This is a genomic window from Burkholderia sp. Tr-20390 (assembly GCF_017104595.1).
GTDB lineage: Bacteria > Pseudomonadota > Gammaproteobacteria > Burkholderiales > Burkholderiaceae > Burkholderia.
Genome location: NZ_JAAGPC010000054.1, coordinates 1 through 49,239 on the forward strand (window position 1 = coordinate 1; position 49,239 = coordinate 49,239).

The following is a 49,239-nucleotide window of genomic DNA, read 5'->3' on the forward strand; positions in this document are numbered from 1 at the left end:
TATACTCCCCACCCCACGCGCATTCCACCCATCCCATACACTCTTTCCCTCCCCGACGCTCTTCCGATCTTCGCACCTGGCCGAGGCCGGCTGCGACGTGCTCGAATTCCCGTTGATCGACATTGCGCCGGTCGACGATCCCGCGCCGCTCGACGCGGCATTCGCGGCGCTCGCCGACTACGCGCTGGTGATTTTCGTCTCGCCGAACGCGATCGACCGCGCGCTCGCGCAGTACGGCGCGATCTGGCCGAACGCGCTGCCGGTCGGCGTGGTCGGGCCCGGCAGCGTCGCGGCGCTCGAGCGTCACGGCATCGCGGCGCCCGCGCATCGCGTGATCGCGCCGCAGGCGCCGGCCGACGGCGGCGTACCCCATTACGATTCGGAAAGCCTGTTCGCGTGCATCGAGGCCGCGTTCGGCGGCGCGCAGGCGCTGGCGGGCAAGCGCGTGCTGATCGTGCGCGGCGACGGCGGTCGCGAATGGCTCGCCGAACGATTGCGCGAGGCCGGCGCGGACGTCACGCTCGTCGCCGCCTACCGGCGCGTCGTGCCCGAGCCGCGCGTCGGCGCGTGGGAGCGCGTGCATGCGCTGCTTCACGGCGAACCGCATGCGTGGCTCGTCACGAGCTCGGAAGGCGTGCGCAACCTGCACGAACTCGCGCGGGCGCACCTGAACGATGCCGAGATCGACGCGCTGAAGCACGCGCCGCTCGTGACGCCGCATCCGCGGATCGAGCAGACCGCGCGTTCATTGGGTTTTGATAGGATTACGCTGACCGGCGCGGGCGATGAGCGCATCGTCCGCGCGTTTCGAACGATGGCCGAGGAGGCCGTCCAACCGGCGACAGCCGCACCGGTGACTAAACGCATGACAGATACCAACGATTCCAAAAGCGTCGCTTCCCAGCCGGCCGCTGCATCCGCACCGCCGTCCCGCCCCGCCTACATGGGCGCCGAACCACCCGCGCGCCGCGGCGGCAGCGCGGTGCTGTGGTTCGTCGTCGTCGTGCTCGGCTGCGCGGCGGGCGTCGGCGGCTACGCGCTGAACCGCAAGATCGATCGGCTCGACGGCACGTTCGTCACGCGCCAGAAGGCGCTCGATGCGCAGACGGCCGAGACGCGCATGAAGACCGAGCAGGCGCTCGCGAGCACGCACCAGGTCGACACACAGCTTGCGCAGCTCGACGGCAAGCTCGCCGACGCGCAGAGCGCGCAGCAGGCGCTGCAGCAGCAATACCAGGACCTGTCGCGCAACCGCGATGCGTGGATGCTCGAGGAAGTCGACCAGATGCTGTCGAGCGCGAGCCAGCAGCTTCAGCTGACCGGCAACACGCAGCTCGCGCTGATCGCGCTGCAGAACGCCGACGCGCGCCTCGCCACGTCGCAGAGCGCGCAGGCCGTCACGGTCCGCAAGGCGCTCGCGCTGGACATCGAGAAGCTGAAGGCCGCACCGGCGGCCGACCTCACGGGCCTGGCGATCAAGCTCGACGATGCGATCGCGAAGATCGACGCGCTGCCGCTGTCCGGCGAGGCGATCGTCCCGCACGAGGCGCCGAAGGCCGTGCCGGCCGACGCCGCGTCGTCGGCCGTGGCCGGCGAGCCGCGCTGGAAGGTGTGGTGGCACGACTTCTCGGCCGGCCTCGGCCAGCAGTTGAAGGGGCTCGTCCAGGTGCGCCGCATCGACAACGCGGACGCGATGCTCGCGTCGCCCGACCAGGGCTACTTCGTGCGCGAGAACGTGAAGCTGCGCCTGCTGACCGCCCGCCTGTCGCTGCTCGCGCGCAACGACAGCGCGATGAAGGCCGACCTGCACGCCGCACAGGCGTCGCTCGGGAAGTATTTCGACCAGGCATCGAAGGACACGCAGACCGTCGAGGATCTGCTCAAGCAGGTTGACGGCGCATCGCTGACGGTTGCGGTGCCGAACCTGAACACGAGCCTGAACGCCGTTCAGCAGTTCAAGAGCCGGGGGTAACGATGACGCTTCGAGGAATCGTCTGGCTCGCGGTCCTGTTCGCGATCGCCGCGGCGCTCGCCACCGTCGGCCGTTTTGACGCGGGGCAGGTACTGCTCGTCTATCCGCCGTACCGGATCGACGTGTCGCTGAACCTGTTCGTGATCGCGATCGTCGTGCTGTTCATCGTCGTGTATGCGCTGCTGCGCATCGTGCGCAACATCTGGCGCATGCCGCAGCGGGTCGCCGCGTATCGGGCGCGCTCGCGCAACGAGAAGGCACAGGCATCGCTGCGCGACGCGATCGCGAACCTGTATGCGGGCCGCTTCTCGCGCGCGGAGAAGGCCGCGCGTGAAGCACTGTCGGTCGATGCGAACCTGGGTGCCGCGAGTCTCGTCGGGGCCACCGCCGCGCACCGGATGCACGAGTACACGCGCCGCGACGACTGGCTGTCGAAGGTCGACGCGCCGGAATGGCAGGATGCACGGCTGCTCGCCGCGGCCGACATGCGCGCGGATGCGCGTGATGCCGACGGCGCGCTTGCCGCGCTGGCCGACCTGCAGGCGGGCGGCAAGCGCATCCATGCGCAGCAGGTCGCGCTGCGCGCGCAGCAGCAGCTGAAGAACTGGGCCGAGGTGCTGAAGCTCGCGAAAGCGCTCGAGAAGCGCGAGGCGCTGCATCCGGCGGCAGCCGTGCGACTGCGCCAGCAGGCCGCGGAAAACCTGCTGCGCGAACGCCGGCACGACCCGGACGCGCTGCTCGAGGTGTGGCAGTCGCTGTCGCCGGCCGAGCGCCAGTCGCCGCGTCTTGCCGATCTCGCCGCCGATCTGCTCGTCCCGCTCGAGCGCCGCAACGAAGCGCGCCGCATCGTCGAGGATGCGCTCGCGCACAACTGGGATGCGCGCCTGCTGCGCCGTTATCCGGATACGGCCGGCGCCGATGCGCTGCCGCTGATCCAGAAGGCGGAAGGGTGGAAGAAGGATCACCCGGAGGATGCCGACCTGCTGTTCGCGCTCGGTCGCCTGTGCCAGCAGCAGCAGCTGTGGGGCAAGGCGCAGTCGTTCCTCGAATCGGCACTGAAGCTGGCCGACAACGAGGCGCTGAAGGTGCGTGCGCATCGCGCGCTCGCGCGGCTGTTCGAGCATCTCGGCGAAACCGACAAGGCTGCGAAGCATTACCGCGAAAGCGCGCTCGCGATTACCGTGGTCTGACGCGCTGCGGCGCTGCGGCGCAAACCAGCCCCGAACGCCTGGCGGCCTTCGGGGCTTTTTTTCGTCGATCGCGACGCAGCGGGCGCGCGCGGTACGTTACGCGCCGAGCCTGCGCAGCAGGTCTTCCTCGCTCGCGACGAACCACACCGATTGCCCGCGATTTGATTCGCGCACGAGCGCGCGAAGCGCTTCGCTGCGCGCGAGCCAGCGTTCGATATCACCGACCACACCGAGCCGGACGCCGTAGTTGACGAGTTTCTGCAGCACCGCGCCCGCCAGCCCGCTATCGAGCCGGTAGAAATCCTCGTGCAGCGCGTTGGCGGGCACCGCGACCCAATCGGCCTCATGCGCGTGCGCGAGCGCGACGAGATCGAGCGCATCGCTTTCGCGCTGAACCAGGCCAGCGGCGGGATCGCGGACCAGCACACGGTGGCCGGCTGCCTGGACGATTCGGTGGAGCATGCGGGTTGGCTCCCTGCGTTACTTGTCGACGAGCCGCTTCGGTACCGACAGCGCCAGCAGCCCGCCGAGCACGAGAAACCCGGCGAGCATGTACATGCCCGAATCGTTGGCGCCCGTTGCCTGCTTGAGCCAGCCCATCATGTACGGGCTGAGGAAGCCGGCGAGGTTGCCGATCGAGTTGATCATCGCGATGCCGGCCGCGGCCGCCGTGCCGCCGAGGAAGGCGGTCGGCAGGCTCCAGAACAGCGGCAACGTCGTCAGGATGCCGATCGTCGCGAGCGTGAGGCCGAGCATCGCGAGCGCGGTCTGGTGCGCCCAGATCACCGACAGCACGAGCCCGAGCGCGCCGATCGCGGCCGGGATCGCGACGTGCCAGCGGCGCTCGCGGTGCCGGTCCGCGCTGCGTGCGATCAGGATCATCGCGACCACGGCGGCCGCATACGGAATCGCCGACAGCAGGCCGATCATGAGCGTGTCGGTCACGCCCGTCGCCTTGATGATGGTCGGCAGCCAGAAGCCGACGCCGTAAAGCCCCATCACGAACGAGAAGTAGATCAGCGCCATCAGCCACACGCGCGGGCTCGCCATCACGGCGCCGAGCGGCGGGTCTTCCTTGGTGGCCTCTTCGGCAGCGACGTTGCGCATGAGCAGCGCCTTTTCGTCGTCGGTCAGCCAGTTTGCCTTCTCGATCCGCTCGTCCAGCTTGAGGAACACGACCACGCCGACCAGCACCGACGGGATACCCTCGAGCAGGAACAGCCATTGCCAGCCGTGCCACCCGCTGATGCCGTCGAACGCCTTCAGGATGAAGCCCGAGAGCGGCCCGCCGATCACGCCGGACAGCGCGACGGCCGTCATGAAGAACGTCGTCATGCGGCCGCGCCGGTGCGCGGGATACCAGTAGGTGAGGTAGAGGATCACGCCGGGGAAGAAGCCCGCCTCGGCGACGCCGAGCAGGAAGCGCATCACGTAGAACATCGTGGGCGTCGTGACGAACATCGTCAGGATCGAGATCACGCCCCACGTCGCCATGATCCGCGCGATCCACACGCGCGCGCCGACCCTGTGCAGGATGATGTTGCTCGGCACCTCGAAGAGGAAATAGCCGAAGAAGAAGATCCCGGCGCCGAGCCCGTAGACGGTGTCGCTGAGGTTCAGGTCGCTCGCCATCTGCAGCTTCGCGAACCCGACGTTCACGCGGTCGAGATACGCGACCACGTAGCACAGCAGCAGGAGCGGCACGAGCCGCCACGACACCTTGCGGTAGGTCGCTTCCTCGAATGCGCCGGACGAGCCCGGCAGCGACTGCGTCGATGTTGCCATGTTGTCTCCTGTCCTTATAGTTGGCCGGGGAGGGCGCAGCGGCACCCGATCCGGTTTCGTGCGAAGCAATGCGTGGATGCCGTGCCGGCCGGCGAAACCCGGCGCGGCACGCGAACAGCGCGATGCGGCTAGATGCAGCGTCCGCCGTCGACTTCGAGACAAACGCCCGTGATGAATTCAGCTTCGTCGGAGGCAAGGTAAAGCGCCGCGTTCGCGATGTCCTGCGGCGTCGAGAAGCGGCCGAGCGGGATCGTCGCGAGGAACCGGCTACGGTTCTCGGGGGTGTCCTCGCAGCCCATGAATTCGGTCATCAACGCCGTTTCGCCGAGCACGGGGTTGATGCAGTTCACGCGGATGCGGTCGGCGCCGAGCTCGGCCGCGAGCGACTTGCTCGCGGTGATCATCGCGCCCTTCGTGCTGTTGTACCAGACGAGGCCTGGCCGCGGCCGCACGCCGGCCGTCGACGCGACGTTCACGAAGACGCCGCCGCCCTGTTCGCGAAAGTACGGCACGAAGGTCTGCACGCACCAGAACAGGCTCTTCATGTTGACCGCGTACACGCGGTCGAATTCGGCTTCCGTCACGTCGAGCACCGGCTTGTTGCGGTGCGTGGTGCCGGCGTTGTTCACGACGATCTGCACCGCATGGAAATCGTCGAGCGAGGCTTGCAGCAGCGCGTGCCAGTCGTCCTGCCTCGACACGTCGCCGGCCACCGCGATGGCCTTGCCGCCCGCGAGCGCGATCTCGCTCGCGACGCGCTCGGCTGCCGCGCCATTCAGGTCGTTGACGACGACGTTCGCGCCTTCGCGCGCATAGGTCTTCGCGATGCCTTCGCCGAATCCCGAGCCGCCGCCCGTGACGATTGCCGTCTTGCCGCTCAACCGCATGGTGTGTCTCCTGTGCTGGATATGAGTGTCGTCGTGCTTCGGCACGCGGCCGGGCGCTGCCGGCCGCGTGCCAGGTGCTGCATGCGGCGCGGTCAGCCGTGCCGGATCGCGATCGTTTTCAGCGTGGTGAAGCCGTACAGTGCCTCGAAGCCTTTCTCGCGGCCATGCCCCGAGTGGCCGACGCCGCCGAACGGCAGCTCGACGCCGCCGCCCGCGCCGTAGTTGTTGATGAACACCTGGCCCGCCCGCAGGCGCCGCGCGAGCCGCATCTGGCGTGCGCCGTCGCGCGTCCAGATGCCCGCGACGAGGCCGTACGGCGTGCCGTTCGCCAGCGCGACGGCTTCGTCCTCGTCGACGAAACGCATCGCGGCGAGCACGGGGCCGAACACTTCCTCCTGCGCGAGCCGGTGCGACGGCGGCACGTCGCGCAGCAGCGCGGGCGCCTGGTAGAAGCCGCTTTCGGGCGCGTCGGCGACGACCTGCCCGTGCGCGGCCATCGGAATGCCGTCGTGCTGCGCGTCGGACAGGAAATCCCACACGCGCTGCTGCTGCTTCGCGTTGATCAGCGGGCCGCAGTCGAGGTCGGCGCGGCTCGGGCCGACGCGCAGCCCGTTGAACGCGGTGGCGAGCCGCTCGACGAGCGGCTCGTACACCGCGCGCTCGATCAGCACGCGGCTGCCGGCCGAACAGGTCTGCCCGCCGTTCTGCACGATCGCGGACACGAGCACGGGCAGCGCCGCTTCGAGATCGGCGTCGGCGAACACGATCTGCGGCGACTTGCCGCCGAGTTCGAGCGTGACGGGTACGTGGTTCTCGGCCGCCATCTGCGTGACCAGCTTGCCGGTGGCCGGCGATCCCGTGAACGAGATGTGGTCGATGCCGGGATGGCGTGCGAGCGCGGCGCCGGCTTCATGGCCGTAGCCGGTGACGATGTTCAGCGCACCGGCTGGCAGCCCGGCCTCGACGGCCAGCTCGGCGACGCGCAGCAACGACAGGCACGCATCCTCGGCTGGCTTGACGACGCAGGCGTTGCCGGCCGCGAGCGCGGCGCCGACGCTGCGCCCGAAGATCTGCATCGGGTAGTTCCACGGCACGATGTGGCCCGTGACGCCGTGCGGCTCGCGCACCGTCAGCACCGTGTAGCCGGCTTGATAGGGGAGGGTTTCGCCGTGCAGCTTGTCGGCGGCGCCTGCATAGAACTCGAAGTAGCGCGCGAGCGCGGCTGCGTCGGCGCGCGCCTGTTTCAGCGGCTTGCCGGTGTCGCGCGCTTCGATCGCGGCGAGTTCGTCGATCGAGGCGGCGACACGCGCCGACAGGCGCATCAGCACGCGGCCGTGCTCGGCGGCGCTGGCGGCGCCCCACGGGCCCGCGAATGCGTCGCGGGCCGCGGCGACCGCGCGCTCGATGTCGGGCGCCGTGCCGCGGGCGATCGACGCGAACGGCTGGCCGTCGGAGGGATCGACGACCGCGATGGTTTCCAGTTGCGCGGGCAACGTCCATTCGCCCGCGATGAAGTGCTTCGCCTCTTCCATGCCAGCTCCTGTCGACCCGAGTTAGCGCTTCAGCGCTTACTCGGGTCCCATGCTTCGCGGTCGACCCGAGTTGGCACTTCAGCGCTTACTCGGGTCCCATGCTTCGCGGTCGACCCGAGTTGGCGCTTCAGCGCTTACTCGGGTCCCATGCTTCGCGGTCGGCCCGAGTTGGCACTTCAGCGCTTACTCGGGTCCCATGCTTCGCGGTCGGCCCGAGTTGGCGCTTCAGCGTTTACTCTGGCCCCATGCTTCACGGTCGCTCCGAATTGGCGCCTCAGCGCTCACCCGGGCCCCAAGTTGTGCGGTCGGCCGGCGACAGCGCTTCAACCGCCGACACCGATTCCACGTCACGCGGCCAATGATTCAACGGCCGGGCATCCGGAACGATTATCGGCCGATCGTCATCCGGACGCCACCGGTCGATTGGCTATAATGGCGCATTCCCTTGCGGGACGCCTGCGGCGATGCATCGGCCGCGGCGCCCTGTCCCGAATTCCCATCGACCTACAGAGAGTGCTCATGAGCTTCAATCATGTTCCGGCCGGCAAGGACCTGCCGCAAGATTTCAACGTGATCATCGAGATTCCCGCGCAAAGCGATCCGGTGAAGTACGAGGCGGACAAGGAACTGGGCCTTCTCGTCGTCGACCGCTTCATCGGCACGGGCATGCGCTATCCGGTGAACTACGGCTACATCCCGCAGACGCTGTCGGGTGACGGCGATCCGGTCGACGTGCTCGTGATCACGCCGTTCCCGCTGCTGGCAGGCTCGATCGTGCGCTCGCGCGTGCTTGGCATGCTGCAGATGACCGACGAGTCGGGCGTCGACGCGAAGCTGGTCGCCGTGCCGCACGACAAGATCTGCCCGATGACGGCAAACCTGAAGTCGATCGACGACGTGCCCGAGTACCTGAAGGACCAGATCAAGCACTTCTTCGAGCAATACAAGGCGCTCGAGAAGGGCAAGTGGGTGAAGGTCGAAGGCTGGGCCGGCATCGAAGCCGCGCACAAGGAAATCACCGACGGCGCAGCGAACTACAAGAAGTAAGCGGTGTACCGGCCGACGGCCGGTTCGTGCGAAACGCCAACCGCGCGTGTCTCCTCAGGAGGCCGCGCGGTTTTGTTTTGTGCGTTGGGGGCGTTTGCGTACAGCCGCAGGTACGGCCGCAGGCGACGGGGCGGTGGACGGCGCGTCCATCGTGCGCTTCGCGAGGCGAGGGACAACGGGAGCCGCCGGCGCTTCGGCGGCGTGGGTAGCAGCCGGGCGGCGGCGGGCCGGTGCGGGCGCGGCATCTTCGCGTCCGGTCGTGATGAGTTTGCCGCTGGCTGCAGGCGCCTTTCCTTTCGACGAAGCGGGTGCGGCCGGCTTGTCCTTTTTTACCGGTGTGTCGCGCGATGAAGTCTTTTTTGCGACCCCATCGTTGTCGGGCTTCTTGCGCAGTGCGACCGGGGCGGCTTTTGTCGCGTTGGGAGACTTGGCGGCTTTTGCAGGCTTGTCGACCTTTTCGGCTTTCCCGGCCTTTCCGGCCTTCTTCGGGCTTTTGCCCGTCTCGACCGTCTTCTCCGCACGATCGACGTTCTTCGCCTTCTTCCGCCCGCGCGCACCGGCCTTCAACCCGGCCTCGTCACCGCTGGTATCGACGGCCACGACGGCCGGCAGCACCGACTCCAGCGTCCGCAACCCGGCCGCCAGTTCCCGCTTCTGCACCGCCGTGAGCTGCTTCACCCAGTACTCGGCGCGCGACGCGCTCGACCGGTCGGGCAATGGAAACGACGCGAGCACCGCACGCGGCTTGCGCGAGCGCGTATAGCGCGCGCCCTTGCCGGATGCGTGCTCGTCGAAGCGCGCGGCAACGTCGGTCGTGATGCCCGTATAGACGCTGTCGTCGGCGCATTCGATCAGATACAGAAACCAGGACATGGCAGGGCGGCAGGATGCGAAGCCGCCAGTGTCTCAGAAAAAGCGCCCGTCAACGCCACCGCTCGCCGTGCCCGTCGCGAAAGCGGCTCGGCGCCGCGCCGAGTTCGCGCGTGAAGAAGCGCGTGAACGCGCTCGTCGAACGGAAGCCGACCCGCGCGCCGATCTCGCCGATCGGCAGTTGCGTATTCAGCAGCAGGTCGCGCGCTTCACCGAGCCGCGCCTGCGCGACGAGCGCATGAAACCCGACCGCTTCGCGATGCAGCCGCCTGCGCAGTGTCCAGCGCGACATCGCGAAGCGCGCGCAGACGTGCTCCATCAGCGTGTCGGACGGCACGTCGGCGTCGCCGGACGTGCGCAGCCAGTCGCGCACGCATTGCTCGACCGACGCGCCGAACGTCGAGCGGGCGCGCACGCGCTCGCGCGCGGCGTCGGCCGCCTGACGCTGGATGTCCGCGAGCGGCGCGTTGTAGCACTCGAACGGCGTGTCGAAGCGCGCGGAGCGCAGCACGACGCGGTTGCATGCGGCATCGAACGACACCGTCGCGCCGAGGAGATCGCGCAGCGCGGCCGTCGGCGCGAACGCGCGGCCCGCGAACGCGGCTTCGTCGATCCGCACGTGCGGATCGTACAGGCGCGCGAGCGCGACGAGGATCGCGAAATTCGCGAACGCGCTGCTGGCGGGCCTTCCGTCACCTTCGTTTACGTACTCGAGTGCGATCGCGTCGCCCGTTTCATGCGCGAAAAGCCAGTCGACGTTGCCGATCAGTTCGCGGTAGCGCAGGTAGCCGTGCAGCGCGTCGCGCAGCGTCGCGGCGTTGCAGGTGATGCCCGCGAGTTCGGGGAATGGTGCGAGCCACGGCACGACCTGTGGCGGCGGCCGATGCCAGGACAACGGCCAGTCGCTCATCAGCCGCATCGCGGCGACATGCCGATCGCCGGGGATGCGCCGCGCGTCGTCGGCGAGATCGGCCGCGCCGATGCCGAGCGTCGCATACAGCGGCGCGACGTCGAAGCCGTTGCGGCGCATGTCGTCGAGCGCCTGTCGGTAGACCCGGACGGATACCGATTTCTGTCGTAACTCCATGTCTCTCTCCATGACCTTCGGGTTGCCCCCGCTGCGAGAGGTCAGGTACTGCTCCTGCCGGTCAAGCATGGTGACCGGTCGATTTCTTTTAACTGGGACGCTGGAGTGGGGTGACAAGTACAACAGATCGATTCAGGCGGATCAATGAAAACTTCGCTGTTCCGGCGTTCGACGATTGCGTGCGCGTGCGCGATCCAGGCGTTGCCGACGACGGTGACGCGTGCCGCGCACCGGGCCGAATGGGCCGTGCGGCATGCGGCGAAGCCGGGCCGTGACTTCGTCGCATGCCGGTGCCGTTGATGACGTTACTGGCCGCCGCGCCGGAACGGATCGTGTTCGCGCAGTTCGTCGACGTACGCATGGATATGCTCGGTCTCGCGTTCGAGAAAACGTGCCACTGCGTCCGAGAACGCCGGGTGCGCGAGCCAGTGCGCGGAGTGCGTGACGGTCGGCAGGAAGCCGCGCGCGAGCTTGTGTTCGCCCTGCGCGCCGCCTTCGAATGTATCGAGCCCGGCCTCGATGCAGAATTCGAGCAACTGGTAGTAGGCCGTTTCGAAATGCAGGCAGGGCACGTGTTCGAGCGCGCCCCAATAGCGGCCATACAGCGTGCCGCCGCCGTTTTCGCCGCGCCGGTAGACGGCGAGTGCACTCGCGATCGGCTGCCCGCCGGCTTCCGCGATCACGAGCAGCAGGTTCTCGGGCATCGTCGCGCCGATCGTGCGGAAGAAGTCGAGATTCAGGTACGGGCTGGAATAGTGTTCGCGATAGGTCTGCCGGTAGCAGCGCGAGAAGAAACGCCAGTCGGCGTCGGTGATCTGGTCGCCGGTGAGCCGCCGGAACGTCACCCCCGCGTCGTGCACCTTGCGCCGCTCGGCGCGGATGTTCTTGCGCTTCTTCTGCTCGAGCGTGCCGAGGAAATCGTCGAAGTGGCGGTAGCCGTCGTTGATCCAGTGGAACTGCACGCCTTCGCGCAGCATCATCCCCATCGATTCGAGGAGCGCCGCTTCGTCGCCGGTCGGGAACAGCACGTGCAGCGACGACACGTCGCTCTGCTCGGCGAACGCGAGCAGCGTGGCCGCGAGCCGGCGGCGCGCGCCGTCGTCGGCCGCGAGCAGGCGCGTGCCCTGCACGGGCGTGAACGGCACCGCGCACAGCAGCTTCGGGTAGTAGGGCAGGTCGTTGCGCTGGTACGCGTCGGCCCACGCCCAGTCGAACACGTATTCGCCGTACGAATGCTGTTTCGCGTAGACGGGCGCGGCGGCCGCGAGGCGGCCGGTGCGCTCGTCGGTCAGCGTGACGAAGTGCGGCGACCAGCCGGTATCGTCGACCGCGCAGCGCGCGACGTGCAGCGCGTCGAGGAATTCGTGGCGCAGGAAGGGGGTCGGCTGCGCGTCGCGGGCGAGTAGCGCGTTCCATTCTTCGGCCGGCACCTCCGCGGGGGACGACAGGATGCCCGTGCGATAATCGATGCGTTCGTGTTTCAAGCGTGAATCCGTACCGTTCTGTGTCGCCGGATGCGCGGGCCTGCGCGGCCCGCACCGGGACGATTTCGTCAGCCGTTCAGGGCGCGCCGCCGGGCTGCGCCGATCCCGCCATGAAGACCCGACTCGCTCTTGCCCAGATCAACGTCACCGTCGGCGACTTCGCCGGCAACGTCGCGCGAATCGTCGCGGCCGCCCGCGCCGCGCACAACGATGGTGCGCAGCTGATGGTCGCGCCGGAACTCGCGCTGTCCGGCTATCCGCCGGAAGACCTGCTGCTGCGGCCCGCGTTCTACGCGGCGGCGGCCTCGGCACTCGATGCGCTCGCCGACGCGCTGAAGGCATTCGACGGGCTCGCGGTGCTGGTCGGCCATCCGCTGCGCGGCATGGGCGAAGGCGCGCACGCGCCAGCCGTCGATGGTAATGCAAACCGCCCGATCGAGCGCGGCGTGCCGCCCACCGATACCTATAACGCGGTTTCCCTGATCGTCGGCGGCGAGATCGTCGGCACCTACCGCAAGCAGGACCTGCCGAACGCCGAGGTGTTCGACGAGAAGCGCTACTTCGCGACCGACGCCGAGCCGCTCGTGTTCGAGCTGAACGGCGTGAAGTACGGCGTGATCATCTGCGAGGATGCGTGGCACGCGTCGGCCGCGCAGATCGCGAAGGCGGCCGGCGCGCAGGTGCTGCTGATCCCGAACGGCTCGCCGTACCACATGAACAAGGAAGCGGTGCGCTTCGACATCCTGCGCGCACGGATCCGCGAAACCGGGTTGCCGATGGTGTACGTGAACCTCGTCGGCGGCCAGGACGAGCTCGTGTTCGACGGCGGCTCGTTCGTGCTCGACGCGCAGGGCGCGCTCGTCGCGAAGATGCCGCAGTTCGACGAAGGGCACGCGATCGTCGAATTCGACGGCGCGCGGCCGCTGCCGGGCGCGATCGCGCCCGAGCTGTCGACGCACGCGCAGGTGTACCGCGCGCTCGTGACGGGCGTGCGCGACTACATCGGCAAGAACGGGTTTCCGGGCGTGCTGATCGGGCTGTCGGGCGGCGTCGATTCGGCCCTGGTGCTGGCCGTCGCATGCGATGCGCTCGGGCCGGAGCGCGTGCGCGCGGTGATGATGCCGTCGCGCTTCACGGCCGACATCTCGACCACCGACGCGGCGGAGATGGCGCGGCGCGTCGGCGTGCGCTACGACGAGATCGCGATCGCGCCGATGTTCGATGCGTTCCGCGCATCGCTCGCGGGCGAGTTCGCGGGCCGCGCGGAAGACGCGACGGAGGAGAACATCCAGGCACGCATTCGCGGCACGCTGCTGATGGCGCTGTCGAACAAGTTCGGCTCGATCGTGCTGACGACCGGCAACAAGAGCGAGATGGCGGTCGGCTACTGCACGCTGTACGGCGACATGGCCGGCGGGTTCGCGGTGATCAAGGACATCGCGAAGACGCTCGTGTACCGGCTGTGCCGCTATCGCAACGAAACGGCCGACTACCCGCTGCGCGACGTGATCCCGGAGCGGATCCTCACGCGTGCGCCGTCGGCCGAGCTGCGCGAGAACCAGACCGACCAGGACAGCCTGCCGCCGTACGACGTGCTCGACGCGATCATGCGCATGTACATGGAAGAGGACCGGCCGCTCGCCGAGATCGTCGCGGCCGGTTACGCGCAGGCCGACGTCGAGCGCGTGACGCGGCTCATCAAGATCAACGAATACAAGCGCCGCCAGGCGCCGATCGGCATCCGCGTCACGCATCGCGCGTTCGGGCGCGACTGGCGCTACCCGATCACGTCACGTTTTACCGAACGTCTCGATTGAGCGGTGCTGGGCCGCGTGCGGCGCGCAGGCTTACAATCGGGGTCGCGATTTTGCATCCAAACGAGCATTGGGGGACAACCACCATGAAACGCATCACTGCCATCATCAAGCCGTTCAAGCTGGACGAAGTCCGCGAAGCGCTCGCCGAAGTGGGTCTCACGGGCCTGACCGTGACGGAAGTGAAGGGCTTCGGCCGCCAGAAGGGCCATACCGAGCTGTATCGCGGCGCCGAATATGTCGTCGACTTCCTGCCGAAGATGAAGATCGAGGTGGTCGTCGCGGAAGCGCAGGTCGACCAGGTGATCGATGCGGTGATCGGCGCGGCGCGCACCGGCAAGATCGGCGACGGCAAGATCTTCGTGTCGGATGTCGAGCGTGTGATCCGCATCCGCACGGGCGAAGAGAACGAAGCGGCCGTCTGAGCGCCGCCTTCGTCGAAGGGCCGCACAAAGCCGGCCCGCCAATAAAAAACGGTGCGATACCCGGTTGGGTACCGCACCGATACGCGCCTCTCGCAGCAGCGTGGAAAACGTCGTTGAATCGATTCTTTGAGAACGGCGCCTGATCAGAACAGGTGCTGGATACCGGCGTAGACGCCGGTCTGGCTGCCGCCCGGATGCGGGTTGCCGGTCGACACGGCGGTGCCTGCACCGTTCGCGTTCAGACCGAAGTTGGCCGACGAGCTGTTGCGCACCGTCGCGGCCTGCAGGTCGAACAGCGTGCGCTTCGAGATGTTGTACGAACCGCCGATCGTGTAGATGTTCGCGTTGCCGCCGCCGTGGTTCGCGTTCACGTGATACACGGCCGCGATCAGCGCCGCTGCCGGCGTTGCCTGCCACGTCACGCCGCCCCAGACCTGCTGGGTGCCCGTCACACCGGCGTTCACTGCCGGGCCGCCGCTGCCGTCCGCGCGCGATGCCTGGTAGGCCGCTTGCACCTTGAACTGGCCGAGGAACACGTTCACGCCCGCGAAGTATTCACGCGAGTAGTTGAACACGTCCGAGAAGCGGCCGTTGCTGTCGCGCGTTTCGTCGTAGATGCCGCGCAACTGGAACAGCGAGTTCGTGTAGGTGACCTGACCGCCCATTGCACGGCCCGGTTGGCCGGCCGTCGTGTTGCCGTTGAAGCTGGTCGAGTTCGAGAACGAGAACTGGCCGTAGAAGTCGAGGCCGTAGAGCGACGGCGACTGGTACGACACGTTGTTGCTGGTCTTGTTCCAGTTGCGGCCGCGCACCAGCGAGGCCGTCGACCAGGCCGACTGGCCGAACGGGTCGAAGTCCCACACGCCGTTGGCGATCGCGAGCTCGCGACCCAACAGCAGCGTACCGTAGCGATCGTTGGAGATGCCGACCGTCGCAAAACGATCCCAGATCGAGCCGCTGAAGCCGCCCGTCATCGTGTTGAACGCGCCTTCGAGGTGGAACAGGATCTTGTTGCCGCCGCCGATGTCCTCGGTGCCCTTCAAGCCCCAGAGGCTGGTGCCCCAGTCGCCGCTTTCCGCGCGCACTTGGTGGCCGTTTTGCAGGCCGTTCATGTACTCGATGCCGGCATCCAGGCGGCCATACAGCGTGACGCTGCTCTGCGCGTGCGCCGTCACCACCCCAGCAGCCATCAGCGCGGCCGCGACCAAAGCTTTCTTCATCATCTCCTCCATACCCTGTCAAAAAGTCAACCCAGACTGCACGAGATGCCCGGAGCGCGAGCGCCGGGCAAAAGCGGGATAACCAGGGAGACCTCGTGCAGGGCCGGTAAGCGCAGCACGCGGGCAAGCGGACGGAAAACCGTTGAGCGGTCCCGCGCAGCCGGGTCGGCCTGCGGGGTCTCCTTGTAGTGTCGTGAAGCTAAACTACATTTCACGAACTTCGTTTTGCTACTTTGGTTACTAATTTAGCAAAAATACAATTTTGTGGCGATGGAAATCGTTGTTTGACTAACACGTGTCGCCAAATTGCCATGCAACACGGTGGGCAACAGGGGTGCCGAGGGTTTGCAATTAACGGAAAACCCTTGTCCCGCAAGGGAGACACGAGTTTTGCAAACAGGGGTCAAGGATTGCCACTATTGACGCTGCGAGGGCGCGGGCGTAAGCGTCGGATGCGAGAAATTGGTAAGTATTTCGTAATGAATGGACGGCTGCCGGAGAGGGCCTGCGGGTGCCTGAAACGCTTGTCCGGCAACGCCCGGCGCGAGGTGCCAACCTGTGTCGGTCAGGCAGCGGCGGGCCTTGCGTCGAGCAGCTGCGCGCGAATCCAGCGATGTGCATCGGTGCGCGCATGCTTCGCGTGCGAGTAGACCTTCACGGTGTAGCGCGGAATCTCGAACGGCGCCGGAAAGAGGCGGATCGGCGCCGCGTGCCGCAACGCCTGCGCGGCGCGGTTCGGCACCGTCATCAGCAGCGCGGATTCCGCGATCACGAACGGCGCGGCCAGCACGGTCGGCAACTGCACGGCGACCTGCCGCGCGAGGCCGAGCCGGTCGAGCACATGGTCGACGACACCCCGCGACTCGTTCCACGGCGTGACGACCACGTGGCGTGCCGCCAGGTATTGGTCGAGCGTCAGGCGCCGGCGAATCTCCGGATGCGTGGCGCTCGCGATCACGACGTAGTCGTCGGAGAACCAGTCGAAATCCTCGATGCCCGGCGCGTCGGCCGCCGATTCCTCGTGGTAGCCGAGCGCGAAATCGATGCGGCCGGCCGCGAGTTCGTCGACGGAGATCTTCCGGTCGGAATGCACGACGCGGATCCGCAATTGCGGCGCGACATGCTGGATGCGGGCGAGAAACGCCGGCAGCACGGCGAATGCCGTGTAGTCGGTCGCTGCGAACACGAAAGTGCGGTCGCTTTGCGCGGGATCGAAGCGGCGTGCGCGGGCGAGCCCCTTCGACATCGTGTCGAGCGCGTCGCCGGCCCAGGTGGCGATGTCGTCGGCGCGCACGGTCGGCTGCATCTCGTTGCCGAGGCGCACGAACAGCGCGTCGCCGATGGCGTCGCGCAGCCGTGCGAGCGCGTGGCTCAGGGCGGACGGGCTCAACGCGAGCTCGTGCGCGGCCGCGGCGACGGACCGGTGGCGGTATAGCGCATCGAACACGAGCAGCAGGTTCAGGTCGAGGCGGCGCAGATCGGGATGCATCATGTTCAGGTCTGGATGAATAAACTGCACTTCCTGCAGGGGCTGCGTGAACGTAGCATGACGCTCTGATGGGTGCCAGCGCGGCTGCGCGGCATCGTTTCCCGTTACAAGCCAGGGCCGGAGGAGGGCTCAACCCGTGCAAATCGACATCCGTTCCGCCACCGTCGCCGACGTGCCGCAGATCCTGCGTTTCATCACCGAGCTGGCCATCTACGAGAAGGCGGAACACGAAGTGATCGCGACGCCCGCGTCGCTCGAGCGCAGCCTGTTCGGCGAGGGATCGCCGGCGCGCGCGCTGATGTGCGAGGTCGACGGCGAGCCGGCCGGCTTCGCCGTGTATTTCTTCTCGTATTCGACGTGGCTGGCCCGGCAGGGGCTGTATCTCGAGGATCTGTACGTATCGCCACGCTTTCGCGGCGCGGGCGCCGGGCTGCGGCTCCTGAAGGCGCTCGCGCGGATCGCGGTCGAGTCGGGCTGCGGGCGTTTCGAGTGGAGCGTGCTCGACTGGAACGAGCCGGCGATCCGCTTCTACGAGAGCGTCGGCGCGGCGCCGCAGAGCGAATGGGTGCGCTACCGGCTCGCAGGCGACGAACTGCGCGCGTTCGCCGACAGCGCGCCGGTGAGCGCCGCGTAAACGCAAAACGGGCGCCGCGCGGCGAACCGCGGGCGCCCGCTCAAACGGCGTGCGTTACTTGAGGCTGCCCGACAGGAACCCGCGCAGCCGCTCGCTCTTCGGGTTCGCGAACACCTCGGACGGCACGCCTTCTTCCTCGACGCGGCCCTGGTGCAGGAACATCACGTGGTTCGACACGTTGCGCGCGAAACCCATCTCGTGCGTGACGACGATCATCGTGCGGCCTTCCTCGGCGAGCTTCTGCATCACCTTCAGCACTTCGCCCACCAGCTCCGGGTCGAGCGCCGACGTCGGCTCGTCGAACAGCATCACGTCCGGATGCATCGCCAGCGCGCGCGCAATCGCCACGCGCTGCTGCTGGCCGCCCGACAGGTGCGACGGATACTGCTTCTCGACGCGCGGCGCGAGGCCGACTTTCTCGAGATACGTGCGCGCACGTTCCTCGGCTTCCTTCTTCGGGATGCCGAGCACGTTCACCGGCGCTTCCATCACGTTCTCGATCACGTTCATGTGCGACCAGAGATTGAAGTGCTGGAACACCATCGACAGCTTGGTGCGTACGCGCTGCAGCTGTTTCGTATCGGCGGCGCGCAGCGCGCCGGTCTTGTCGAGCGCGGTGCGCACTTCCTCGCCGTCGACGAAGATGCGGCCCGCGTTCGGCTGCTCGAGGAAGTTGATGCAGCGGAGCATCGTGCTCTTGCCGGAACCGGACGAGCCGATCACGCTGATCACGTCGCCCGAGTTCGCCTTCAGCGACACGCCCTTGAGCACCTCGTTGTCGCCGTACCGCTTGTGCAGATCGTCGACGAAAAGCTTTTGAGTCTGGGAATTCATCATAGTCCTGCGAAAACTTACTTGCCTTGCGGGCGCAGATACGCGAGCCAGCGGCGCTCGGCCTGGCGGAACAGCCAGACGAGCGTGAACGAGATCACGAGGTAGAGCAGGGCGGCGATGCCGAACGCATGGAACGACATGTAGGTCGCCGAGTTGACGTCGCGGGCGATCTTCAGGATGTCCGGCACGGTCGCGGTGAAGGCGACGGTGGTCGCATGCAGCATCAGGATCACTTCGTTGCTGTACAGCGGCAGCGCGCGGCGCAGCGCCGACGGCAGGATCACGCGGCGGTACATCGTGAACGGCGACATCCCGTACGCACGCGCGGCTTCGATCTCGCCGTACGACGTCGCCTTGATCGCGCCCGCGAAGATCTCGGTGGTGTACGCGCAGGTGTTCAGCGTGAACGCGAGCAGCGTGCAGTGCATCCCGTCGCGGAAGAACGCGTCGAGCATCGGCGTGCCGCGCACGGCCTGCAGGCTGTAGAGGCCCGTGTAGCAGAGCAGCAGCTGCACGTAGAGCGGCGTGCCGCGGAACACGTACGTGTAGAGCCACACGGCGCCCGACAGCCACTTCTTCTTCGACACGCGCGCGACCGCGAGCGGTATCGACAGGCAGAAGCCGAGGCCGATCGACACGACCAGCAGCCACAACGTGATCGCGACACCGGTGATGCGATAGCCGTCGGTGTAGAGATAGTTGCGCCAGTATTCTTGGATGAGTTCGATCATAGGTCAGCCTTGCGGACGCCGGTCGAGTAGCGCTTTTCGAGCCACATCAGCACGAAGTTCGAGATCGTCGTGATCGCGAGGTAGACGGCACCCGCGATCAGCGTGAAGAAGAAGAACCGCAGCGTGCCCTTGCCGGCATCCTGCGACGCCTTCACGACGTCGGCGAGGCCGATGATCGACACGAGCGCGGTCGACTTCACGAGCACCTGCCAGTTGTTGCCGATGCCGGGCAGCGCGAAGCGCATCATCTGCGGGAACATGATCCGCGTGAACACCTGCCAGTTCGTCATCCCGTACGCGCTGCCGGCCTCGAGCTGGCCGCGCGGCACCGACAGGAACGCGCCGCGGAACGTCTCGGTGAAATACGCGCCGTAGATGAAGCCGAGCACGAGCACGCCGGCGAGGAACGGGTCGATGTCGATCTGGTCCCAGCCGAGCGCGTCGGTCGCCATGTTCAGCCAGATCTGCAGGCTGTAGAACAGCAGCAGCATCAGCACGAGGTCGGGCACGCCGCGGATCAGCGTCGTGTAGACGGTGCCGACGCCGTTCGTGAAGCGGTTGCGCGACAGCTTCGCGCCCGCGCCGAGCAGGCCCAGCAGGAACGACAGCGCAAGCGAAAGCACCGCCAGTTTGACGGTTTGCCAGGTGCCTGCGAGGATCAGCGGGCCGTAACCTTGTAGAAACATTGAGTGGTCCCTGGTGTGGTCCCTTAGGGCGCACGCGGTGCGCCGCGAAAGACGCATTCCGCCCAAGCTGCGCGGAACGCCCCGTGCGTATCGTGACCGTCCGCCCCGGCATCGGTGCCGGGCCCGTCCGTCGCGCGAGCGGCGGGCAGGGGGCGGGCGGCGCGTGGTTGACTGCCTGTACTGCCCGGGTGCGGGGCCGCCCCCGCATCCGTCGTCTCTTCTTTTCGTTGCTCAGCGGGCCGAAGCCGAATAGACGCTGAACGCGAAATACTTGTGCGACAGCCGGTCGTACGTGCCGTCCTTGTGCATGTCGGCCAGCGCCTTGTTGATCTTGAGCTTCAGGTCCGTATCCTCCTTGCGCAGGCCGATCGCGGTGCCGTCGCCGATCGTCTTCGGATCCTTCACTTCCGGCCCGGCAAACGCGAAGCCCTTGCCGCGCGGTGTGCGCAGGAAGCCGTAGTCGGCCTGCAGCTCGTCCTGCAGCGTCGCGTCGAGACGGCCCGAGCCGAGGTCGGCGTAGACCTGGTCCTGGTTCTGGTAAGGAATGATCGTCACGCCCTGCGGCTCCCAGTACGCCTTCGCGTAGGTTTCCTGCGTCGAGCCCTGCTCGACGCCCACGCGCTTGCCCTTCAGCGATGCAACCGTCGGCAGCAGCGGCGAGCCGGTCTTCGCGATCATCCGCGCCGGTGCGTCATAGACCTTGTCGGAGAAGTCGATCTGTTCGCGGCGCTTGTCCGTGACGGTCAGCGACGACACGATGACGTCGTACTTCTTCGCCTTCAGCGCCGGGATGATCCCGTCGAGATCCTGCGCCACCCACACGCATTTCACGTTGATTCGCTTGCAGATTTCCTTGGTGAGATCGACGTCGAAACCGACGATCTCGCCGCTCGGCGCGGTCGACTCGAACGGCGGGTAGCTGGCGTCGACGCCGATCCGCACGGTCTTCCACTCCTTCGCGAAGGCGCTGCCCGCCATGAGGGCGAGGGCGGCGCACAGGGCGGCCTTCTTCATTTCCATCCTTCTGTTGCTGACTTTCCGGGAGCACTCGCGGCCGGTAGGACCGGGCGCCGCGGCGTATTCTAGACGGCCAAAAATCGCCGATCGGCGCTGTGGCAATGGCGGCCGCCGGAACGGCGAACGCCAAAAGGCCGGTATTTTACCCGAACGCGATACCCGGAAACCGGCAATCCGGGCCGACCGATCGATTCTTCGACGCATTGATCCGGCTGTTGCGATAATCGCTGCATTCGCAATGGACATTGCATCGATTGCATCCGCAGGTGCAACGATGCGGTGCGCAGGCGGCGGATTGTGGCGCGATTGGCACACTCATACAGTGATGGCATGGCAGAACCCTGCATCCCACGGAGTGTCCGTTCCATGTTCCAGATCCGCCGCGCCGCCGATCGCGACCAGCGCAGCCATGGCTGGCACGAATTCCTTCACAGCTTTCCTGGGGCGTCCGGCCGGAGCGGGCCGCCGGCGTTCGGCGCGTTGCGCGAACTGAACGAGGAATGCATCGCGCCGACCCGCGGCTACGGGATGCGGCCGTACCGCGACGCGGAAATCGTCACCTACGTGCTCGACGGCGCGCTCGCGCATCGCGACAGCCTCGGCAACGGGGCGATCGTCCGTGCGGGCGGCGTGCAGCGCATGAGCGCCGGCAGCGGCGTCATGCTGAGCGAAACCAACGCGTCGCGTGACGAGCCGCTGCGCCTGCTGCGGATCTGGCTCGCGCCGGCCGGGGCAGGCGGCCGGCCCGGCTACGTGCAGACGCGCTTTGCCGATGACGAGAAACGCGGCCGGCTGCGGCTCGTCGCGGCGCCGGACGGTGGCGACGGTGCGCTGCCGATCGGCGCGGACGCACGCATCTTCGCGGGGCTGATCGACGGCGACGAGGCGGCGGCGTTCGACGTGCCGGCCGGGCGCCGCGCGTACGTGCACGTGGTGCGCGGCGACGTCGAGGTGAACGGCTACGCGCTGTCCGCGGGCGACGGCGCGCGGATCGGTGCCGTGGACGCGGTGGCGTTCGCGTGCGGCCAGGCGGCCGAGGTGCTGCTGTTCGACGTCGCCTGAAACGCAAAAAGGGGACGCGGGCCGGTGCCCGTGTCCCCTTCGATGCCGCTGCGCGGAGCGGCCCGCCGGCTTACTGCGCCGGCGCCGACGCGGCCTTGGCCGCGCGATGCTGCTCCCAGCGCTCCTTCATCTTCTCGTGGCGCTGTTCCATCTTCGCGAACTGCTGCTTGAGCGCCGTGCTGACCATCGTCTTCTGCTGGTCGTTCAGCCCGTTGTAGAACGTGAGCCACGCGGCGGACGTCTGCTCGCGCAGTTGCGCGTTCTGCGCCTCGGCCTGCTGGCGTGCCGAGTGCATCGCGCTCAGGTCGAGGATCGGCTGGTTCTGCTGCGCCTTGAACTGATCGCGCATCTGCTCGTGGCTCTTGCGCATCGCGTCACGGTTCTGCTTCATCGTGTTGACGGCCGCCTGCCATTGCTGTTCCTGCGACGCGTTGAGCTTCAGCTGGTCGTGCAGTTTCATGATTGCGCCGAACGGGCCGCCTTCGTGCCCGCCATGCATCTGGTGGGCGCCGGGGCCGCCCGGAGGCGGCATGTCGTTGGGCTGCGCGGCATGCGCGGTGCCGAATGCGAGAGCGAGCACGGTGGCGGCCGCGATGGCCACGCGGGAAGTCTTCTTATACATTTCAGAAACTCCTTGTATCCAAAGGGTCCGGCGATGCGGGTCCGGGAAAACCGGGTGCCGCATCCGGTAAGACGCAGGTTAGCGATGCAGGCTGCGGCCGGTGTTACGTGGGGCGGTGGCCGGGTTACCGCGCATTACAGTTCCCTTGCGCGGTAACCCGCAGTAACCCTTTCGTCCCTTTGTTTCGTTCTTCGACTCCGCCCTCGCGCGGTAAACTTCGAGCCATGACTACCCAGATCCTCATCGTCGACGACGACCAAGAACTCCGAGACCTGCTGCGCGACTACCTCGTGCGCCAGGGGATGGAAGTGTCCGTGCTGCACGACGCGGCGACGCTCGAGAAGCGCCTCGAGCGCGAGCGGCCCGACCTGATCGTGCTGGACCTGATGATGCCGGGCGTCGACGGCCTGACCGCGCTGCGCCAGCTGCGCGCGGCCGGCGACGACATCCCCGTGATCATGCTGACCGCGCGTGCGGACGACGTCGACCGCATCGTCGGGCTCGAGCTCGGCGCGGACGACTACCTCGGCAAGCCGTTCAACCCGCGCGAGCTGCTCGCGCGCGTGCAGGCCGTGCTGCGCCGCCGCCGCGCGACGCCGTCGGCCGCGGCGCCCGAACAGCGCGAGCCGTTCGCGTTCGGCCGCTTCGTGCTCGACTTCCAGGCGCGCACGCTGTCGGTCGACGGCAAGCCGGCCACGCTGTCGAGCAGTGAATTCGCGCTGCTGAAGATCTTCGTGAACCATGCGCTGCGCACGCTCACGCGCGAGCGGCTGCTCGAGCTGCTGCACGGGCCCGAGTACGACGGCACCGACCGCGGCATCGACGTCCAGGTGTGGCGCCTGCGCCGCATCCTCGAAACGGATCCGTCGACGCCGCGCTTCATCCAGACGGTGCGCGGGCGCGGCTACGTGTTCGTGCCCGACGGCGAGGCCCATGCGCAAACCCATTGATTCACTGTTCGGGCGGCTGGCGCTGCTCGTCGTCGGTGTCCTGCTCCTGTCGCACTTCGCGTGGTTCTTCGCGATGCGGCTCGAGCGCAGCCAGATGCAGACGCGTTACGCGGTCGAAGAGGCCGCGTTCCTGGTCGACGCGGTGCGCCAGCACGTCGCGCGCACGCCGGACCAGCCGCTGCCGTCGCGCGTGCGGCTCGTGTCGCCGGACAGCGCCGACGTGCCGAAGGGCGGTGATGCGGGGCTGCCGCCGCCGCTGAAGCGGTTCCGCGACGACGTGAGCGACCGCATGCCGCCCGGCACGCAGGTCGAGATCGGCACGCCCGGACATCCGCCGGTGCTGTGGGTGAAGGAGCCGACCGACCGCAACTGGATCGTGGTGCCGGTTCAGCCGCTGCGGCCGCCGCGCTCGCTCGACCGGATGCTGTTGTGGCTCGGCACGATCTTCTCGGCCGGCGTGATCGCCGCGCTGTTCGCGGCCTGGCAACTGCAGCAGCCGCTGCGTTCGCTGGCACGCGCGGTCGCGCGCTTCGGCCGCGGCCAGCCGGTGCCGCCGCTGCGCGAGCGCGGCCCGCGCGAGCTGCGCCAGCTCACGCATGGCTTCAACCAGATGGTGGAACAGGTGTCGCAGGCCGAGAGCGACCGCGCGGTGATGCTCGCGGGCGTGGCGCACGACCTGCGCACGCCGCTTGCGCGGATGCGGCTGCGGGCGGAAATGATGGACGACGCCCGGTTGCGTGACGGCGTCGTGCGCGACGTCGATTCGATGTCGCACATCGTCGATCAATTCCTGGTGTTCGCGCACGGCGGGTCCGATCGCAGCGAGCCGGTGCCGGTCGATCAGGCGTGCGAGCGGATCGCGCGCAGCTATCGCGCGGTCGCGCCGAACGCGCCGACGGTCCAGACCCGGCTCGACGCCGATCCGGGCTTCCGGCTGCCGACGGCGACGCTCGACCGGATCCTGTCGAACCTGCTGGACAATGCGCATGCGTATGGTGCGCCGCCCGTGCTCGTCGAGACGGCGCGCACGCCGGCCGGCTACGTGTTGTCGGTGAGCGACAGCGGCGGCGGGATCGCGCCGCGCGACCTCGCGGCGGCCACGCGGCCGTTCGTGCGGCTCGACCCGGCGCGCGGCGGCAACGGCCACAGCGGGCTCGGGCTCGCGATCGTCGAGCGGCTCGTGCTCAGGCTGGGCGGGACGTGCGACATCGGCAACCGCCCCGAAGGCGGCCTGCGTGTCGCGATGACGTTCCCGTTCGAGGTCGTGCCGAAGGACGAACCCCACGCACAGGCCGCATGAGCGGCTGCGGCGCCAGCCCGTCCGGGCTGGCGCCGCGTGCCATCATTCGCCGAACAGCGTGCCGAGCGTCTCGGCCGCGTTGCTGTCGATGGTGTTGTAGGTCACGGTGGTGGCCTCGAAGATGTAGACGGTCGTGTACCGGCCGAGGCGCTCCAGGATTTCCTCCTGCAGCGATTCCGGCACGACGTTCATGTTCAGGTACCACGCCGTCGACGACAGCCGCGTCTGGAACGACCCGTATTCCTGCATCAGTTCGTAGAACGCGTCGGCATCCTGATCGCGGCAGACGATCACCAAGTTTCCTGCCATTCCCTTTCCTCCCGCTCGTCGATCGATCCCCGGCGCCTGTTGACATCGGGCACGCGCATGCGTGGCCGTCGGACCATCCGCAACAGACCCCGAGGGCCAGCCCTGATCATACCCGCTTAGTCGTATCCGGCTGGTGACGCCCGACATGGTTTGCGCACACGTGCGGCTGGCGGGTTCCCGGGCGGGCCGGATCACGGCATAATTCGGGCCTGCATGCCGGCCGAAAGACTGCGGCCGGGGCTGCTCGACCCGCGCATCCGCCATCCGCCCGCGCGCCAGGCACGATCCGTGCGCCGCCTGCGCCGCTCCCGGACGGTTGTACCTGAAATACAGGTTGGTGTAGTGTCGTGCCGTCGCGGGCCGGCTCGTCCGGGGCGCGGCAGCGCACGCACGGCGCACCGCGCTCGCGCGCGATCGTCAGTCAATCGAATTACCGCACCCGTGCGCTTTGCCATGAATCAACATCGACTGCCGGCTTCGTTCGGCCTTACCGGGGAGGGCGCCTGATGGACGTCGGATTCTTCAATCCGAACCGGACCGCCAACGCGTCCGCGTGGCGCGTCCTGCCGAACCGGTGGGATTTCATCGCGTTTCCGCTGATCATCTGCCTGATCGCGATGGCGGTCGTCGGCTTCCACGAAACGATGGCGCCGATCGGTACCCTGCAGACGCAGAAGATCTCGCTCGACCCGTCGAACCTGCCCGAATACGCGTTGCGCACCACGCTGCGGATGCTTGCCGCAATGGTCGCCTCGCTTGCGTTCACGCTGATCTACGGCACGCTCGCCGCGAAAAGCCGGCGTGCCGGCATGGTACTGATCCCGATCCTCGACATCCTGCAGTCGGTGCCGGTGCTCGGCTTCATCTCGTTCACCGTCACGTTTTTCCTCGCGCTGTTCCCGAGCCGCGTGCTCGGCGCCGAGCTCGCGGCGATCTTCGCGATCTTCACGAGCCAGGCGTGGAACATGACGTTCAGCTTCTACCAGTCGCTGCGTACGGTGCCGCGCGACCTGGACGAAGTGTCGCGGGGTTTCCACCTGACGTCGTGGCAGCGCTTCTGGAAGCTCGAAGTGCCGTTCTCGATGCCGGGCCTGATCTGGAACATGATGATGTCGATGTCGGGCGGCTGGTTCTTCGTCGTCGCGTCGGAGGCCATCACCGTCGGCAACCAGACTATTACGTTGCCGGGCGTCGGCGCGTATCTCGCGCAGGCGATCTCGGACAAGAACCTCGGTGCGATCGGCTGGGTGATCCTCACGATGACGGTCGTGATCGTCGCGTACGACCAACTGCTGTTCCGCCCGCTCATCGCGTGGGCCGACAAGTTCCGGATGGAAAACACCGCGTCGGGCGACGCGCCGCAATCGTGGCTGCTCGACCTCGTGCGCCGCACGCGCCTGATTCATCAGTTGCTCGTGCCGGCCGGCTGGTTCTTCGCGAAGGCCGCGCGGATTCCGCTGCGTCTGCCGCTGTCGGGGGCGATGCGCTTCTCGCTGCCGAAAGTCGAGAAGAAGGCGTCACGCACGGTCGACATCGCGTGGGCGACCCTCGTGCTGCTCGGCACGGCGTATATCGTGTGGCGTGTCATCAGCTTCGTGTCGACCGGCGTGACGATGGCCGAGGTCGGCCACGTGCTGGTGCTGGGGCTCATCACGCTGCTGCGCGTGGTCGTGCTGATCTCCATCGCGTCAGTGATCTGGGTGCCGATCGGCGTGTGGGTCGGGCTGCGCCCGAAGCTGGCCGAGAAGCTGCAGCCGCTCGCGCAGTTCCTCGCCGCGTTTCCGGCCAACCTGTTGTTCCCGGTGTTCGTGATCGTGATCGCGCGCTTCCACCTGAACGCCGATATCTGGCTGTCACCGCTGATCGTGCTCGGCACGCAGTGGTATATCCTGTTCAACGTGATCGCCGGCGCGACGTCCTACCCGAACGACTATCGCGAAGCCGCGACGAACTTCCGCATCCGTGGCTGGCAGTGGTGGCGGCAGGCGATCCTGCCCGGCATCTTCCCGTACTACGTGACCGGCGCGATCACCGCATCGGGCGGCGCGTGGAACGCGAGCATCGTGTCGGAAGCCGTGCAGTGGGGCAATACCAAGATCGAGGCGCACGGCCTCGGTGCCTATATCGCGCAGACCACCGCCGCCGGCGATTTTCCGAAGATCATCCTGGGCATCGCCGTGATGTCCCTGTTCGTCACCCTGTTCAACCGCCTGCTGTGGCGTCCGCTGTATGCCTTCGCCGAAGCGAAGCTGCGGCTCGACTGAGACCGATTGAGAGCGAAACGCGATGCACAATCCGAATGCTGTAAACGCCCCCGTCCAGACGAACCAGCCGCCGCGCCTCGGTGAGGAAATCCTGCGCGTCGATCACGTCTGTCGCGGCTTCAACAAGACGCAGGGCGAATTGCTCGTGCTCGACGATGCGAACCTGTCGCTGCGCGAAGGCGAGATCGTCGGGCTGCTCGGCCGTTCCGGCTCGGGCAAGTCGACGCTGCTGCGCATCATCGCCGGGCTGATCGAGCCGACCGGCGGTGAAGTGACCTATCTCGGCCAGCCGCTGCGCGGCCCGGCCGAAGGCGTCGCGATGGTGTTCCAGACCTTCGCGCTGTTCCCGTGGCTCACCGTGCTGCAGAACGTGGAAGCCGGCCTCGAGGCGCTCGGCGTCGGCGCACGCGAGCGGCGTGAGCGTGCGCTGGCCGCGATCGACCTGATCGGTCTCGACGGCTTCGAGAACGCGTACCCGCGCGAGCTGTCGGGCGGCATGCGCCAGCGCGTGGGCTTTGCGCGCGCGCTCGTCGTCGATCCGACGATCCTGCTGATGGACGAGCCGTTCTCCGCGCTCGACGTGCTGACGGCCGAGACGCTGCGTACCGACCTGCTCGATCTGTGGACGCAGGGCCGGATGCCGATCAAGTCGGTGCTGATCGTCACGCACAATATCGAGGAAGCCGTGTTCATGTGCGACCGGATCCTCGTGCTGTCGTCGAACCCGGGCCGCGTGATCGCCGAGATCAAGGTGCCGTTCAAGCATCCGCGCAACCGGCTCGACCCGGCGTTCCGCAAGCTCGTCGACGACATCTACGCGAAGATGACGGCCCGCCAGACCGGCGAGGCGACGAAGAAGGGGCTCGAGCTCGGCAGCTGGCTGCCGCAGGTGTCGACCAACCTGATGGCCGGCCTGATCGAGACGCTCGCAATGGCGCCTTACCACGGCCGCGCGGACATGCCGGAAATCGCACGCACGCTGCATCTGGAAGTCGACGACCTGTTCCCGATCGCCGAAGTGCTGCAGTACCTCGGCTTCGCGGACGTGCGCGAAGGCGACGTGTTCCTGACGCCGCCGGGGCGCGTGTTCGCGGAATTCGGCACGCAGGAGCGCAAGCTGATGTTCGCGGATCACCTGCTGAAGCACGTGCCGCTCGCGGCGCGGATCAAGAAGGTACTGAACGAGCGCCCGGGCCATCGTGCGCCGCGCGTGCGGTTCGAGCAGGAGCTGGAGGATTTCCTGTCGGACGGCGCCGCCGAGGAGACGCTCGACGCGGTGATCGACTGGGGCCGTTACGGCGAGATCTTCTCGTACAACGACCAGACCGAGATCTTCAGTCTCGAGGACGTCGAGTCCTGACGCAGTCGGGGCGCCTCCGGCGCATCCGGCCGGCAGGGCCCGGATGTCCGCCACGCTTTCATCCGGCCGCGCCCCGCCAAGGGCCGTGCGGCCTGCCCCCGGCGATCGCAAGGAGCGCCGGGCGATGCTCCACCTGAGCGTCGGGCCGCGCCTCCACCGGAGGCGCGGCGAATGGCGTTCGTCGAGGATGTCGCACCCGGTTCGATCCTCGACCGCAACGCTTTGCTTACCTCCGGCTGCACCATTCACTCCACCGCGCATTGAATTCCCGCCGCACCCATTTGTTCGTTGTACGTCGTGCTCCGGTCGTTCATCGTTGACCGATTGCGAGCGATGCCGCGGCAGGTGCGCGGTTGCGCTCGGCAGCAGGCAATGGGTATTGGGGCTCGATTCGGTGGTCGATCGCGTCGGTTGTCATTCCGGAATATTAAATGCTGGTAAGTGTTATGAAATTCTCCGCGGTTTGATATATTTAGCGCCTTCAAGGCGGCTGAGAGCGCCTTGTTGGTGCGATAGCGTCTAGGTTGCGGCGGGTCCGCCGGACGAAAAAAACGAGGTTAATGATGAGTTTCGCTGCAAACGGAAACCCCGATGGGACGGGAGGGGGCGGCGCGGCCTTGGCCGGCGGTTTGAGCAACCTGGGTTCGCTTGCCGGAATGGCGGGGCAACTGGGGGCGCTGACCGGCATGCCGGGCGCCGGGCTGCTGGGCGGGGCCGCGAGCGCGGTTCAACTGGCTCAAACCGGCTTGTCGTTGATCGGCAAGGCACCGGAGTCGATTGCCGAGGCAATCAACGGCCTGACGGGTGCGGTTCCGCGCTTGACCCAGGATAATCGCTTCGTCACGATCGAAACACCGCTCGGTCCGGACGTGCTGCTGGTCAGCGCGGCCGTCATTGACGAACACGTCAATCAGCTCACCGAAACGCATCTCGATCTGCTGTCGCATCGCAACAATATCGAGCCCCAGGAAATTGTCGGGCAGCGGGTCAAGATCACGCTGGAGCCGCAGAGCCGCAATTTCAGTCTGACGCGTGTCGTGACGTCGTCGGCCGATATCGAGACGAAGCGGTATTTCGACGGTTACGTTGCGTCGTTCGGGCGTGTCGGAAACTCGGGTTCGGTGACCCGCTACGAAATGTCGGTCGTTCCGTGGTTCTGGTTCCTGACGCGCTCGACCGATTGCCGGATCTTCCAGAATCAGACGCCGCAGGACATCCTGGGCGACATTTTCCGTGAGATGGGCTTCCCGGATTTCGAGTTCGCCATTCAGGGCGATCGTCCAAAGCTCGAATACATCGTGATGTACGACGAGTCGTACTACAGTTTCTGCTCGCGCCTGATGGAGCAGGAAGGGCTGATCTGGACGTTCCGCTACGAAAACGACAAGCATGTACTCGTGATCGGCGACAGCAACGCGATGTTTCAGCCGATTCCGAATCTGAAGACGATTCCGTACGAAGCCAACAGCGCAGCAAGCGAGCAGAACGGCATCAACCGCTGGGACGAGGCGTTCAGCTTCCGAGTCGGCAAGATCACGTACCGGGATTTCAATTACAACCAGCCGTCGTCGCAACTGATGCATGTCGAGGTGCCGACCGTCAATCTGAAGCACCCGAATATCCAGACGACGGAGCGTTACCAGTTCCATTCGCTGTATGACCACGGGAACGACGGGCAGCGTTACGCATGCTATGCGATGGAAGCGGAAGAAGCGCTCGCGCATCGTTTCAACGGAGCGGGGCATGCGCACGGCATGACGACGAGCGGGCGCTTTACGCTGGTCAATCACGGCACGTCCGCCTACAACAACAAGGATTTCGTGATTCTTCGCGTTCGTCATCAGGTGGCGAACGACTATACCCAGCAGACCTCGAAGCTGCCGTACCACAATACGTTTACGTGCTTGCCGATCGACATTCCGTTCCGGCCGGAGCGGCGTACGCCCAAGCCGCACATGCAGGGTACGCAGTCCGCGATCGTGGTCGGGCCGAAGGGCGAGGAAATTCACACCGACGGCAGCCGGGTCAAGCTGCATTTCCTGTGGGACCGGCGCGGCAAGCTCGACGGCTCGGACTCGATGTGGGTGCGCGTATCGCAACCGTGGGCAGGCAAGGGATGGGGCGGTTCGGCGATTCCACGGATCGGCCAGGAGGTGCTGGTCTCGTTCAACCAGGGCGACCCGGACAACCCCATCGTCGTAGGCCGTGTGTTCAACGGCGAATCCGGCAACCCGTATCACGGCAGCGGCGGCCAGACGATGGGGATGCGCAGTCAGACGCACAAGGGCGAGGGCTTCAACGAACTGCGGTTCTCGGATGTGAATGGCGCCCAGGAAGTCTTTCTGCATGCGCAGAAGGACATGAAGACGATTGTCAAGGATAACGAATCGCATACGGTCGAATCCGGCGCGCGAAGCGTGTCGGTGCTGAAAGGCGACGAGAGCAAGCACGTCGCGGAAGGCAGCCTGTCGGAAAAGATCGCGAAGGCGCGCTTCACGACGGCCAACAGCGTCGGCGTGCAGGCGCTGGCCGGCGATGCCGGGCCGGGGAAGCAGAGCTATCAGGCAACGGACGAGATCGAGCATCGGGTGGGCGCGAGCATCGTCACACTGAAGCCGGACAGCATCAAACTGTCTCATGGCGCATCGAGCATCCTGATCAATCAGAGCGGCATCTTTCTCGATGGCCCGGTGATCCATCTGAATCAAGGGCTTTTCGTGACGCCTGAACAGGCGATGGCGATCGAGTGGGCCAATCAACAGGCGATCATCGCGGCAGGTCTCGCGTCGGCCGATCCAAAAGTGCAGGCGGCGGCTCGCAAGCTTCAGGCGACGGTCAAGGCGCAGCAACTGGCCAAACTCGCGGGGGCCGTGTACACGCCAGGTACGGCGCCGCCCGGATGGAAGAACGTATCGAACGATCCGGAAGCGCTCAAGAAGTTCGGCCTGAGGCCGCAGGACCTGCAGATTCCCGGCAGCAACTTCGGTGCGCAGGTCTATGCGCCCGACCCTGCGGTGTTCGGCGACAGCATGAAGCCTACCCTGGCGTTCAAGGGAACGCAGCCCACGGTCAAGGAAGACTGGTCGAACAACCTCAATCAGGGATTGGGCGACAACTCCCCGTACTACGATCGTGCGGTGACCATCGGCAAGAAGATCTACGGCTCGGGCAATGCAGGCGGCCTCGATCTCACCGGTCACTCGCTCGGCGGCGGGTTGGCTTCGGCAGCGTCCCAGGCCAGCGGCGCGGGCGCGACGACGTTCAACGCGGCCGGCCTCAATTCCGAAACGCTGCCGATGTACGGCGCAGCACCCCGGGCGTCGGCCATCACGAACTACCGGGTCGATGGCGACATCCTGACCGGGGTGCAGGAAGGCAGGCTGGGCCCGATCAGTGACGTGACGTCGCAATTGATGCCCAAGGCCGTCGGTGAGCAGATCACCATTCCGGGTACCAGTTTGACGACCGTTCAGCGTCACATGATGGGGCAGGTGACGAGCGGACTGGAAACGACCGCTGCCGATCAGCAGGCGTCGTTGCTGAGCCAACTTCAGGGACATTGATGAAATACAGCAAGGTCATCGCCGCGGGCGCGGTTGTCGCGGTAATCGGTTTGTCGTCGCCGTTCTGGTGGCCGACTCAAGCACAGGAAACAAAAATGGCAGACTTCAAGCGTTACCCGCCCGAAGACTTTTTCTCGGGATCGCAACTCGAGCTGGCGCGTGCCATTCGCGACGGAAATCTCGAGCAGGTCAAATCGCTTGCGACGCGTACCGATCTGGCTGCGCCGGGCAACAAGAAGGCCACCCTGTTGTCGTTCGCGGTGCAGGAGGCGATTCCGGTGAAGACGGACGCCACGAACGTGCACTTCCAGATCGTCAGCGAGCTGGTGCGGGACGGCGCGAAGCCCGAACAGCCGTTCGGCGAGAACGGAGCGAACGTGGCATATCTGGCTGCGCGGGCAGACACGCCCAACTTGCTGAAAGCATTGCTGGCCGGTGGCATGAGCCCGGATCTCAAGTACGACGGCGATACGCCGCTGCTGTTCGCAACCTGCAAGGACACGCTGTTGCCGCAAATGCGCGTGCTGGTCGAGCACAAGGCCAACGTCAATCTGCGGGACTCGATGAAGGAAACCGCGCTCTACGAAGCGACGCGCCTGCGGCAGTGGGACGTCGTCGATTATCTGCTCGAGCACGGTGCCGATCCGTCGGTGAAGAACGACAACGGCCTCGCCTATTCGAAAGTCCTCGGCGACGAACTGCAGCAGACGCCGAAAGGCTCGCCGCAGCTGAGTCGCATCGAAGCCATTCACAAGCGTCTGGTCACGGCGGGCGTGCAGTAACGTCAGCCGCATGACGGATGCGCCGGCTGCGCCTGTGCAGCCGGCGAACAGTTTCAATCCGGCGCCTGCCCCGACGGGCAGGCCGAACCGAGAAGAGCATGTCCGAATATCAGATGAACGACGTCGTCATTCAGTTGCCGGCGCACTTCAAAGACAAGACGATTCACCTGTTCACGGTCGATGAAGCAGGGAGCAGCGGATTCACGTTCGTGGTTTCGCGTGCGCCGATGGAGCCGGACGACACGGTCGATACGTTCGTGACGCGGCTCGTATCGGAGATGCGAAAGTCGCTTCCGCGTTTCGAATTGAAGCATCTGGAAAACCGGGAAATCGATGGCGAAACCGCGCGCGAAGTCGATTATCAGTGGGTGTCGGAAGGCACGCCGCTGCATCAGCGCCAGACGGTGGTGATGTCGCCGAAGGCCGGGCGCGAGCGCGTGGCGATCAGTTTCATCGGCACCTGTCCGAAGTCGTTCACGGAGGACAAGAGCAAGGAGTACAAGAGCCTGCTCGCGAGTGTCGTGCTGGCCCGGCCCGACCGTGCGGCTTTTGTGCCGACCGCGCTCGGCCAGGACGAGGCGGGCATCGTCTTCGTGCTGCACGAGCCGAGCGCGACGTTGTACGCGCTCACCGGCATGGCCGAACTGTTCCGGCACGACGTCACGGAAATGTTCGACGACACCGCGTTCTTCGGCTCGGCCGGCGAGCCGCTCGCGTTGCAGCCTGCTCCGGCTGGACAGCAGGCGTGGCGAGCACTGGATGGCCGTCAGTTCGCGCTCTGGACGACGGATTCGCGCGAGCACGCGTCGCTGGGCGACCGGCTTGCCGGGGTGACGGCGGTGAAGGGCATGACCGGCATGCAGAGCATCGAGGCCGTGCGTGCTTATCTGACCGCGGTTGCGAACGCGGGCTAACGGGGAGCGCGCGTGGATACATTGCTTGCTGCTGCGCGACTCGGCGATCCGATTGCGCATACGGCATCCAAGGGATGGATGATCGCCGGGTTGATCGCGGGTGCGGTGATCGGCGCGGTGGCGGTGGTCGCCACAGGCGGTGCCGCGTTGACGGTGGTCGCTGCAGTCGCCGCGGGTGCTGCCGCGGGCGGCGGCCTTGGCGAAGTGCTGGGCACGATGTCGTGGGCGCCGCGACACGTCACGGGAAGTCTGATAAAAGGCTCGCCCAACGTCTTCATCAACAGTCGCGCGGCGATGCGGGCCATCCTGAGCCTGGGCCTGTGCAGCGACCACGCGGGTCCGCCGCAGGTGGTCGCGCAGGGTTCGTCGACGGTCTTCATCAACAGCCAGCCGGCGAGCCGCAAGGAAGACCGGATGATGTGCGGCGCGCTGATCAACGACGGATCGCCGAACGTGTTCATCGGCGGCCCGGCGGTCGGTGAGTACAATCCCGAGATTCCGGCGTGGGTCAACTGGACGATGGCTGCGGTGGGCATTGCCGCCGCGGCTGTCCTTGCGGGGCCGGCGCTGGCGTTGCTCGGCGCCGCCGGCGGTTTTCTCGGCGGCGAAGTCGGCGGGTGGCTGGGCGGAAAGATCTTCGGCGAGGGTTCGGACGGGCAGAAGTGGTCGATGCTTGGAGGAAGCTTGCTGGGTGGATTCGGCGCGGGGAAGGGGGCCGGGCTCGTCAGCGGGGCGAGGGGGGCGGGCTCGGTGGCTGGCGAGTTGTCGGCGCTGGAGGCCGTCGAAGGTGCCGCGGGCGCGACGGAGCAGCCGACGATTTCGCTGTTCGGGTTTCGTGGCGGCGGACGGGTGTCCGACGTCGAAGCCGGCATGCATCCGTATCAGTACACTGGCCACGTCGGGTATTCGCTGGACGGTGGCAAGACGATATGGGGCTTTGGTCCCGCAACGGGAGACGCGAGCGCAGCGGAAGTGTTTGGCAACCTGAAGGGATCGGGCAGTTACCCCGGGATGCTTACCGCGGATCAAGACGCATTCATCGCGGTCGCGAAAGAGCCGCTGCCTGCCCGTGGTGGCGGCGGCGCTCCACAGACGGTGTACGAGCAAAAGATACCGGTCACGCAAGAGCAGTACGAATCGATACTGGCGGCACATGAGGAACTGCTTGCACGTGGACCGATGGATGACATCCGGTATCAATGGCCGCCCAAGTCTGGCGAATGGCCCGAAAACAACTATAACTGTGCAACGTTTCCAGGACGCCTCGGCATTCCCATTCCTGAAGGAACAGGGAAATTGCAGAACTACATGCCGGAGCTCGAGAAAGTGGGCACGCCCTGGACGCCAGGAAATTGAATCTTATGAATGTGTCAGAGAGCCTTTATTCCGCCGCTGTCAGAATGCACGACCTGGTGTTCGTGTCCGTCATCGATTCACCGAGTCCGCACGTACTCCGGGCAAAAATAGAGCAGATCTATTCCTGCGGAAAGGGCATCACGCCGGATCACCTCGGGACGGAGTTCGAGTTTTACAGTGGACCTGCGACGTGGGGGAACGTTTCGCTCCAGATCGGGGAGCGGGCGCTGCTCTTCGTCCATCAGGTGTCCGGCGTGTTCAACGAATATCCATGGCGCGGCCACATGGTCCTGGAGGAAATTGACGGTGAATCGTACGCGCGGTTGCAGATGCCCGAGTTGTGGTTGAGGGACGATCTGCCGGAAGCCGTGAAAGCTGCGGCGGGTCCGCATCCAACCAGGCGAAATGCGTCGATTGTCCGGTTCAGTGTGTTTGAGAGCTACCTGAAAGGGCTCATCGAGAAATCGGCTCCCTGAACCGGGGCGGTTTCCGGACGGCGAAGCGGATAATGGAAGAACGAAGTTTTTGGAGCTGAATGGAATGACCGACAAGAATCCTGATTTTTCACCGATTCGCATGCGGGCGCGTGGTTTCGTGTCGCAGGGGCGCATCGAGGACGCGCTCGGGCTGTACGGCGACATCCTGAAAATCGCGCCGGAAGACGCGGCGACGTATGCGGACCGCGGCACGACCTTCGCGATGATCAAGAAGACGGATCTTGCGTTGAACGACCTGAATCGGGCCATCGAACTGGGGTACACGGACGCGTCGGCGTATTGCACGCTCGCGACGATTTTCCTCGAAGGCGGCGGCTACCAGAAGTCGCTGGATTATTTCGACAAGGCGCTGAAGCTCAATCCCGATCAGCCTTTCGTCTATTTCAACCGCGCCCGCGTTTACGAGACGCTGGGCGATATCAAGGCTGCGATTGCCGATCTGGAGCGGTGCCTGACCTACAACCCGGACGATGCGTTGTCCGCGAAGATCAAGGACAGGGTGGCGCAGCTTCGCGCGCGTGCGTAACGGCTGCCGCGGGGTGCGAAGTTGGCGGTATCCGGCCCGGAACTATCCGGGCAAATTGCTTGGGGGCCGTCGTGATGTTGAAGCGTGACAAGTTGCCGTACTCCGCGCTGCCTTCATCGTTGACGGTGTTGATTCCCGAGGCAATTTTCTTGAAGGCGCTCGAGAATGCCGAGTCGCAAACGATCGTCGTTTGGTACGTCGACGCGAAAATCGGTCGTCAACATGAAGTCGAGTTTTCGCCGCAATCGGGGCGTCTGCTGTCACGCAGCGAGCGCGAAGCACGATTTCCGATCGAGCGGCGGATCGTTCTGCGGGATGGAATCCGGGTGCAAGTGGGCAATCGGCTCGAGGCCGCTACCGACGTTCGTTACGAAACCTATACCGCGTACGATCCCGTGACTTCGTCGAAGCTTGCCGTCGGCGAACAGATGTTCTTCATGCGGTTTCTGGGCGATCCCGAGACAATCGTTCGGCAAGCGATCGAAAAAGCGAGGTTCCCGAACACCTATGCGGGATGGAGCGCAATCGAGCGCATTCGCTACTGGGTTGGCGTGCTGTATCGTGCGCGACGTCAGACGGGGGAGTCGGGAATCAATGAAGATGAAGCCTTCCAGCCTGCGTTGCTGAAGCAGATGAGAGCGGTGGATCCCGAGGTCGACGGCATACTTGCGGCGGTCCTTGCCGAACTGAGTCGAATGGAAATGATCGGCCCGGATGTCATGCGGGCCGCGTTCAATCGGCGGACAGGCGCATCGATCTGATCGTCCGGCGGACGAACGTGCCGATGATCGAAGTGCCCGGATTGGCAAGTCGGATGCTTGGCGGCTGACTTGATTGGCCGACAGGTGAGGGCACCTGGCCAGCAATCCGGAAGATGGGTGCGTTGTCCGCGCGGATCAAGGGCAGCGCGATGCTGCTTGGCGCGTCCATCTAACGACTGCCGGTTGCGGCCGAGCGGAACGGCATCGGCAACGGCACCGCGCATGATGCGCGGCCTATCGCATCGCTACTGCAGATTCCCCCACCGATCGACCGCCGGTTCCGCCGACGCCCACTTCCAGTGCGTGCCTTGCTGGCAGGCATTCGCGAAATACCAGTCGGCCTTGTCGCCGTCCTTCACCGAGAACGCGAATTCCTTGCACAGCGCGAGCGGCGTCGAATAAGCGCGCGCGACGCGCACCTCGCCTTCGCCGTTTTCCAGCGGCAGCGTGTTCTTCACCTTCCACGGCTTCACTTCGCCGACGGCCAGGCTGCCGACCACCTTCGCGATCGCATCCTGCTGGTTCTGATGGAGCTGCTTCATCGTGCGGTTGACGGCTTCGTCGGTCGCGGCCTGCACGGCAATCCCGACGCCGACGCCGACCGCCGGGTTCGCGGTGACGAGGCCCGTCGCCGCGCCGGCGAGTGCGCCGCTCGCCGCGCCGACCGACCCGCAGCCCGACAGCGTGGCCGTTGCCGCGCACAGCGCGCCGATGGCCGCGATACGGAGCGCGACGCTCATTGCAGCGCACCCCAGCGTTCGGTCGCCGGCTCGGCCGATGCCCATTTCCACACGGGGCCGTCGCGGCAGATCGTGGCGACGTAGAAGGCCGATTGCGCGGCTTTGTCGGGTTTCGCGGGCGTATCGACCGCGAACACGATTTCCTTGCAGTCGAGCGGACCGATGCTGATCATCCGGCTGACCGTCACGCGACCCTGCTCGTCGTCCTCGATTGGGAACGAGTGGTGCGTCGACCACGGCGCAACCCCGCCCACGTCGAGCGGGCCCGCAGCCTTCGCGATCTGTTCCTGGGTGTAACGGTGCGCGACCCGCTGCGAGTACTGGACACCCGCCCGCGCACCGGCGACGGCGCCGAGGCCGATGCCCGTCGCGACGGCGGCGTTGTTGGTGACCTTGGAGGCGATCGCGGCGCCCGCGATACCGGCGCCGGCAGTCGCGCCTTCGCTGTACAGCGAGTTGCAGCCGGACAGCAGTGCGGCCGTGGCGATCACGGCCAGCACGACGCGCGCCGGCGTGGCCCGGCGCGGCGATTCGAAACGAATGTTCATCCCTGAGTGCAAGTCCTGTCTGGGTGAGCGGCGTGGCATGCACACCGTCATGCCGCGTCATTGTTTCGCAATTGTCATAGGAAAACTGCAAAGCTTTGACAAATCGCCGTGCGGCAGGCCGCGTGCGCGCGAGCGGCGTTATTGTCGGATAGATGCTTGCGGAGGGGTCGAAACGTTACAAATTGATGGTAATTGTTACCTTCGGATGCGAGCAGGCGACCTAGACTGTTGTGCTATGGAATGTTTCTACGACGGCCTTGGGCCGCGCCGCATATGAGACACCCAGCTATGCGCCGTTCGAAACGGCTATCACCTCGGCCGCCAGACGCGGCGGCCGTCCGTCCGGAAGACCGCCCGCGTCCGCGGACCGACGCGCCATCGGCGCCGCCTCCGGGCGCGCCCGACGACACGCCGTCGGACGGCGATCACAACCAGGGCGGCGCCCGCCCGGAAGGGCTCGACTATCAACGTGACCTCGGTCAGGAGCAGGACGCGTGATTCCGTCGTAGCCGCATTCCACCGCTGTATTTCATCGCAATTCTCGGAACTGAATCGCCGCACGGCCGCCTTCGGGCCGCCGCGCCCGCTTTGGCGCGTGCCGCGCGCCAGCCAATCGAATCGAGGAGGGGAAGCCGCATGAGCAGATTGATCGTGGTATCGAACCGTGTCGCCGCCGGCGAGGACACGCGCCCGAGCGCGGGTGGCCTGGCGGTCGGCGTGATGGACGCGCTGAAGGAAACGGGCGGCGTCTGGTTCGGCTGGAACGGCGAGATCGTCGACGCACCCGACACCGAGCCCGCGATCCAGCGGGACGGCAACGTCACCTATGCGACGGTCGGGCTGACCCGGCGCGACTACGACCAGTACTACCGCGGCTTCTCGAATGCGACGCTGTGGCCGGTGTTCCATTACCGCGGCGATCTCGCGCGCTTCGACCGCCAGGAATACGCAGGCTATCTGCGCGTGAACGCGATGCTCGCGAAGCAGCTCGCCGCCTTGCTGCGCCCCGACGACCTGATCTGGGTGCACGACTATCACCTGTTGCCGTTCGCGCATTACCTGCGCGAGCTCGGCGTGAAGAACCCGATCGGCTTCTTCCTGCACATTCCGTTTCCGTCGCCCGACATGCTGCGTCTCGTGCCGCCGCACGAGGAGCTCGTGAAGTTCATGTGCGCGTACGACGTCGCGGGCTTCCAGACCGAGGCCGACAAGCAGGCGTTTACCGACTACATCGAGCGGCGCGGGATCGGCGCGGCGAGCGACGACGGGATGCTGCACGCGCATGGCCGCGTCGTGAAGGTCGCCGCCTATCCGATCGGCGTGCATCCCGACGCGATCGCGCAGGCGGCCGTCCAGTACGGCACGCGCAAGCCGGTGAAGATGCTGCGCGAGGCGCTCGACGGCCGCAAGCTGGTGATGAGCGTCGACCGCCTCGATTATTCGAAGGGGCTCGTCGAGCGCTTCCAGTCGTTCGAGCGGATGCTCGCGAACGCGCCGGGCTGGCAGGGGCGTGTGTCGCTGCTGCAGATCGCGCCGCCGACGCGTTCCGACGTGAAGACCTATCAGGACATCCGCGAAACACTCGAGGGCGAGGCGGGCCGCATCAACGGCCGCTTCTCGCAGCTCGACTGGACGCCGATCCAGTACCTGAACCGCAAGTACGAGCGCAACCTGCTGATGGCGTTCTTCCGGATGTCGCAGGTGGGCTACGTGACGCCGCTGCGTGACGGGATGAATCTCGTCGCGAAGGAGTACGTCGCGTCGCAGGATCCGGCCGATCCGGGTGTGCTCGTGCTGTCGGAGTTCGCGGGCGCGGCGGCCGAGCTGACCGGCGCGCTCCTCGTCAATCCGTACGACCTGTCGCAGATGGCCGAGGCGCTCGAGCGCGCGCTGTCGATGCCGCTCGCGGAGCGGCAGGCGCGCCACGAGGAGAACCTCGCGCGGCTGCGCGCGAACGACCTGTCGGTCTGGCGCGATACGTTCGTCGCCGACTTGCGCAGCGTCGCGGCGGCCGCGTCGGTCACGCGGCGCGCGGGCCGGCGGGTTGCGCATGCGTGAGGTCGTGCAGGCACCCGGCGCCGCCGACGATGCGAGCGAGGAAGCCGCACGCCGTTTCTTTATCGTCACCGGTGGCCCGGGCTCGGGCAAGAGCACATTGCTCGACGCGCTCGAACGCGCCGGTTTCGCGCGCTCGCAGGAAGCCGGTCGCGGCGTGATCCGCGACCAGATGGCGATCGACGGCCAGGCGTTGCCGTGGCGTGACCCGGCGGCGTTCGCCGAGTTGATGCTGAGCTGGGAGATGCGCTCGTACGATCTTGCGCGCCACGCGCGCGGGCCTGTGTTCTTCGATCGCGGCGTGCCGGACGTGGTCGGCTATCTACGGCTGACAGGGCTCGCGGTGCCCGCGCATGCGGAAGCCGCGGCCCGCCGTTTCCGCTACCACCGGCGCGTGTTCATCGCGCCGCCGTGGCCGGACATCTATGCGCAGGACGCCGAGCGCCGGCAGGATTTCGCGGAAGCCGTGCGCACCTACGACGCGATGGTCGAGTGCTACACGTCATATGGCTACCGGCTGATCGAACTGCCGCGTGACAGCGTGCAGGCGCGCGTGCGCTTCGTGACGGATGCGCTCGACGCGGAATGACGGGCGGGAGCGAGGACGGCGAGCGATGTGTCAGGTCGCCGTGTCCGGCCGCGGCGACGTGATGCGCAGCATGCTGACGACCGCGGCCACCGCCGCGAATGCTGCGGCGACATAGAGCGCGATCGTCGGCCCGCGATCGGGCACGAGTCCGAAAATCAACGCGACGAGCGCGGCGCCGAGCGTCTGCCCGGTCAGCCGCGCGGTGCTCAGCATGCCGCCCGCGCCACCGCTGCGTTCGCGCGGCGCCGACGACAGCATCGCGCGGTTGTTCGGCGACTGGAACAACCCGAAGCCCGCACCGCACAGCGCCATCCGCCACACGATGTCGACGGTGCCCGGGTGCGCGCCGATCGTCGCGAGCGACAACAGCCCGGCCGCGAACAGCGCGAGCCCGATCCCACCGAGGATGCCGGCCGAATAGCGATCGGACAGCACGCCCGCGAGCGGCGCGGCGAACACGATCACGAGCGGCCACGGCGTCATGTACAGGCCCGTCTCGACCTGCGAGAAGCCGAGCGAGTTCTGCAGCCAGAACGGCAGCGCGACGAACGCGAGCATCTGCGACGTGAACGACGCCGTCGACGTATAGACCGACAGCGCGAACATCGGGATGCGCATCAGGTCGACCGGCAGCAGCGGCGCCGGCTGCGACAGCTGGCGCTTCACGAAGAAGTAGCCGACGACGAACGCGACGGCCAGCTCGGCCGCGACGTACGCATGGCTTTCGCCATGGCCGAGCCCGTCCACGGCCGTGATCAGCAGCCCGAACACGCACGCGTTCATTACCGCGCTCGCGAAATCGTACGGCGCGTCGTGCAGCGGGTTGGCCGGCAGCGCACGCACGCTGCCGAATACCGCGGCGATGCCGATCGGCACGTTGACCGCGAAGAGCCACGGCCACGACGCGAACGACAGGATCGCGGAGGCGACCGTCGGCCCGATCGCCGACGACAGCGCCACTACCATCGCATTGATCGACAGCCCGCGCCCGAGCATCGACGACGGGTAGATCATCCGCACGAGCGCGGCGTTGACGCTCATGATGCCGGCCGCGCCGAAGCCCTGGATCACGCGCATCACGGCCAGCATCGGCAGCGAGCCGGCAAGCGCGCAGCCGAGCGATGCGGCAGTGAACAGCGCGAGCCCCGCGATGTAGATGCGGCGATAGCCGATGCGCTCGCCGAGCGACGCGAGCGGCAGCAGCGTGATCGTGACCGCGAGCTGGTACGCGTTGACGATCCAGATCGAGGCGGCGTCGGATGCGTGCAGGTCGCGCGCGATCGTCGGCAGCGCGACGTTGGCGATGGCGCCGTCGAGCACGGCGAGCGTGATGCCCAGTGCGACGCAGACGATCGCCCAGTAGCGTTGCGGAAGCGGCAGGCCGGTATCGGCGTTCATGGCGGGAGCAGAGGCGTGGTTGTCCGCGCGCCCGGTTGCCGGTTGCGTGCGCAACCATGCGCAAGGGTGGAGGCGGCGATGAGCGGCCCGGCCGGCGCAACTGCACCGGAGCGGGGCCGGTCGAGTGTATCACCGGGCCGCATCGCGCGACGCCGGCGCTCAGCCTTCGAAGTCGAGGCCGCCGAGCCGCACGAGCGGGTCGGCCTGCGTGCGCGACAGGAGATCGATGTCGCGCGCGCTCTGCCATGCCCCCAGCTTTTTCGGCAGCGCGGCAAGGTAATGCTCGAAGCGTTGCGGGCCGTCCGGCTCCATCAGCCGCTCGATTTCGTCGGTGTCCCAGGTCAGTTCGAGGTTCAGCGGATGGTCGAAGCCGCTCACGTGCTCGTGCGGCGCGCTGCGGATCTGCACGCGCGTCGGGTGCCCGTGGCCGCCATACGGGACGACGTCGGTCAGCACGTGTTCGGCGAAGAAGGCGGCGATTGCCTGTGCGATGCGCGGGGCGAATTCGGTATCGAAACGGCGGGCGGTTTCCGGCTGCATGACGGCGTCTCCTGTATGCCGAAAATCGTAGCACGGCGACGGTGCATTTCGATGGGCGTGATACCGGTAATCGCGCGTTACCACTTGCTGCATCTATTACGGCCGCGAGCCGCCACAATGCATCGCATCCAGTACCACTTCGCGTGGGAGTCCATCATGAAAAAAATTGCCGCAGTGTGTGTCCTCGCCGGTTCGCTTGCCGTGGCAGGCCAGGCGTCCGCGCATGGCCGCGACGGTGGCGCCGTCATCGGCGCGTTGATCGGCGGCGCGGTGCTCGGCGCAATCGTGACGTCCGCGATGAATCCGCCCGTCGCGTATCAGGCGCCCGCGTACCAGGCACCGGCTTATCAGCCGCCGACGTACTACCAGGCGCCCGCGTATCAGCAGCCTGCGTATCCGACCTACCAGCAGGCGCAGTACCAGGACGACGGCCCGAACTATTGCTACGACCGCTACCAGCGCGCGTATGTGTGCGGCGCGCCCGTCTCGGGCGGCTACGCGCAGCCGGCCGGCTGGTGAGCAGGCTGACGCGCGAAGCGTGAGCAGGCGGCGGTGGCGCTGTTCGCTTCACCGCACCGAACGACAAAAAGGCCCTCGCTTCATGCGAGGGCCTTCGTCTTTTGCGCGGCCGTCCGTTCGGCTACGTGACGCGCCGGCCATCCTGGCGCGCGGCACGCGGATACAAACGGTTGCAAATGCGCGTCAGTGGCGATGGCCGCCGCCGCCGCCTCCGCCATCGTTCCAGTCGCCGCGGTGGCCGCCGCCGCGCCCCCAGCCGTTGCCGCGGTTGCCACGATCGCCGTCCCAGCGATGGTAGTCGCGCCGGCCGCGATCCCAGTCGCGTCCGCCGCCACCGCCCCAGATATTGACCGTGCCGTACACGGGCGACGGGGCGTACGCGTAGCCGGGATCGGAATAGTAGGGCTGCCCGTAGCCGTAGCCGTATCCGGCGTCCGGGGCGACGACGCAGCCGGCCAGCAGGGTGGCGGCGCCGGCGGCCGCAATGAGCTTCAGCATGATGTTCTCCGTTGGTTCCCGTATAAGTACCGCGCAAGGGGATTGCCAGCTGTTTGCAATTGTGTCGTCAAATTACAGCGGCGTAAGGTCGTGTGACGGAAGTGTTAGCATCCGGGGCTCATTTTGTTTTTCAGGAGTACATCGATGAAATTCGCGATCCGGGCCGCACTGGCCGCCTTCTGCGTGACGACAGCCGCCGCCTGCGTGGCGGGGCCCGCTTCGGCGCCCGCCGTGACGGCCGAGTCGATCAAGATGTTTCCGCAGGCGGCGGCCGGCCAGCAGCGCGTCGTGATCGCGCTGCCCGCGCTGGAGAACGAAGGCGATGCGCGCGTCGAGCTGATGATCGGCAAGACGCTGCAGACCGACTGCAACCAGCAGTGGTTCGGCGGCGAGCTGACCGCCGAGGACGTGAAGGGCTGGGGCTATACGTACTACCAGCTCACCGACGTGAAGGGGCCGGCCTCGACGCTGATGGCATGCCCGGGCCAGGCGCCGCAGCAACGGTTCGTGCAGGTACGCGGTGACGGCCAGCTGCTGCGCTACAACAGCCGCCTGCCGCTCGTCGTCTATGTGCCGGACGGCTTCGAGGTGCGCTATCGCGCGTGGCATGCGTCGAAGGACGTGCAACACGCGGCAAAACAGTAACGTTACGGCGCGGCCGCGGCGTCCTGCCGCTACGCGCCGCCCATACCGACGAGCGCTGGCCACGCGGCCAGCGCGGCTTGCGCGACGGCCTCCAGATCGCGACGGCTCGCACCGTCGCGCGCCTGGATCGACATCCCCTGCTGGACCGTCACGTAGTACCGCGCGATTGCATCGAGGTTCGCTTGTGCCGTGATCTCGCCGGTCGCGACCCCTTGCCTGAGGCGTTCGCGCAGGTTCTCGACCGTGCGCTCGCGCATCGCGATCAGCGTTTGCCGAACCGTATCGGAGCGCTCGGCCGGATGCAGTGCCGACAGCACGATCAGGCAGCCGGCCGGCTTCGACCGCCGCGTGAACACGCGTGCGGTATCCATCAGGTAGTTCCGTACGGCGTCGTGCGCGCTGCCGGCCTGTTCGACGCCGCCCCAGATTTCCCGTCCCTCCGTCGCGCTGTAATGCTCGAGCGCCAGCCGGAACAACGCTTCCTTGCTGCCGAACGCCGCATACAGGCTCGGCGACGCGATGCCCATCGCGGCCGTCAGGTCGGCCATCGACGCGCCTTCGTAGCCGAGGCGCCAGAATACCTCCATCGCGCGATCCAGCGCCGCTTCCTTGTCGAAGCTTCTCGGTCGGCCCCGTTCAGCCATTGCGTCCGTTCCTTCATCGATTTCTGTATCGATCGATAAATTAAATCAATTGACTGTGTCGCGCAACTTGCCACATTCTGTGTCGGTCGTTACATAAATGAGGAAAGGAACCGACATGAATCGACTTCAGGGCAAGCGTGCACTCATCACGGGCGGCAGCCGCGGCATCGGTGCGGCGATCGCGAAACGGCTGGCGGCCGAGGGCGCGGACGTCGCGATCACCTATGAGAAATCGGCGGAGCGGGCGCAGGCCGTCGTGGCCGGCATCGAGGCGCTGGGCCGCCGCGCCGTTGCGATCCAGGCCGACAGCGCCGATCCGGTGGCCGTGCGCGACGCGGTCGATCGTGCGGCGGAGGCGTTCGGCGGTCTCGACATTCTCGTCAACAACGCGGGGATTTTCCGCGCCGGCGCGCTGGACGACCTCACGCTCGACGATATCGACGCGACGCTGAACGTGAACGTGCGCGCGGTGATCGTCGCGTCGCAGGCGGCGGCGCGGCATCTCGTGGAGGGCGGGCGCATCGTGTCGACGGGGAGTTGCCTCGCCACGCGCGTGCCCGATGCGGGGATGAGCCTCTATGCCGCGAGCAAGGCCGCGCTGATCGGCTGGACGCAGGGGCTTGCGCGCGATCTCGGCCCGCGCGGCGTCACGGTCAATATCGTGCATCCGGGGTCGACGGATACCGACATGAATCCGGCCGATGGCGAACATGCCGGTGCGCAGCGTTCGCGGATGGCGATCCCGCAGTACGGCAAGGCAGACGACGTCGCGGCGCTCGTGGCGTTCGTCGTCGGGCCGGAAGGGCGGTCGATCAACGGGACGGGGTTGACGATCGATGGTGGTGCGAACGCGTGAGTGCGTGAATGCCGACGCCCGGCGTGATTGTTCGACCGGGCGGCGTGGCGTTCGTTATCGGCAGCCGAGCCGGTGATGCTCGGTTTCGAGATCGGCGCGCTTGTCGTAAGCGCGCAGCTCGTTGCGCGGCTTGCCGTCCGGGCCCATTCCACGCACGACCTTCTGGCCGCGGTCGGGGGCGTGTGTGACGGCGTCGATCCCGGCGGCCAGTTCACGGCAGCGTGCGTCGGGGGAGGGGTTTTCCGCGTGCGGGGCTGCTGCGTTCGTGATGTTGGCGATGCCGGGGCTGACATAGCGCGGCTTCGCGGGTGCGGTAAGGGTGTCGGCGGCGTTTGCCGTGCCGGTCATCGCTGAAAGCGCGGCGAGTGCCGCGATCGCTCGAATCATTGCGGGAGTCCGGATGCTGAAGAAGGTTCGGAATTCTACGCAATATGGGGCGCAGGGCCGTGGCGATCCGGTGAGATGCGATCGTGTGTCGCAGGGGATGCCTGGGGCTGAATGTTCTGCGATTTGTCTGCATCGCAGCCCGTCGGTGCTCACGCAGCAGTGCATGCGGAAAGCAAAAAGCCCGCTTGCTTTCGCAGAGCGGGCTTCGGTATTGGTTGCGGGGGTAGGATTTGAACCTACGACCTTCGGGTTATGAGCCCGACGAGCTGCCAGACTGCTCCACCCCGCGGCGCGAAGTGTACTAGGGCTGATGTGGAGAGTCAATCGATTGGTGAATTACGTCGAATGGAGTCGGCGGCTCACCTTCAACAAGCGCGAGATCCGGCGTGCAGATTGGCTGCCGATGCTTCCCGATCCGCTTCGACGTCAGGCGCTTTTCGTCGCCGCCGTTGCGGTATTGGATCGTGGGAAAGTGGATGAGGCCATGAGGATGGCTGGTCCCCCGACAGAATTCATGTCTATATGGTAGAAAAGAGGGTGGCGAGTAGGGCTGACAAAAAGACCCCCAAAACAACCCCCTGGTGATCGGGGCAACGAGAGGCGCTGATGTGGTCGCGACGCGTGTCTCAATCTACCGTGGCGCCACTACGACTCGCAAAGTCCCCTCTGGCGGACGGTTCGGGCCATTTATGTGCGTTGCAACCCTGCCAATACCTCTCTCGATTGCGTACCCCAGGATAGTGAATGGAGTATGGACCCATGGTTGGCTAAGCGCGCGCAGCTGCGATGCATCTGCTTCCGCCGGTGAGCCGATCGACGCGACGACAGTGAGTCCCGAGGGTTGCCCATCCGCGTTCATCGGGGCTGGTTGAACCTGTCGTCCGTCAAAGATCGGAACGGGCGGAGCCACGCGCCAATTCGCGTCTTGCAATAGATGCCAAAGTTGCTGAGCGACATCAAAGCACTCTGGGTCATTTCTTAGATATACGATTTCGACGTTTCCTGCAGCTTCGCCACGGAGGGTGTCGAGAAAGGCGGGGCGGTTGAATTGTCGGGGGCCGACCTGAGCCCGAAGTTGTTCCAAATCAAGCGTTGCTTTTGCCGCGATCTCATTCGACTTGGCCGCCAGTGCGTCTGTTGAGGCAATGCGCTGATCTGCGTCTCGCTGAATTGCTGAACTAACCTGTCTGCTTATTATCGCGCCAGCTAGACCGGTAGCGGCCGCAGTGCCGCCGCAGGCCGCTGCGATCCACATCAACCAGACTGTCACTGAGTCCCAGAATTCGAGCGATCGTCCCCAGACTTGCATACGCCACCTCTGGTTCCACATTTCAGGAAATTCCGAACTCCACATTAAGGAGTCGGCCAGTAGATTCCAATTGGGTTTCGGCAGTATCGCACTGCAATGACGGTCTTGAAAATTCGTTGGATGTCAGAGGTTGGGTGATTTGAATCGTGGAGGCTATCCATCTTGTCACTCAGTGGCGGCGTACGTGCGCCGACTGGCTCGTTTTTTTTCGAGATGGGAAAGATCGAAGATAGTTCGGCTTGTTGCCTAAAAACAACAGTCGTGTTTATACGCTACGCATAAACAGTGCCAGTTTACGGTATTCTGATAGGTGCAATAAAAAAGGCCACACATCCGTGTGACCTTGGATATTGCGCAACCTGTCGGTATGTGACTCTCCCCCGAGTCATCCACATGCCGACTTTTTTCTAACCTTGGGCCGCGATTTTTGACGACTTCTCTCGATCTGTCAAGCTCCGGTCCAAAACCCATAGGGTTTGTATGACTATCTTGATTCGTACCGACGATCCCGCTCAGCTTCTGAGCGACATTCGCAAGAAGATCAGCCAGAAGCACATCGAGACTTGGTTTTTCGATAACGCTGGCGACTTCAGCCATACCCCGGAGCAGTGGCGGTATAAGGCTTGGCTTCGCCCTCACGTTGAACCGGGGCAGCTGCGCTTCAGCCTGATCAGCAACAATAAGATCAACCTTACAAAGGCAATTTACGGCGTTTATCACGGTCGCTTTAGCGAAATGCTGCTCACGCACTTCGAAGACCGCTTCCATGAGTTGCGCTCGACGGCCCGGCAGGTCGAATACGCTGGTGCATAACCTGTAGAGCCCGAGGGGCGCTCGCGCTTGATCTAGTTGCCCCTCGCTTTGCTTTCTGCTTCGCTGCTAGCCATTTCGTGACGGTAGGGCATCAGTGCGACTGCAGCCTCAATCCGAATTGCAGTGTCGGCGTCGCTGTTCATGACAGCGAGCAGGAATGTGTATGGATCGTCCGTCCAACTGACTGTGGGCCATACCGGCCTCGGTTTCTGTTGCATGTCGAATCTTATTTTCCGTTGTTGACTATCAGTTTCGGCGGAGCCGCTGGTGCGAACCGGCTTGCCGCTTTTTTCGCGGCTTCGTCGCTTCGCTCTTTCTTGCCCGTTTCGCCTTTCTTAGGATGCGTGTATTGCACAGCGGCGATGGCTGCGCGCACCTGAATCGCTGTCGCCTCCACGCGACCGAGCGCGATGTCCTGGAGGAGTTGGAGCATGTCGCGCTCTTCCAGTGGAGTGGGCGGCGGCGTTGATTTCTTGGGTCTACCTGCGCCCGGCCGAGCCCCACCGCTATTAGCTCGCGGTCCACCGGACTTGCCTTTGACACCTGCCATTTGCTGATTTCCTTTGAAAAGAGGGAAATTTTCTGTGCGTGAGGGAACGTGTGACCTTTCCCCTCTGAAGTATCCCACTGTAAAGTTAGTGGCAAGGCCGCAGGAGAAACCTTGTCATGAAGAAATCGCGGTTCAGTGAAGAGCAGATTATCGGGGTGCTGAAGGAAGCCGATGCAGG

Annotated in this window: 48 protein-coding genes, 1 tRNA gene and 1 pseudogene; 26 read left to right on the forward strand and 24 right to left on the reverse strand. The window is 66.0% G+C overall.

What is annotated here, in order from left to right:
• Nucleotides 1–67 precede the first annotated feature (67 nt).
• Nucleotides 68–1,972 (forward strand): annotated as a pseudogene (hemDX, locus tag G3N98_RS16910) (fused uroporphyrinogen-III synthase HemD/membrane protein HemX); the annotation flags it as partial.
• Nucleotides 1,973–1,974: 2 nt separating this feature from the next.
• Nucleotides 1,975–3,162 (forward strand): heme biosynthesis protein HemY, encoded by a 1,188-nt coding sequence (locus G3N98_RS16915; protein WP_089426083.1) that lies wholly within the window; start codon nt 1,975–1,977, stop codon nt 3,160–3,162.
• Between the two features lie 96 nt (nt 3,163–3,258).
• Here G3N98_RS16915 and G3N98_RS16920 read toward each other — a convergent pair whose 3' ends face one another.
• The 4 genes from G3N98_RS16920 to G3N98_RS16935 form a co-directional block, all read right to left on the reverse strand.
• A complete protein-coding gene (locus G3N98_RS16920; protein WP_206148734.1) occupies nt 3,259–3,624 on the reverse strand; it encodes a DUF4180 domain-containing protein in 366 nt (121 codons plus the stop codon).
• An 18-nt stretch (nt 3,625–3,642) separates the two neighbouring features.
• On the reverse strand, nt 3,643–4,947 hold the full coding sequence (locus G3N98_RS16925) for an MFS transporter (RefSeq protein WP_089473374.1): 1,305 nt from the start codon (nt 4,945–4,947) through the stop codon (nt 3,643–3,645).
• Nucleotides 4,948–5,075: 128 nt separating this feature from the next.
• The gene (locus tag G3N98_RS16930) at nt 5,076–5,834 is read right to left on the reverse strand and encodes an SDR family oxidoreductase (protein WP_089431563.1); all 759 of its coding nucleotides are present in this window, start codon (nt 5,832–5,834) and stop codon (nt 5,076–5,078) included.
• A 92-nt stretch (nt 5,835–5,926) separates the two neighbouring features.
• Entirely contained in the window at nt 5,927–7,366 is a 1,440-nt protein-coding gene (locus G3N98_RS16935; RefSeq protein ID WP_089473372.1) for an aldehyde dehydrogenase family protein, read from the reverse strand.
• Nucleotides 7,367–7,885: 519 nt separating this feature from the next.
• On the opposite strand from G3N98_RS16935, the gene ppa reads away from it, so the two are divergent.
• Nucleotides 7,886–8,413: an inorganic diphosphatase gene (gene ppa, locus G3N98_RS16940; protein WP_034178734.1), complete on the forward strand. Its 528-nt coding sequence runs from the start codon at nt 7,886–7,888 to the stop codon at nt 8,411–8,413.
• Between the two features lie 54 nt (nt 8,414–8,467).
• On the opposite strand, the gene G3N98_RS16945 is transcribed toward ppa, so the two are convergent.
• Both G3N98_RS16945 and G3N98_RS16950 read right to left on the reverse strand, forming a co-directional pair.
• Nucleotides 8,468–9,286: a GIY-YIG nuclease family protein gene (locus tag G3N98_RS16945; RefSeq protein WP_206148735.1), complete on the reverse strand. Its 819-nt coding sequence runs from the start codon at nt 9,284–9,286 to the stop codon at nt 8,468–8,470.
• A 49-nt stretch (nt 9,287–9,335) separates the two neighbouring features.
• On the reverse strand, nt 9,336–10,370 hold the full coding sequence (locus tag G3N98_RS16950; RefSeq protein ID WP_206148736.1) for an AraC family transcriptional regulator: 1,035 nt from the start codon (nt 10,368–10,370) through the stop codon (nt 9,336–9,338).
• 144 nt (nt 10,371–10,514) lie between these two features.
• Here G3N98_RS16950 and G3N98_RS16955 point away from each other — a divergent pair, with 144 nt between their 5' ends.
• Nucleotides 10,515–10,670 (forward strand): hypothetical protein, encoded by a 156-nt coding sequence (locus G3N98_RS16955; RefSeq protein ID WP_206148737.1) that lies wholly within the window; start codon nt 10,515–10,517, stop codon nt 10,668–10,670.
• Nucleotides 10,671–10,675: 5 nt separating this feature from the next.
• On the opposite strand, the gene G3N98_RS16960 is transcribed toward G3N98_RS16955, so the two are convergent.
• Complete coding sequence (locus G3N98_RS16960; protein ID WP_206148738.1) at nt 10,676–11,854, reverse strand: GNAT family N-acetyltransferase; 1,179 nt, start codon at nt 11,852–11,854, stop codon at nt 10,676–10,678.
• Between the two features lie 110 nt (nt 11,855–11,964).
• Between G3N98_RS16960 and G3N98_RS16965 the strand changes: the two genes are divergently transcribed.
• Entirely contained in the window at nt 11,965–13,671 is a 1,707-nt protein-coding gene (locus G3N98_RS16965; protein ID WP_206148739.1) for an NAD+ synthase, read from the forward strand.
• Nucleotides 13,672–13,754: 83 nt separating this feature from the next.
• On the forward strand, nt 13,755–14,093 hold the full coding sequence (locus tag G3N98_RS16970) for a P-II family nitrogen regulator (protein ID WP_006398637.1): 339 nt from the start codon (nt 13,755–13,757) through the stop codon (nt 14,091–14,093).
• Nucleotides 14,094–14,236: 143 nt separating this feature from the next.
• Here G3N98_RS16970 and G3N98_RS16975 read toward each other — a convergent pair whose 3' ends face one another.
• Together G3N98_RS16975 and G3N98_RS16980 are read right to left on the reverse strand one after the other, a co-directional pair.
• The gene (locus tag G3N98_RS16975) at nt 14,237–15,316 is read right to left on the reverse strand and encodes a porin (protein ID WP_206148740.1); all 1,080 of its coding nucleotides are present in this window, start codon (nt 15,314–15,316) and stop codon (nt 14,237–14,239) included.
• Nucleotides 15,317–15,878: 562 nt separating this feature from the next.
• Nucleotides 15,879–16,805, reverse strand: coding sequence for a LysR family transcriptional regulator (locus G3N98_RS16980; protein ID WP_069249347.1), 927 nt, complete (start codon nt 16,803–16,805; stop codon nt 15,879–15,881).
• Between the two features lie 133 nt (nt 16,806–16,938).
• Between G3N98_RS16980 and G3N98_RS16985 the strand changes: the two genes are divergently transcribed.
• On the forward strand, nt 16,939–17,436 hold the full coding sequence (locus G3N98_RS16985) for a GNAT family N-acetyltransferase (RefSeq protein ID WP_011352855.1): 498 nt from the start codon (nt 16,939–16,941) through the stop codon (nt 17,434–17,436).
• Nucleotides 17,437–17,490: 54 nt separating this feature from the next.
• Here G3N98_RS16985 and G3N98_RS16990 read toward each other — a convergent pair whose 3' ends face one another.
• The 4 genes from G3N98_RS16990 to G3N98_RS17005 form a co-directional block, all read right to left on the reverse strand.
• Nucleotides 17,491–18,270 (reverse strand): ABC transporter ATP-binding protein, encoded by a 780-nt coding sequence (locus tag G3N98_RS16990; protein ID WP_089473787.1) that lies wholly within the window; start codon nt 18,268–18,270, stop codon nt 17,491–17,493.
• 17 nt (nt 18,271–18,287) lie between these two features.
• Nucleotides 18,288–19,001, reverse strand: a complete 714-nt coding sequence (locus tag G3N98_RS16995) for an ABC transporter permease (protein ID WP_175237947.1) — start codon at nt 18,999–19,001, stop codon at nt 18,288–18,290.
• A complete protein-coding gene (gene hisQ / locus G3N98_RS17000) occupies nt 18,998–19,687 on the reverse strand; it encodes a histidine ABC transporter permease HisQ (RefSeq protein ID WP_021158491.1) in 690 nt (229 codons plus the stop codon). Before hisQ ends, G3N98_RS16995 begins: the two co-directional genes overlap by 4 nt.
• Nucleotides 19,688–19,918: 231 nt before the next feature.
• Nucleotides 19,919–20,701: an ABC transporter substrate-binding protein gene (locus G3N98_RS17005; protein WP_143329468.1), complete on the reverse strand. Its 783-nt coding sequence runs from the start codon at nt 20,699–20,701 to the stop codon at nt 19,919–19,921.
• A 369-nt stretch (nt 20,702–21,070) separates the two neighbouring features.
• Between G3N98_RS17005 and G3N98_RS17010 the strand changes: the two genes are divergently transcribed.
• The gene (locus G3N98_RS17010; RefSeq protein ID WP_206148741.1) at nt 21,071–21,766 is read left to right on the forward strand and encodes a pirin family protein; all 696 of its coding nucleotides are present in this window, start codon (nt 21,071–21,073) and stop codon (nt 21,764–21,766) included.
• A gap of 70 nt (nt 21,767–21,836) precedes the next feature.
• Here G3N98_RS17010 and G3N98_RS17015 read toward each other — a convergent pair whose 3' ends face one another.
• Entirely contained in the window at nt 21,837–22,388 is a 552-nt protein-coding gene (locus G3N98_RS17015) for a periplasmic heavy metal sensor (protein WP_089473365.1), read from the reverse strand.
• A 224-nt stretch (nt 22,389–22,612) separates the two neighbouring features.
• Here G3N98_RS17015 and G3N98_RS17020 point away from each other — a divergent pair, with 224 nt between their 5' ends.
• Together G3N98_RS17020 and G3N98_RS17025 are read left to right on the forward strand one after the other, a co-directional pair.
• A complete protein-coding gene (locus tag G3N98_RS17020) occupies nt 22,613–23,338 on the forward strand; it encodes a response regulator (RefSeq protein WP_009693256.1) in 726 nt (241 codons plus the stop codon).
• Nucleotides 23,322–24,638, forward strand: coding sequence for an ATP-binding protein (locus tag G3N98_RS17025; protein ID WP_089431557.1), 1,317 nt, complete (start codon nt 23,322–23,324; stop codon nt 24,636–24,638). The genes G3N98_RS17020 and G3N98_RS17025 overlap by 17 nt, the downstream gene beginning before the upstream one ends.
• A 42-nt stretch (nt 24,639–24,680) precedes the next feature.
• On the opposite strand, the gene G3N98_RS17030 is transcribed toward G3N98_RS17025, so the two are convergent.
• A complete protein-coding gene (locus G3N98_RS17030; RefSeq protein ID WP_011545926.1) occupies nt 24,681–24,947 on the reverse strand; it encodes a hypothetical protein in 267 nt (88 codons plus the stop codon).
• Nucleotides 24,948–25,453: 506 nt separating this feature from the next.
• Between G3N98_RS17030 and G3N98_RS17035 the strand changes: the two genes are divergently transcribed.
• From G3N98_RS17035 to G3N98_RS17075, 9 genes are all read left to right on the forward strand, one after another.
• On the forward strand, nt 25,454–27,211 hold the full coding sequence (locus G3N98_RS17035; RefSeq protein ID WP_089426070.1) for an ABC transporter permease subunit: 1,758 nt from the start codon (nt 25,454–25,456) through the stop codon (nt 27,209–27,211).
• Nucleotides 27,212–27,233: 22 nt separating this feature from the next.
• On the forward strand, nt 27,234–28,571 hold the full coding sequence (locus tag G3N98_RS17040; protein WP_011352844.1) for a nitrate/sulfonate/bicarbonate ABC transporter ATP-binding protein: 1,338 nt from the start codon (nt 27,234–27,236) through the stop codon (nt 28,569–28,571).
• 563 nt (nt 28,572–29,134) lie between these two features.
• Nucleotides 29,135–32,134 (forward strand): type VI secretion system Vgr family protein, encoded by a 3,000-nt coding sequence (locus G3N98_RS17045; RefSeq protein WP_089456732.1) that lies wholly within the window; start codon nt 29,135–29,137, stop codon nt 32,132–32,134.
• Nucleotides 32,134–32,916, forward strand: a complete 783-nt coding sequence (locus G3N98_RS17050; RefSeq protein ID WP_089456731.1) for an ankyrin repeat domain-containing protein — start codon at nt 32,134–32,136, stop codon at nt 32,914–32,916. Before G3N98_RS17045 ends, G3N98_RS17050 begins: the two co-directional genes overlap by 1 nt.
• Nucleotides 32,917–33,014: 98 nt before the next feature.
• Nucleotides 33,015–33,830: a DcrB-related protein gene (locus G3N98_RS17055; protein WP_089473362.1), complete on the forward strand. Its 816-nt coding sequence runs from the start codon at nt 33,015–33,017 to the stop codon at nt 33,828–33,830.
• Nucleotides 33,831–33,842: 12 nt separating this feature from the next.
• Nucleotides 33,843–35,186, forward strand: coding sequence for a PAAR domain-containing protein (locus tag G3N98_RS17060; RefSeq protein WP_206148742.1), 1,344 nt, complete (start codon nt 33,843–33,845; stop codon nt 35,184–35,186).
• 5 nt (nt 35,187–35,191) lie between these two features.
• On the forward strand, nt 35,192–35,662 hold the full coding sequence (locus tag G3N98_RS17065; RefSeq protein ID WP_143330830.1) for a hypothetical protein: 471 nt from the start codon (nt 35,192–35,194) through the stop codon (nt 35,660–35,662).
• A gap of 64 nt (nt 35,663–35,726) precedes the next feature.
• Complete coding sequence (locus tag G3N98_RS17070) at nt 35,727–36,209, forward strand: tetratricopeptide repeat protein (RefSeq protein WP_089456727.1); 483 nt, start codon at nt 35,727–35,729, stop codon at nt 36,207–36,209.
• Nucleotides 36,210–36,283: 74 nt separating this feature from the next.
• Nucleotides 36,284–36,970, forward strand: coding sequence for a hypothetical protein (locus tag G3N98_RS17075; RefSeq protein WP_175237942.1), 687 nt, complete (start codon nt 36,284–36,286; stop codon nt 36,968–36,970).
• A 245-nt stretch (nt 36,971–37,215) separates the two neighbouring features.
• Here G3N98_RS17075 and G3N98_RS17080 read toward each other — a convergent pair whose 3' ends face one another.
• On the reverse strand, nt 37,216–37,710 hold the full coding sequence (locus G3N98_RS17080) for a hypothetical protein (RefSeq protein ID WP_175011607.1): 495 nt from the start codon (nt 37,708–37,710) through the stop codon (nt 37,216–37,218).
• Nucleotides 37,707–38,258 (reverse strand): hypothetical protein, encoded by a 552-nt coding sequence (locus G3N98_RS17085; protein ID WP_089426068.1) that lies wholly within the window; start codon nt 38,256–38,258, stop codon nt 37,707–37,709. The genes G3N98_RS17080 and G3N98_RS17085 overlap by 4 nt, the downstream gene beginning before the upstream one ends.
• A 288-nt stretch (nt 38,259–38,546) precedes the next feature.
• Between G3N98_RS17085 and G3N98_RS39820 the strand changes: the two genes are divergently transcribed.
• The 3 genes from G3N98_RS39820 (at nt 38,547) to G3N98_RS17095 (ending at nt 40,902) form a co-directional block, all read left to right on the forward strand.
• On the forward strand, nt 38,547–38,756 hold the full coding sequence (locus G3N98_RS39820; protein ID WP_089426067.1) for a hypothetical protein: 210 nt from the start codon (nt 38,547–38,549) through the stop codon (nt 38,754–38,756).
• 138 nt (nt 38,757–38,894) lie between these two features.
• Entirely contained in the window at nt 38,895–40,316 is a 1,422-nt protein-coding gene (otsA, locus tag G3N98_RS17090; RefSeq protein WP_039368502.1) for an alpha,alpha-trehalose-phosphate synthase (UDP-forming), read from the forward strand.
• Nucleotides 40,309–40,902 carry an AAA family ATPase gene (locus G3N98_RS17095; protein WP_206148743.1) on the forward strand — a complete coding sequence of 198 codons (594 nt, stop codon included), beginning with the start codon at nt 40,309–40,311 and terminating at the stop codon, nt 40,900–40,902. The genes otsA and G3N98_RS17095 overlap by 8 nt, the downstream gene beginning before the upstream one ends.
• A gap of 30 nt (nt 40,903–40,932) precedes the next feature.
• On the opposite strand, the gene G3N98_RS17100 is transcribed toward G3N98_RS17095, so the two are convergent.
• Both G3N98_RS17100 and G3N98_RS17105 read right to left on the reverse strand, forming a co-directional pair.
• Nucleotides 40,933–42,300 carry an MFS transporter gene (locus tag G3N98_RS17100; protein ID WP_089473353.1) on the reverse strand — a complete coding sequence of 456 codons (1,368 nt, stop codon included), beginning with the start codon at nt 42,298–42,300 and terminating at the stop codon, nt 40,933–40,935.
• Nucleotides 42,301–42,459: 159 nt separating this feature from the next.
• Nucleotides 42,460–42,840 (reverse strand): DUF5594 family protein, encoded by a 381-nt coding sequence (locus G3N98_RS17105; RefSeq protein WP_039368496.1) that lies wholly within the window; start codon nt 42,838–42,840, stop codon nt 42,460–42,462.
• A gap of 117 nt (nt 42,841–42,957) precedes the next feature.
• Between G3N98_RS17105 and G3N98_RS17110 the strand changes: the two genes are divergently transcribed.
• Nucleotides 42,958–43,359 carry a hypothetical protein gene (locus G3N98_RS17110; protein WP_206148744.1) on the forward strand — a complete coding sequence of 134 codons (402 nt, stop codon included), beginning with the start codon at nt 42,958–42,960 and terminating at the stop codon, nt 43,357–43,359.
• Nucleotides 43,360–43,542: 183 nt separating this feature from the next.
• On the opposite strand, the gene G3N98_RS17115 is transcribed toward G3N98_RS17110, so the two are convergent.
• Nucleotides 43,543–43,857 carry a hypothetical protein gene (locus G3N98_RS17115; protein ID WP_089473352.1) on the reverse strand — a complete coding sequence of 105 codons (315 nt, stop codon included), beginning with the start codon at nt 43,855–43,857 and terminating at the stop codon, nt 43,543–43,545.
• Between the two features lie 144 nt (nt 43,858–44,001).
• Here G3N98_RS17115 and eco point away from each other — a divergent pair, with 144 nt between their 5' ends.
• Nucleotides 44,002–44,502, forward strand: a complete 501-nt coding sequence (gene eco / locus G3N98_RS17120; RefSeq protein WP_089473351.1) for a serine protease inhibitor ecotin — start codon at nt 44,002–44,004, stop codon at nt 44,500–44,502.
• Between the two features lie 29 nt (nt 44,503–44,531).
• Here eco and G3N98_RS17125 read toward each other — a convergent pair whose 3' ends face one another.
• Complete coding sequence (locus G3N98_RS17125) at nt 44,532–45,146, reverse strand: TetR/AcrR family transcriptional regulator (protein ID WP_089473350.1); 615 nt, start codon at nt 45,144–45,146, stop codon at nt 44,532–44,534.
• Between the two features lie 115 nt (nt 45,147–45,261).
• Here G3N98_RS17125 and G3N98_RS17130 point away from each other — a divergent pair, with 115 nt between their 5' ends.
• Entirely contained in the window at nt 45,262–46,002 is a 741-nt protein-coding gene (locus G3N98_RS17130) for an SDR family NAD(P)-dependent oxidoreductase (RefSeq protein WP_206148745.1), read from the forward strand.
• A 54-nt stretch (nt 46,003–46,056) separates the two neighbouring features.
• Here G3N98_RS17130 and G3N98_RS17135 read toward each other — a convergent pair whose 3' ends face one another.
• Both G3N98_RS17135 and G3N98_RS17140 read right to left on the reverse strand, forming a co-directional pair.
• On the reverse strand, nt 46,057–46,389 hold the full coding sequence (locus G3N98_RS17135) for a hypothetical protein (protein WP_175237936.1): 333 nt from the start codon (nt 46,387–46,389) through the stop codon (nt 46,057–46,059).
• Nucleotides 46,390–46,601: 212 nt separating this feature from the next.
• Nucleotides 46,602–46,678, reverse strand: a tRNA-Met gene (locus tag G3N98_RS17140).
• 1,500 nt (nt 46,679–48,178) lie between these two features.
• Between G3N98_RS17140 and G3N98_RS17145 the strand changes: the two genes are divergently transcribed.
• The gene (locus G3N98_RS17145; protein ID WP_060337401.1) at nt 48,179–48,511 is read left to right on the forward strand and encodes a hypothetical protein; all 333 of its coding nucleotides are present in this window, start codon (nt 48,179–48,181) and stop codon (nt 48,509–48,511) included.
• Nucleotides 48,512–48,737: 226 nt separating this feature from the next.
• On the opposite strand, the gene G3N98_RS17150 is transcribed toward G3N98_RS17145, so the two are convergent.
• Nucleotides 48,738–48,944 carry a hypothetical protein gene (locus G3N98_RS17150; RefSeq protein WP_206148746.1) on the reverse strand — a complete coding sequence of 69 codons (207 nt, stop codon included), beginning with the start codon at nt 48,942–48,944 and terminating at the stop codon, nt 48,738–48,740.
• Nucleotides 48,945–49,239: the final 295 nt, after the last annotated feature.

Excerpts from the sequence above, each read along its gene's own strand:
- G3N98_RS17070 (WP_089456727.1), top strand. The coding sequence starts at position 35,727 with ATGACCGACAAGAATCCTGATTTTTCACCGATTCGCATGCGGGCGCGT.
- G3N98_RS17055 (WP_089473362.1), top strand. The coding sequence starts at position 33,015 with ATGTCCGAATATCAGATGAACGACGTCGTCATTCAGTTGCCGGCGCAC.
- G3N98_RS16915 (WP_089426083.1), top strand. The coding sequence starts at position 1,975 with ATGACGCTTCGAGGAATCGTCTGGCTCGCGGTCCTGTTCGCGATCGCC.
- G3N98_RS16975 (WP_206148740.1), bottom strand. The coding sequence starts at position 15,316 with ATGATGAAGAAAGCTTTGGTCGCGGCCGCGCTGATGGCTGCTGGGGTG.
- G3N98_RS17080 (WP_175011607.1), bottom strand. The coding sequence starts at position 37,710 with ATGAGCGTCGCGCTCCGTATCGCGGCCATCGGCGCGCTGTGCGCGGCA.
- G3N98_RS16990 (WP_089473787.1), bottom strand. The coding sequence starts at position 18,270 with ATGAATTCCCAGACTCAAAAGCTTTTCGTCGACGATCTGCACAAGCGG.
- G3N98_RS17095 (WP_206148743.1), top strand. The coding sequence starts at position 40,309 with ATGCGTGAGGTCGTGCAGGCACCCGGCGCCGCCGACGATGCGAGCGAG.
- G3N98_RS17065 (WP_143330830.1), top strand. The coding sequence starts at position 35,192 with ATGAATGTGTCAGAGAGCCTTTATTCCGCCGCTGTCAGAATGCACGAC.
- G3N98_RS17145 (WP_060337401.1), top strand. The coding sequence starts at position 48,179 with ATGACTATCTTGATTCGTACCGACGATCCCGCTCAGCTTCTGAGCGAC.
- G3N98_RS16930 (WP_089431563.1), bottom strand. The coding sequence starts at position 5,834 with ATGCGGTTGAGCGGCAAGACGGCAATCGTCACGGGCGGCGGCTCGGGA.
- G3N98_RS17010 (WP_206148741.1), top strand. The coding sequence starts at position 21,071 with ATGTTCCAGATCCGCCGCGCCGCCGATCGCGACCAGCGCAGCCATGGC.
- G3N98_RS16955 (WP_206148737.1), top strand. The coding sequence starts at position 10,515 with ATGAAAACTTCGCTGTTCCGGCGTTCGACGATTGCGTGCGCGTGCGCG.
- G3N98_RS16965 (WP_206148739.1), top strand. The coding sequence starts at position 11,965 with ATGAAGACCCGACTCGCTCTTGCCCAGATCAACGTCACCGTCGGCGAC.
- G3N98_RS17030 (WP_011545926.1), bottom strand. The coding sequence starts at position 24,947 with ATGGCAGGAAACTTGGTGATCGTCTGCCGCGATCAGGATGCCGACGCG.
- G3N98_RS17085 (WP_089426068.1), bottom strand. The coding sequence starts at position 38,258 with ATGAACATTCGTTTCGAATCGCCGCGCCGGGCCACGCCGGCGCGCGTC.
- G3N98_RS16950 (WP_206148736.1), bottom strand. The coding sequence starts at position 10,370 with ATGGAGTTACGACAGAAATCGGTATCCGTCCGGGTCTACCGACAGGCG.
- G3N98_RS17050 (WP_089456731.1), top strand. The coding sequence starts at position 32,134 with ATGAAATACAGCAAGGTCATCGCCGCGGGCGCGGTTGTCGCGGTAATC.
- otsA (WP_039368502.1), top strand. The coding sequence starts at position 38,895 with ATGAGCAGATTGATCGTGGTATCGAACCGTGTCGCCGCCGGCGAGGAC.
- G3N98_RS17025 (WP_089431557.1), top strand. The coding sequence starts at position 23,322 with ATGCGCAAACCCATTGATTCACTGTTCGGGCGGCTGGCGCTGCTCGTC.
- hisQ (WP_021158491.1), bottom strand. The coding sequence starts at position 19,687 with ATGTTTCTACAAGGTTACGGCCCGCTGATCCTCGCAGGCACCTGGCAA.
- eco (WP_089473351.1), top strand. The coding sequence starts at position 44,002 with ATGAAATTCGCGATCCGGGCCGCACTGGCCGCCTTCTGCGTGACGACA.
- G3N98_RS17150 (WP_206148746.1), bottom strand. The coding sequence starts at position 48,944 with ATGCTCCAACTCCTCCAGGACATCGCGCTCGGTCGCGTGGAGGCGACA.
- G3N98_RS16920 (WP_206148734.1), bottom strand. The coding sequence starts at position 3,624 with ATGCTCCACCGAATCGTCCAGGCAGCCGGCCACCGTGTGCTGGTCCGC.
- G3N98_RS17100 (WP_089473353.1), bottom strand. The coding sequence starts at position 42,300 with ATGAACGCCGATACCGGCCTGCCGCTTCCGCAACGCTACTGGGCGATC.
- G3N98_RS17005 (WP_143329468.1), bottom strand. The coding sequence starts at position 20,701 with ATGAAGAAGGCCGCCCTGTGCGCCGCCCTCGCCCTCATGGCGGGCAGC.
- G3N98_RS17075 (WP_175237942.1), top strand. The coding sequence starts at position 36,284 with ATGTTGAAGCGTGACAAGTTGCCGTACTCCGCGCTGCCTTCATCGTTG.
- G3N98_RS17115 (WP_089473352.1), bottom strand. The coding sequence starts at position 43,857 with ATGCTGAAGCTCATTGCGGCCGCCGGCGCCGCCACCCTGCTGGCCGGC.
- G3N98_RS16995 (WP_175237947.1), bottom strand. The coding sequence starts at position 19,001 with ATGATCGAACTCATCCAAGAATACTGGCGCAACTATCTCTACACCGAC.
- G3N98_RS17105 (WP_039368496.1), bottom strand. The coding sequence starts at position 42,840 with ATGCAGCCGGAAACCGCCCGCCGTTTCGATACCGAATTCGCCCCGCGC.
- G3N98_RS16945 (WP_206148735.1), bottom strand. The coding sequence starts at position 9,286 with ATGTCCTGGTTTCTGTATCTGATCGAATGCGCCGACGACAGCGTCTAT.
- G3N98_RS17125 (WP_089473350.1), bottom strand. The coding sequence starts at position 45,146 with ATGGCTGAACGGGGCCGACCGAGAAGCTTCGACAAGGAAGCGGCGCTG.
- ppa (WP_034178734.1), top strand. The coding sequence starts at position 7,886 with ATGAGCTTCAATCATGTTCCGGCCGGCAAGGACCTGCCGCAAGATTTC.
- G3N98_RS16925 (WP_089473374.1), bottom strand. The coding sequence starts at position 4,947 with ATGGCAACATCGACGCAGTCGCTGCCGGGCTCGTCCGGCGCATTCGAG.
- G3N98_RS16980 (WP_069249347.1), bottom strand. The coding sequence starts at position 16,805 with ATGATGCATCCCGATCTGCGCCGCCTCGACCTGAACCTGCTGCTCGTG.
- G3N98_RS17130 (WP_206148745.1), top strand. The coding sequence starts at position 45,262 with ATGAATCGACTTCAGGGCAAGCGTGCACTCATCACGGGCGGCAGCCGC.
- G3N98_RS17020 (WP_009693256.1), top strand. The coding sequence starts at position 22,613 with ATGACTACCCAGATCCTCATCGTCGACGACGACCAAGAACTCCGAGAC.
- G3N98_RS17040 (WP_011352844.1), top strand. The coding sequence starts at position 27,234 with ATGCACAATCCGAATGCTGTAAACGCCCCCGTCCAGACGAACCAGCCG.
- G3N98_RS16970 (WP_006398637.1), top strand. The coding sequence starts at position 13,755 with ATGAAACGCATCACTGCCATCATCAAGCCGTTCAAGCTGGACGAAGTC.
- G3N98_RS17045 (WP_089456732.1), top strand. The coding sequence starts at position 29,135 with ATGAGTTTCGCTGCAAACGGAAACCCCGATGGGACGGGAGGGGGCGGC.
- G3N98_RS17015 (WP_089473365.1), bottom strand. The coding sequence starts at position 22,388 with ATGTATAAGAAGACTTCCCGCGTGGCCATCGCGGCCGCCACCGTGCTC.
- G3N98_RS17035 (WP_089426070.1), top strand. The coding sequence starts at position 25,454 with ATGGACGTCGGATTCTTCAATCCGAACCGGACCGCCAACGCGTCCGCG.
- G3N98_RS16935 (WP_089473372.1), bottom strand. The coding sequence starts at position 7,366 with ATGGAAGAGGCGAAGCACTTCATCGCGGGCGAATGGACGTTGCCCGCG.
- G3N98_RS17110 (WP_206148744.1), top strand. The coding sequence starts at position 42,958 with ATGCATCGCATCCAGTACCACTTCGCGTGGGAGTCCATCATGAAAAAA.
- G3N98_RS39820 (WP_089426067.1), top strand. The coding sequence starts at position 38,547 with ATGCGCCGTTCGAAACGGCTATCACCTCGGCCGCCAGACGCGGCGGCC.
- G3N98_RS17135 (WP_175237936.1), bottom strand. The coding sequence starts at position 46,389 with ATGATTCGAGCGATCGCGGCACTCGCCGCGCTTTCAGCGATGACCGGC.